We start from the raw sequence: 55,639 nt of genomic DNA on the forward strand, positions 1-55,639 counted from the left end.
CGGCGGGGCCGGCGGGGCCGGCGGGGTGCTGGTGCCGAAGTCGACGGTCGGCGGCGTCTGCTGGCCCTCGGGGGCCTCGTAGAAGTCGCGCTTGCCGACCCCGGCGATCCCGGAGAAGAACATCCACGGGATCGTGACGACCAGCTTGTTCAGCGTCGCGACGGCGTCGTTGTAGTACTGCCGCGCGAAGGAGATCTTGTCCTCGGTGTCGCGCAGCTGCTGCTGCAGGTCGAGGAACTGCACGTTCGCCTTGAGGTCGGGGTACGCCTCGGCGACGGCGTTCACCTTCACCAGCGCCTGCTGCACGGCGGCGTCGGCGGCGGCCTTGGCCGGGACGTCGTCGCCCTTCGCCGCGGCCGCGAGACCGGCGCGGGCCGCGGTGACCTCGTCGAAGACGGCACGCTCGTGCTGGGCGTAGCCCTTCACGGTCTCGACCAGGTTCGGGATCAGGTCCGCACGCCGGGTCAGCTGGACGTCGATCCCGCCGAGTGCCTCCTGGGCGCTCACGTCGGTCGTGCGCAGCTTGTTGAAGCCGACGACGCCGAAGACGACCAGGGCGATGATCAGGACGATCACGATCAGGGCGATGAGCATGTCTTACCCGCTTTCGATTCGATGCTGTCTCGACGTGCCGTACCGGTATTCAAGCGGACCGTGCCTCTCACCACGAGCCACCACCGCCGCCACCGCCGCCGCCACCGCCGCTGAACCCGCCTCCGCCGCCGCTGGACGACGAGCTCTGGGTGGCCTCGTAGGAGGAGATCGCGGAGGAGACCGCGGAGTCGAAGCTGCCGACCATCTGGTTGACGAAGCCGGCCGAGTGCACCCCGGTGTAGCCGCCGAAGTACACCGGCACCGGCGGCTCCTCACCGGTCTCGAGCCGGTACTTCTTGGCCCACTCGTCGGCGCAGTCGAAGGCCACCGCCCACGGCAAGTACTGGGTGTAGAGCTCCTTGCGGCTGGAGAAGTCGAAGCGGTCCTGGGCCGACGGGGTGGAGAGGATCCGGTGGAAGCCGCCGACGCGGGACCAGAGGTCGCGCCCGGCGGCGGTGCGCTTCGTGCCGGCGCCGGTCGCGCCGACGCTGAGCGCGGTGATCGCGAAGAGCCCGGGGATGATCGCCAGGATCGACATGTCGAACGGGTTCCACACGCCGAGGGCGATCGTCGCGCCCCAGGCGAGCAGCAGCACGAAGCAGCCCCCGCCGCCCAGGCCGCTGGACTCCATCAGACCGGCGGTGCGCGACCAGATCTTGGTGTTCGACTTGAACGCCGCCAGCGAGGTCTTCAGCTGCTGACCGGCGCTGACCGTCCCGGGTCCGGCCGTGAACGACTGCCCGGGCGCGGTCACGCCGAGACCGTAGACGGCGTTCTGGGTGACGTTGTCGAGCTCGGACCAGGAGTCCGCGCTGCCGGCCCCGGTGACGGTCCACTGCTTGCCGTCCTGGTGGAGCTGGACGGTGCCGTTCTCGGCGGCGTACATCATCGTCGCGACGAACGCCTTGTTGTCGATGTCCTCGGTCAGGAGGTACGCCGCCTGCGCCGGCCCGATCCCGTCCGGCGGGGCGTACATCAGCGGGAAGCCGGGCGGCTTCTCCCGGGTCGAGAGGCTGAGCACCGCGCCGACCGCGGCCAGCCCGAGGGCGAAGAGGGCGACGAAGCCGAGCAGCACCGGGCTGCGCCCGAGCACCGGGTCGAGCCGGTTGCTCCACGGCAGCGTGTCGGCCGCCGGGGTCGGGATGTCGAGACCGGCGCGGATCGTGACCGGGGTGTGCGGGGCGAGCGCGCCCGTGACGACGGTGACCTCGTCGGTGCCCTCGCCCTGCGCGTTGCAGGGGTCGAGGTCCTGGCCGAGCCCGATGCCGCAGCGCAGCGTCTCGGCGGGGGCCGGCAGGTGCACGACCAGGCGGGTCCTCGCGATCGGCATCTGCCAGCCCGGCGGGACCAGGTTCCAGTAGAACTGCGTGTCCGTGCGGCCGACGCCGTCGGTGAGCACGCCGTCGATCGTGTAGCTGATCCGGTAGACGTGGTCGCCGAAGACGGTGGTGCCGGCACTGCCGATCTTCACGTTCCGGTAGCGGCCGCGCTTCTCGGTGAGGACCTGGAACTCCTCGGGGCTGCCGTCCCGGGTGACGGTGATGTCCTTCGGGACCAGCCGGTTGTGGCTGTGGTTCGGGTCCCGGGTGTCGAAGAACCGGAAGATGCCGTGCCGGGAGGTCGGGAAGTTCACCGTGATGGTCTCGACGACCTTCATCTGCCCGTCGGCGCGGACGTCGAAGTCGGCCCGGTAGTCGGTGATCGAGGAGACCTCGGGGGCGTCGCCGCCGCTGGAGGGCCAGACGATTCCCCCGATGGCGATGACGGCCGCCAGCACGACGAGACCGATCCCCCACCCCAAGACCTTCTTCATGGTGGGGACACTAGCGACCCGGCGCGCTCCGTTGGGACGAGCACGCCTAGTCCGCTCGGGTCAGGACCGGGCGCCCGGCTCGCCCTCGCCGACGCCGGACAGCACGTAGAGCTCCAGCTCCCCGGCGAGCTGCTCGCTCACCCGGGCGTGGATCAGCGTGCCGTCGCCGGTGTGCTCGACGGACAGCACCTCGGCCTTGTCGTGCAGCCGGCTGACCAGGTCGCCGCGGCTGTACGGCAGCAGCACCCGGACGTCGATCGCCGGGCGCGGCAGGTCGGCCTCGACGGCGGCGAGGACATCGGCGATGCCCTCCCCGGTCTTCGCGGAGCAGACCACGGAGTGAGGTTCGCGCTGGCGCAGCCGGGCCAGGGTGAGCGGGTCGGCCAGGTCGGCCTTGTTGATCACCACGAGCTCGGGGACCTGGCCGGCGTCGATCTCGGCGAGCACCTCGCGGACCGCGGCGAGCTGGCCCTCGGGGTCGGGGTGCGAGCCGTCGACGACGTGCACGATCAGGTCGGCCTCGGCGACCTCCTCGAGCGTGCTCCGGAAGGCCTCGACGAGCTGGTGCGGCAGGTGCCGGACGAAGCCGACGGTGTCGCTCATCGTGTAGACCCGGCCGTCGGAGGTCTGGGTCCGCCGGGTCGTCGGGTCGAGGGTGGCGAAGAGCGCGTCCTCGACGAGCACGCCGGCGCCGGTGAGCCGGTTGAGCAGCGAGGACTTGCCGGCGTTGGTGTAGCCGGCGATCGCGACGCTCGGCACGGCGTTGCGCCGGCGCTCGCTGCGCATCGTCTTCCGGGTGGTCTTCAGCGCCCGGAGGTCGCGGCGGAGCTTCGCGATCTTGTCGTTGATCCGGCGGCGGTCGGTCTCGATCTTGGTCTCACCGGGGCCACGGCCACCGATGCCCTCACCGCCGGCGACCCGGCCACCGGCCTGGCGGGACAGGTTGCCGCCCCAGCCGCGGAGGCGCTGCTTCATGTAGCTCAGCTGGGCGAGCTCGACCTGCGCCTTGCCCTCCTTGGACTTCGCGTGCTGGGCGAAGATGTCCAGGATCAGGGCGGTCCGGTCGACGACCTTGACCTTGATCTTGTCCTCGAGGTTCCTCAGCTGGCTGGGCGCGAGCTCGCCGTCCATGATCACGGTGTCCGCACCGGTCGCCTGGACGATCTCGCGGACCCCCTCGACCTTGCCGCGGCCGATGTAGGTGGCCGGGTCGGGCTTGTCCCGGCGCTGGTAGACGTTCTCCAGGACCTGCGAGCCGGCGGTCTCGGCGAGCAGCGCGAGCTCGGCCATCGAGTTCTCGGCGTCCTCGACGGTGCCCTCGGTCCAGACGCCGACGAGCACGACGCGCTCGAGCCGGAGCTGGCGGTACTCGACCTCGGTGATGTCCTCGAGCTCGGTGGAGAGCCCGACCACGCGGCGCAGCGCGTACCGCTCGGCGAGGTCCATCGAGCCGACGCTGGGCTCGTCGAGGTCGTCCTCGGGATCGTCCTCGGACCAGGGGTCGGCGGTGGCGGCCGGGTCGAGGTCCTCGTCCCAGCCGGCGGTCTCCTCGAGCTCGTCGCCGAGGTCGAAAGGTTCAGGTGTGTTCGTCATACGGCGTCCAGACTATGCCCGCGGTGCAACGGGTTTGGGCCGGTGCATGCCGTCGCGGACCTCGGGTACCCCCGCAGCATGAGCCAGGAACCGCAGGAGCGACCGCCCACCGACGTCGACGTGGATGCCGAGCGGCTGGTCGTGGAGGACGAGCAGAGCGACCCGCAGACCCGCCCGTACGTCGCCGAGGACGACGAGCCGGTTCCGGGGCGGCCGGACCCCGATCGCTTCGTGGAGGAGAACGCCGCGACATCGCTGGACCAGCCCTCGGACGAGATCGGATGAGCGAGCAGGCGGGCGAGCCCCGCGACGTCCTCGACTCCGAACCGGGGTTCGGGGAGGACTCGGGCACCGCCGGCGACATGGGCGTGAGCAGCGAGCGCGTCGGGAAGGTGCGCGGTTCGGCGGAGCCGGCCACCAGCGGCAACGAGAGCCTCGCGAACGAGGAACCGGTCGACCCGCCGCCGGAGCAGTCCGCCTAGGCATTTCCGGGTCGAAGAACCCTGTTCCGGTTCCGCAATCTGTGGTTGTGTGGCGGTGAGGGAGGGGACCGGACGTACGAACGCCCGGCCGGCCCCTTACGCAGGGACCGCACCGGGCGTTCGTCACGCGTGCTCGCGCACCCGGAGACTCACTTGGGAGGCATCCGGATGCCGCCGTCGACGCGGATGGTCTCGGCGTTCATGTAGGAATTCGTGATGCACTCGACGACCATCGAGGCGAGCTCGTCCGGCACGCCGAGGCGCTTCGGGAAGAGCACGTTCTGACCGAGGTTGGCCTTGAACGCCTCCGACTCGGGGCCCTCACCGTAGATCGGGGTGTCGATCAGGCCCGGCGCCACGGTGTTCAGGCGGATGCCGGCGGCGGACAGGTCGCGGGCGACCGGCAGGGTCATGCCGACCACGCCGCCCTTGGACGCCGAGTACGACGCCTGGCCGATCTGGCCGTCGAACGCGGCCACCGAGGCCAGGTTGACGATCGCGCCGCGCTCGCCGCTCTCGTTCGGCTCGTTGAGGCTCATCGCGGTGGCCGCGAGGCGGACCGCGTCGAAGGTGCCGATCAGGTTGATCGCGATGACCTTCTTGAAGGCGTCGAGGTTGTGCGCCGAGTCCGGGTTGCCGTCGCGGCCGATGGTGCGCTGCGCCCAGCCGATGCCGGCCGAGTTCACGAGCGCGCGCAGCGGCGCCAGCTCCACCGCGGTGTCGACCGCGTTCTGGATCTGCTCGGTGTTGGTGACGTCGACGCTGACGAACACGCCGCCGATCTCCTGGGCGACGGCCTGACCGCGCTCGGCGTTCAGGTCGGCGACGACGACGACGGCACCCTTGGCGGCGAGCTGCCGTGCAGCCGCCTCACCGATGCCGGAAGCGCCGCCGGTGACGATTGCACTGGCTCCGTTGATGTCCATGCCGGGCATCCTAGGTCCGAACGCGGTGAGGAGGTCGACGAGGTCGCCCTGCGACCCTCCCGAGACCCGGGGACGCTCAGGAGGGGACCGTCACCTGGGCGGCCGAGGGCGGGAAGCACTGCCGGAACAGGTCCCGGGCGGCCGGGGTGCCGGTCACCTCGAGCCGCTCGTCGTCGAGGTCGCCGCGGGTCAGTGCGAAGAGCGCGGCCGCGGTGCCGGTGAAGGTGAGGTCGGGGGTCGCGGTGGTGTCGGCGCGGACGAGCCGGCCGTCGCGGACCTCGAGCCAGTGCTCCTCGCCGTCGAGCAGGAACCGGACCCGGAGGCTCTGGCCGGCGGCGCCGACGGCGTCGAAGAGGGCGCCGGCGCCGCCGTAGACCGCGGCGCGGGGCCGGATCCCGTCGACGTCGGGCTCGGGCAGGTACGGCATCCCGAACTGGGCGAGCGCGCGCAGCACCGGGCGGATCCGGGTGCCGTCGCGGGTGAGCCGGTAGACGGTCCGGGCGGCCGGCGCGGGCAGCTCGTGCTGCTCGACGAGTCCGGCGGCCTCGAGGTCGCGGAGCCGCTCGGTGAGCAGGTTCGAGGCGATCCCGGGCAGGGCCGAGCGCAGGTCGGTGAAGCGCTGCTCGCCGAACGAGAGCTCGCGCAGGACCAGCAGGGTCCAGCGGTCGCCGATCCGGTCGAGCGCGGTCGCGATCGTGCAGTACTGCTCGTAGCTCTTCCTGGACACGGGCTCAGTGTAGTTCTGGTTTTGTTTCTGAATCAAGTGGTTGATTTTTTAAACCACGAGGGTCTAGGGTCCTGCCATGACTTCCGACTCCCCCGTCGCCGAACGGCGCCCGGCCCGGCCCGCGGCCAACCCGTGGGCGGTCCTCGGCATCGCCAGCCTGGCCGCGTTCATGGTCTTCCTGGACACCCAGGTGCTCTTCGTCGCCTTCGAGGACCTCCGCGCCGACTTCCCCGACGTCAGCTTCGCGACGATGTCGTGGACCCTGTCGGCGTACACGATCGCGCTAGCGGCGGCCCTGGTCCCCGCCGGCCGGCTCGCCGACCGGTTCGGGCGCCGCCGTACCTTCCTGGTCGGCCTGGTCGCCTTCACGCTCGCCTCCGCCCTCTGCGCCGCCGCCACCTCGCCGGCCCTGCTGGTCGCCTTCCGGGTCCTCCAGGCGCTCGGCGCCGCCGCCCTGGTACCCGCCTCGCTGGCGATCGTGCTCTCGGTCTTCCCGAGCGAGAAGGTGCCCGCCGCCGTCGCGATCTGGGGCGCGATCGCCGCCCTCGCCGCCGCCGTCGGCCCGACCGCGGGCGGCCTGCTCGTCGACACCTGGGGCTGGCGCTCGGTCTTCCTCATCAACCTCCCCGTCGGGGCCGCCGCCTTCCTGCTCGCGCTGCGCCGCGTCCCGGAGTCGCGCGAAGCCACCCAGACCCGGTTCCCCGACCCGCTCGGCATCGGGCTCCTCGCCGCCGCGCTCAGCCTGCTCGCGCTCGGCATCGTGCAGGGCAACGACTGGGAGTGGGGCTCCGCGCGCACCCTGGGCGTCCTCGCCGGCGGCCTGGTCGTCCTCGCCGTCTTCGTGGTCCGCTCGCTGGGCCACCCGCACCCGGCGCTCGACCTCTCCCTCTTCGGAGGCCGATCCTTCCGGTGGGCGAACATCGCGACCGCGGCGTTCACCATCGGCTTCACCGCGATGTTCTTCGCGCAGGTCCTGTTCCTGACCCAGGTCTGGGGCTACGGGATCGTGAAGACCGGCCTGGTGATGGCACCCGGACCGCTGGTCGTGATGGTGCTCGCGCCGTCGCTCGGCCGGCTCGCCGGCCGGGTCGGGCAGCGGGCGCTGCTCGTCCCCGGCGGCCTCGTGTACGCCGCCAGCGGACTCTGGATGCTCGCCGTGATGACCACCGAGCCGAACTGGGTCGGCCACCTGCTCCCGGGTGCGCTGATCGGCGGGCTCGGTGTCTCGCTGGTGATCCCGCACCTGACCAGCGCGGCCGTCCAGGGCCTGCCCACCGACCAGTTCGGCGCCGGCTCCGCGGTGAACCAGGCGATCCGCCAGTTCGGCGCCACCTTCGGCGTCGCGCTGACCGTCGCGCTCCTCGGCACCGTCACCCCCGCCACCGCGCTCGACCACTTCCACCGCGTCTGGTGGATGTTGGTGATCTGCGGCGTGCTCACCTCGCTCGCCGCGCTCGCCCTCCCCCGCAAGGCACGGGCCGCCACCCCGGCAGCGGTCCCGACCCTCGACCCCACCCCGATCGGAGAAGCCGCATGACTCTCGACACCACGCCTCTCGACACCACGCCTCTCGACCTGGACGCCCTGGCCCGGTTGACCGGCCTGGAGCTGATGCAGGCGGTCGGCCGCGGCGACGTGCCGCCGCCCGGGATCGCGGTCACGCTCGGGATGATGCCGGTGGAGATCGACGAGGGCGTCTGCACCTTCGAGCTGTCGCCCGACGAGCGGATGACGAACCCGCTCGGCACCATCCACGGCGGCGTCGCCGCCACGATCCTGGACTCCTGCATGGGGTGCGCGGTGCACACCACGCTCGCGCCGGGCGTCGGCTACACGACCGCCCAGCTCAACGTGCACTACCTGCGCGCGATGAGCCCGGGGATGGGCACGGTCCGGGCCACCGGCACCGTTCTGCACCGCGGTCGCACCCAAGCGACGGCCGAGGGACGGCTGTGGTCGGCGGACGGCAAGCTGATCGCGCACGCCACGACGACCTGCCTGATCCTGGGGTCCTGAACCGGACCGTCCGTCACAAGTCGGTGACGCCCTCCGCGACGAGGACGGCCGGCCCGGTCAGCAGGATCCGGTCGTCCTCGGTCCAGACGATCTCCAGGGTGCCGCCCGGCACGTCCACCGTGTACGGCGTACCCCTCGGTGTCGTCCCCTCCTGGGCGCCGTCCGCGATCGCGGTCGCGACCATCGCGGCGCAGGCGCCGGTGCCGCAGGAGCGGGTCTCCCCGGAGCCGCGCTCGTGCACCCGCATCGCGATGTGCCGGTCACCGCGGCGGACGACGAACTCGATGTTCACCCCGTCGGGGTAGACCGCCTTGTCGTACTCCGGCTCCTCGCGCAGCGGGCCCGCGTCGGCGAGGTCGTCGACGAAGGCCACCGCGTGCGGGTTGCCCATCGAGATCCGGGCGGCCGGCCAGGAGCGCTCGCCGACGGCGACCTTGGTCTCGGTGAGGACCTCGGGTGCGCCCATGTCGACGGTGATCCGGTCACCTTCGAAGGTCAGCTCCTTGATCCCGGCGCGGGTGGCGATCCGCAGCGGATCGCGCGGGTCGACGTCGGCGTGGGTGGCCAGGTAGAGGCCGAGCACGCGGACGCCGTTGCCGCACATCTCCGAGAGCGACCCGTCGCTGTTGCGGTAGTCCATGAACCAGCGCGCGTCCCCGCGGGCGGCGACCGCGGCCGGATCCTCGCTGGCGTCGGTGCGGACCACCCGGATCACGCCGTCGGCGCCGATGCCGGCCCGCCGGTCGCACAACCGGGCGACCTGCTCGGCGGTGAGGTCGAGCCGGCCGTTGGCATCGGGAACCAGCACGAAGTCGTTCTCGGTGCCGTGACCCTTGACGAAGGAGTAGTCCACGCCGGAAGTCTACGGACGCGGTTCCGAGTCGGGCGCCGCGCGCCCTCCTCCACCACCGGAAGGATCAGGTCAGCCGGCCGGCCGGGGTGTTCTTGGCGGTCAGGCCCGGGTCGCGGATGACGACGTCACCGAGCACCTCGTCGATCTTCGCCATCGTCTCGGCCGGCAGCGTCACCCCGGCGGCCTTCACGTTCTCGGCGACCTGCTCGGGCCTGGAGGCGCCGACCAGCGCGGCGGCGACGTTCGGGTTCTGCAGCACCCAGGCGACGGCGAGCTGGGCCAGCGTCAGGTCGACCTCCGCGGCGACCGGCCGCAGCCGCTGCACCGCCTCGAGGATGTCCTCGCCCATCAGCCGGCCGATGAAGTTCGCGCCGTGCTCGTCGGTGGCCCGGGAGCCGGCCGGCGGCGGCTGTCCCGGCAGGTACTTGCCGGTGAGCACGCCCTGGGCGATCGGCGACCAGACGATCTGGGAGATGCCGAGCTCCTCGCACGCCGGCACCACCTCGGGCTCGATGACCCGGTAGAGCATCGAGTACTGCGGCTGGCTGGAGATGAGCTGCACGCCGAGGTCCTTCGCCAGCGCGGCACCGGCCCGGATCTGCTCGGCGGTCCACTCGCTGACCCCGATGTAGAGCGCCTTGCCGCTGCGGACGACGTCCGCGAACGCCTGCATCGTCTCCTCCAGCGGCGTCTCCACGTCGTACCGATGGGCCTGGTAGAGGTCGACGTAGTCGGTGCGCAGCCGGCGCAGCGAGCCGTTGATCGACTCCAGGATGTGCTTGCGCGACAGCCCCATGTCGTTCGGGCCGCCCGGGCCGGTCGGCCAGTAGACCTTGGTGAAGATCTCCAGGGACTCGCGCCGCTCCCCGGCGAGCGCGTCCCCGAGGACCGTCTCGGCCGCCGTGTTCGCGTAGACGTCGGCGGTGTCGAAGGTGGTGACGCCCTCGTCGAGGGCCGCCCGGACGCACTGGGTGGCGACGTCGTTCTCCACCTGGGAGCCGTGGGTGATCCAGTTCCCGTAGGTGATCGCGGAGATCTTCAGGCCGCTGTTGCCGAGGTATCGGAATTCCATGTGCCTGATTCTGCACCCGGCGAACCTTCGACCCGCCTCGCAGCGTCTGAGGAGAAGGAGGAACATCGGGAGCGGGGCACTCCGGAAGGAGGCGGACATGCGGAACGCGAGCGACGTCACCGCGTTCTGCGAGTTCGTCGAAGCCCGCTCCGCCTCGCTGTTCCGCTGCGCGTACCTGATGGTCGGCGACCACCAGCTGGCCCAGGACCTGCTCCAGGAGGCGCTGGTCAAGACCCTGCTCGCGTGGCCGCGCCTGCGTGACCGCGCCAACGCGGACGCCTACACCCGGCGGGTCGTCGTCACGACGTCCATCTCCTGGCGACGGCGCCGCTCGTTCCACGAGAGGCCGACGGACGCCCTCCCGGAGCGGGTCGACCTCGACCCCGCCGAGGGCCTGGCCACCCACGACGCGGTGGTCGCGGCGCTGATGACGGTGCCGCCGCGGCAGCGGGCCGCGATCGTGCTGCGCTACTACGAGGACCTCACCGAGGCGCAGACCGCCGACGTCATGGGGTGCTCGGTCGGGGCGGTCAAGAGCCAGGTCGCGGCCGGGTTGAAGCGGCTCCGCGCCGTCCTCGGCCAGAACTTCGACGAGACCGTGACCACCGAACGGGAGCCGTCCTCATGAACGAGTCCCTGGGCGTCCTGCTGCGTCGCAGCGCCGACGCGGTCCCCGATCCCCACCTCGACGTCGCCGAGGTCGTGGCGGCAGCCCGGCAGCGGCAGCTCCGGCGCCGCAGGCTGGCGCTCGCGGGCAGCACGCTGGCCCTGGTCGGAGCGATCGTGCTCGGCTCCCTCGTCTCCCGCGGCGGCGCGCGGGAGGATCCCGAACCGGCGCCGTCCCCGTCGCCGGGCGTGGTCGACCCGACACCCCGCGGCACCCGCCCCCTGGTCTACGCGTCCGGCCGGACGGTGCACATCGGCAGGAAGACCATCGAAGCCCCGGCGGACGTGATCTTCCTCGACGCCACCGACGACGGCGTCGTCTTCGTGACCGAGGACAGCGACCGGTGGCGGTTCAGCGACACCCTCTGGTTCACCGACGGGTCGGAGACCCGGGCGATCGGCCGGGTCGCGACGCAGCACTTCAGCATGTTCGACGTGCACACCTCGAACCCCGGCTCGCTGGTGGTCTGGGCCGAGGGGAAGCGCGGCCAGGCCCCGGTCGACACCTACGTCGTCTACGACACCTCCCGCCACCAGATCCTGACCAGGATCCCGTTCGCCGGGGACCGGAGCGACGGCCGGATCCTGTACTACAGCGTGCTGCACGTCGACGAGGGCCGGATCTACCTCAACCCCGACTCCGCCTCCCCCGGGTGCTGGCTCCTCGACATCCACGCCTGCACGAGGCCGTTCCTGCTCCGCCACGACCTCGCCTCGGGCGTCACGCAGCGGATCCCGCAGGCGGCGTTCGAGGCCGAGCTGCGCCCGCTCCCCCGGATGCTGCTGCTGGCCGAGCAGCGCGGCGACACCGCGACCGCGTTCACCGAACGCGGGATGGCGCGCTTCCACCAGGTGGGCAGGCGCCTCGTGGCCGTCGACTCGAACGGCGACCCGACGGTCGTCCGGCTGCCGACCGGAGAACCGGTCAGGCTCACGCTCCCGGCCCGCTACCGGTCCCCCGGCGCGCCCGAGGACGAGACCCCGGTGGTGCAGTGGCTCGACGACCACCGGATCGTGCTGTTCCCGAACAAGGGCGGGGGCGACCTGCCGCCGAAGACCGGCGACCTGCTGGTCTGCGGGCTGCCGGACGGCCGGTGCACCGTCGCGGTCCGCGCCGCGCGGACCCCGTACGTCGCCCCGGGCTGACCGGGCCGCGCCTCAGCCCAGCCCGGTCACCGCAGCACCCGCAGCCTCCGGCAGGCGAACTCACCGTTCTCGTCGAGGGCCACAGACTCGAACTCGATCCGCCGCGGCAGCAGCGGCGCGCCGGAACCGAGGGTGAGCGGCGCGTACTGGATCCACACCTCGTCGAGCAGTCCGTGGTCGTGGAACTGGCCGACCAGGTCGCCGCCGCCGACGAGCCAGACGTTCTTCTCCCCCGCCGCCTCGACCATCGCGGCGTGCACCTGCGGGACAGGGGCGTCGGTGAACCGGACGTCACCCTCGGGAGCCGGGAAGTCGCGGTGGGTGAGCACCCACGTCGGCATCGCGTAGGGCCACGGCCCGTCGTCGTGGTCGAGCAGCCACTGGTAGGTCGTCGACCCCATCACGAGCGCGCCGACCTCGGCGATGAACGCCTCGTAGCCCTGCGGCCCGGCCTGATCGATCTGCCGGGTGAGCAACCAGGCGAGGCCGTCTTCCGGCTCGGCGGCGATGAACCCGTCCAGGCTCGAGGCGGTGAAGTACTGGGTGACCATGCGACCACCCTCGCATCCGCCGCCGACACACCGCCGGGCTCCCGATTCCGTCGGTGCCGCGTGTCACTCTCGGAGCATGGACGCACCGATCGAGGACGTGCTGATGCTCCGGGGCCAGACCCGGCACTGCGCCGACTGCGGGACCGCCACCGTCTTCCTCCCCGTCGAGGCGGACGCATGGGTGTGCACCGCGTGCGACGCGGCCGTGTGGCTCACGCCGGCGGTCACTCCCCGGCGAGCCGCCTGACCACGTCGGCGGCGGTCGCGACGCGGTCGGGGTCGTCGTACCGGACCCAGGTGACCCGCGGGTCCTTGCGGAACCAGCTGTCCTGGCGGCGGGCGAACCGGCGGGTCCCGGTGACCGTCTGCTCGCGGGCCTGCTCCTCGGTGATCTCCCCGTCGAGGAACGCCAGCACCTGGCGGTAGCCGAGGGCACGGTTCGCGGTCAGGCCGTCGCGCAGGCCACGACCGGCCAGGTCCCGGACCTCCTCGACGAAGCCGGCCGCCCACATCGCGTCCACCCGGTCGGCGATCCGCCGGTCCAGGGTGTCCCGGTCGATGTCCACGCCGATCTGGACCGTCGCCGGGTCGACGTACGCCGGCTCCGGCAGCGTCGCGACGAACGGCTCGCCGGTCATCGTGACCACCTCGAGCGCCCGCACGATCCGGCGCCCGTTGGACGGGATGATCGCCGCGGCCGCGGCCGGGTCGACCGCGGCGAGCCGGCGGTGCAGCTCGCCGGGCCCGACCTCGGCGAGCTCGGCGTCGAAGCGGGCCCGCAGCTCGGGGTCGGTGCCGGGGAACTCGAAGACGTCCAGGATCGCCCGCGTGTAGAGCGCGGAGCCGCCGACCAGGACCGGCACCACGCCGCGTGCCCGGCAGTCCGCGATCACCGCGCGGGCCCAGCCCTGGAACTCGGCGACGGTGGCCGGTTCGGTGACCTCGAGCAGGTCGAGCAGGTGGTGCGGGAGGCCGCGGCGCTCGGCGACGGGGAGCTTCGCGGTGCCGATGTCCATGCCGCGGTAGACCTGCATCGCGTCGGTGTTGACGACCTCGCCGCCGAGCTCGCCGGCCAGGCCGAGCGCGAGGTCGGACTTGCCCGACGCGGTCGCGCCGACCACGGCCACGACCGGAGTTCTTGACATGGCGCAAGTGTGCCAAGACTGTGGACCGGACCGGGCACCCGCTCGGGCGATCACGTGGTGCGGCAGAGAGCGAGCAGGCTGATGGGATTCCTGGACGACGCCAAGGACAAGCTCGGCGACGCGGTCGACAGCCAGGGCGAGAAGATCGGCGACGGCCTCGACAAGGCGGGCGACCTGATCGGCGAGAAGACCGGCGGCAAGTACGACGACAAGATCGACGCCGGCGTCGACAAGGCCAAGGACGTCCTCGACGGCCTCGACGGTCGCGACGACGACATCAGCTGATCGGGGGCCGGGGGCGCCGGGCGGTGCCGACGCCCCCCTCGCTGCTCCGACACCCGGTCAGGCTCCCTCGACGACCGGGAAGATCTGGTCGGCGACCAGGCCGTGTGCTTCGGCGTGGACCTTCGCCGCCGTCGCGGCGTCGGGCGCCTCGACGAGGCAGAACACCTTCCCGTTCGCCTCGTCGACCCAGTAGCTGCGGTAGTCCACGCCGTACCGGTCCTGGATCTTGAGGTCCTCGGCGTGCGCGCCGGCGACGTCGGCGGCGGTCGCGCCGTCGGGAAGGCTTTCGTGGACATCCATGAAGAGAGGCATTGCTTGCTCCTGTGCTGAGTGGTTGATCCGAGAGGTTTCTCTGACACACTCAGCCTCGTGGCCCCGTCCCTCTCGGACCATGACCGCGCCCCCGGCGTACCTGATCGGGAACCCGCCGAAGCACTTGCCGAGACGCTCACCCGGCTCCGGATCCAGGGCGCGATCTTCCTGCACGCCCAGTACACCGAGGGGTGGGCGTTCCGCTCGGTACCCAGCAAGGACCTGGGCGCGATCCTCGCTCCCGGCGCACCGCGGATCGTGCCCTTCCACGTCGTCGCCTCGGGGACCTGCTGGATCGAGGTCGAGGGCCACGAACGGCACTGGGCGAACGCCGGCGACGTGATCGTGCTGCCGTACTCCGACCGGCACCGGATGGGCGGCACCCAGGACGCGGTGGTGGTCGATGCCAGCACCCTGGTCCCGCGCCCGCCGTGGACGAAGATGCCGTACATCGTGCACGGCGACGGAGGCGACCAGACCCGGATCGTCTGCGGCTACATCACCTGCGACGACCCGCTGTTCGATCCCGGGCTGCGAGCGCTGCCGCCCACCTTGGTCGTGACGCCCACCGGGGTCGCGGCCGAGTGGGTCCGTGCCAGTCTCGACTTCGCGCTGCAGCAGACCGAGCTCGTCGGCGCGGAGCAGGTCGAGACGCCACCGATGCTGGTCCAGCTGCTGCTGGTCGAGGTTCTCAAGCTGCACCTGGCGAGTGCCCCCGCGGCCGAGCGGGGCTTCGTGCGGGCGCTGCGCGACCCGGTCGTGGCCGCCGCGATGGCGCGGATCCACGCCGAACCCGAGCGCAAGTGGACCGTCGGCGACCTCGCCGCCGCGGCGAGCGTGTCGGCGTCCGTGCTCGACGAGCGGTTCCGCACCGAGCTGGGCCTTCCGCCGATCCGGTACCTGACCGGCTGGCGGATGCACCTGGCCCAGGACCTGCTCTCCTCGACGACCTTGGGCGTCGCGACCATCGCCCGCCGGGTCGGCTACGAGTCGGAGGAGGCGTTCAGCCGTGCATTCAAGCGCAAGCACGGCGTCCCGCCGGGCCGCTGGCGCACCCGCGACTGACTCACCCGCATGCGAACCGGCCGGAACGGGCACCGGCAGGTCATGACAGATCAGCTTCCCGTGCCGACCATCGACGAAGACCCGGACCCGGGGAACCTGGCCGGCGGGCCCGACGCCGTCGAGCAGAAGGGGCCGTTCCCGCCGGTGCCGCCCGACGAGCCGCTGACCGAGCAGATGGCCGACGAGATCCCCGACGAGCTCCAGGAGCCCGAGGAACCGGACAGCAACACCGCGCAGTCCGACCCGAGCAAGGAGCCGACGGACTAGAGGTTCAGCCGCAGGCGGGCACGTCCGGCAGCGGCGCCGGGACACCGAGGCCCGGCATGCCGAGCCCGACCCCGGCTGCCCCCGTGGACGTGCTCGGCGCGGCGGTGCGGTTCTCCCAGGCCTCGCCCGCACGGGTACGCCGGACCGCGACGAGCGGGCCGTCCGCGATCAGGTAGGTCGGCGAGCCGTAGGTGACCCGGGCCTCGACCATGTCGCCCGGCCGGACCGCCACCGCGTTGCCGTCGTCGTCGACCGGGGTGAAGTGCACCAGCCGGTTGTCCCGCGCGCGACCGGAGAGCCGGTGCGTCTCGGCGTCCTTGCGGCCCTCGCCCTCGGCGACCATCAGCTCGACGACCTCGCCCTCGAACTTCCGGTTCTCCTCCCAGGAGATCTCCTGGACCAGGGCGACCAGCCGCTCGTACCGCTCACCCACGACCTTCGGGTCGACCTGGTCGGGCAGATCGGCGGCCGGGGTGCCGGGACGCTTGGAGTACTGGAAGGTGAAGGCGTTCGCGAAGCGGGCCCGGCGGACGACGTCGAGGGTGCCCTGGAAGTCCTCCTCGGTCTCGCCGGGGAAGCCGACGATGATGTCGGTGCTGATCGCGGCGTCCGGCATCGCGGCGCGGACCCGGTCGATGATGCCGAGGAAGCGGTCGGCCCGGTAGGAGCGGCGCATGTCGCGGAGCACCTTGTCGGAGCCGGACTGCAGCGGCATGTGCAGCTGGTGCATCACGTTCGGGGTCTCGGCCATCGCGGCGATCACGTCGTCGGTGAACGACGACGGGTGCGGCGAGGTGAACCGGACCCGCTCGAGGCCCGCGATCCCGCCGCAGGAGCGGAGCAGCTTGCCGAAGGCGAGCCTGTCGCCGAACTCGACGCCGTAGGTGTTCACGTTCTGACCGAGCAGGGTCACCTCGGTGACGCCCTCGGCGACGAGCGCCTCGATCTCGGCGAGGATCTCGCCGGGACGGCGGTCCTTCTCCTTGCCGCGCAGGCTCGGCACGATGCAGAAGGTGCAGGTGTTGTTGCAGCCGACCGAGATCGACACCCAGGCGGCGTACGCCGACTCGCGCTTGGTGGGCAGCGTGGAGGGGAACACGTCGAGCGACTCGAGGATCTCGACCTGCGCCTCCTCGGCGACCCGGGCCCGCTCCAGCAGCACCGGCAGCGACCCGATGTTGTGGGTGCCGAAGACGACGTCGACCCAGGGCGCCTTCTGGGTGATGGTGGCCCGGTCCTTCTGCGCGAGGCAGCCGCCGACCGCGATCTGCATCCCCGGGCGCTTCGCCTTCACCGGGGCCAGGTGGCCGAGGTTGCCGTAGAGCTTGTTGTCCGCGTTCTCGCGGACGGCGCAGGTGTTGAAGACGACCACGTCCGCCTGCTCGCCCTCGGGTGCGGCCGTGTAGCCCGCGTCCTCCAGCAGCCCGGAGAGGCGCTCGGAGTCGTGGACGTTCATCTGGCACCCGTAGGTGCGGACCTGGTACGTGCGCGGTTCAGACATAGCGCGACAAGGGTACGGCGCACCGAGCCGCGGCCCCGAATCGTGTCGCGGTCAGAACAAGGACACCTTGCCCGACCCCGAACCCGGCAGGTAGCTCGCCGTAGCGGTGCTGGTGGCCGTGTACGGCGACCCGAGCGCGATCTGGACCGGCCCGGAGCTGCACGACGCGACGCCGGAGGCATTGGTGACGGCCGTGCACCCAGCGCTGGCCGAGCCGCCGTTGATCCGGGTGGTCACGCTGATCCCGGCGAGCGGCGCGCCGGTCACTCGGCTGCGAACGACCGAGGAGTAGGCCACCTTGAAGGTCAGGAGGCTCAGCAGTCCGGACGTGGACGTCGTCGTCACCACGACCGGCGCCTTCGAGATGACGACCTGTACCGGCGCGGACAGGCTAGCCGCCGACGACGGGTCGCCGACGTAGGCGGCCGTGAACCGGTGCGTGCCCACAGGGAGGTTCAGCCCCGTGAGCGACGCCGCACCGCCGACGCCGACCGGGCCCGTCCCGAGAACGACCGCCGGGCCGGACGACACGTCACGGAACACGACGCTGCCGGTCGGGTCGGCGCCCCCGGATCCCGACACGGTCGCGGCCAGCGTGACCGGGTTGCCGTAGACCGCGCCCGCCGGTGCAGTGAGGACCGTCGTGGTCGAGCGCTTCGGGACGGCGAGCAGCCACTCGCTCGCGTGCGACGAGAGCACGGTGATCGTCAACGTCCCGTCGTGCGACTCCCGGTCCAGGACGCACGGGTCGGGGGTCGCCGTGCCGCTGTCATCCGCGCACGGCACGATCGCGACGCCGTCGCGGAAGACCGTCACGTCGTCCGCGCTCTGGCCGGCGGGCAGGGCGGCCAGGTCCAGGCCGAAACGGAGGCGGAGCGGGTCCTCGGCGCTCGCCAGCGGCGCCTCGACGTGGAACCCGGATCCGAGCACCGCGTAGCCGCCAGGGGCGGGCGCGACCGTGCCCTCGGAAATCGTGATCGAGCCCGCGTTCGGGCTCTCCACCGCGGACGTCGTCGGCTGGTCCCCGTTCGGCTCCGAACCGGTGGAGACCGACTGACCCGGCGCGACCTGCTGCGACACGCTCGAGGTTCCGGACACCGCGTCGGTCACCGTGATCGCGACGGTCGCGCTCGCGCTGCCGCCGTGACCGTCGTCGACGCTGAAGGCGACCTCGTCGGGACCGGAGTAGCCGGGGTCAGGGGTATAGGTCAGGTCGGGTGCCGTGCCGGCCAGGGCCCCGTGGTCCGGGCCGCCGACCACGGCGTAAGTGAGCGGGTCGCCGTCGGGATCGCTGGCCGACAGCACCAGCCCGGAGGTCCGGCCGCCCTTGACCTGCCGCTCACCGTCGGTGGCTACCGGATCCGCGTTCTGCGGAGCTGACGGGTGGACCTCGTAGACGCCGGAGGTCAGGTACGCGACCCCGTCCGCGGTGCCGACCATGTCGACCGGACGCTCGCTCACCACGGCCAGCGGCAACAAGTCCGAGTCGTCGAGCGGAAGCCTTGCGACGGACCATCCTCCGGCAGGGTCGGGGCCTTCCCGGGTGTGCACCATCGTGTAGAGGTGGTCGGCTCGGTCGATCGCGAGCACGAACGACCCGATCGAGTCGAAACCGAGGTCTGCCGCGTGCGTCCCGTTCGTGTAGGTCAGGTGCCGCACCAGCTGCCAGGTGCTTGCCCCCGGAGCCAGTGACCACAGCCCGGCCTGACTGGTCGGGTCGATGCCGATGAGGTAGACGGCCCCGGTGCTGGCGCTCACCAGATCGACCTGATGGGTGAAACCGTCCGCCGCACCGGCGTACCCCGGGAACGGGATCAGGCTCGAGTGCTGGGCTCCGGACGGGAGGTAGAGCACGCCGGCGGCACCCTCGACCTGCGTCAGGTAGACATCACCGTCCGGCGTCACGGCCAGTCGCGGACTGCCCCCCGTGGTCGAGCCCGGGCCTTGGTAGACCAGGTCGCGGTCGAAGGGGAGCTCCTGCCACTGCTGCGCACCGCGGGGCAGCTTCAGCACGGCCAGCCGCCATCCGCGGCTGGGGACCGGAGGCGTGCTCACCATCGCTGCCGCGTAGACGTTGCCTGCTGCGTCGTGCGCCAGCGCGAGGGGGTACCCGGTCGGCGCCCACCCCGGTGCGCTCAGGTCGAACGTCCAGGACCAGTCGGTGTTGCTCCTGCTTCCGTCGCCCGGAAAACGGACCACGTGCCCGGTCGCCAGGTTGCCACCGGCGTACTCGGTGATCGCCGGGGCATAGAACGCCCCGTCCGCCCCGACGTCGAGCGCACGCGGGGCGTAGTAGGGGAACTCGCTGCTGGCGACGACCTGACGTGTCGACCAGGTCTGGTCCGTTGCCGAAGCCGGAACCTGGACCACAGGGGCCAGGACGAGGAGGACCGTGGCGAGCAGGGCGGGGACGGGACGCAGGGCGCGCTGGACCATGAGATCTCCCAGGGAGGGGGCAGGAGTCCGAGGACCGGGACGCTAGCAGCCGAGGCGGACGGGTATCCGCGCTCCGCAGCAGTGGTCCAGTCAGGATGCTCCCCAGCGCCCCAACGCCGTAGACCGTGCTTCTTGGGGACCCTCGTCAGTCGGGCAACCGCTCCGCCGCCCGGCGCAGGGTGTCGCTCTCGCTGAGCGAGGCCCGCATCGCGGCGTGGTCGACCGGGTCCCCGACCGGGTCGTGGGCCTGCAGCGTCGCGACCACGCCGTCGGGCAGGTCGTCGGTCTCCTCCGGCGTCTCGGCGAAGGGGACCTCGGCGAACGGGACCTCCTCGACCTCGTCCGGCGCCACGTCTTCCTCGACCGGCGCCGCGACCGGACCGGGCAGGTCGCCGGGCATCACCGGCCCGCGCTCCCCCGCGGCGACACGCAGCACCGCGGCGGCGAAACCGCGGACGACGCCGGCGGCGTACGCGAGCGAGGAGACCGGGTGGCTGGCAGCGTGGGTCACCTGACCCACGAGAGACGGCTTCTTCATCGACGGCTCCTTCACGGGCGGGACGCTTCAGGTCCCCGATGCCCGGATCGCAGCCCGCCAAACGTGGGGCGCGTCACGTCGGGATCAGGCCGCTGCCCGCTCGACCAGCCAGCCGAAGACAGCGGGCCCGGTGCCGTCGAGCTCGGGGTGCCACTGCACGCCGAGCACGGCCCAGCGTTGCGGCCCGACCCACTCGACGGCCTCCGGGACCCGGTCCTCCGCACGTGCGGTGACCGACCAGCACGGTCCCGGGTCGGCGACCGCCTGCTGGTGGACCGAGCTGACCAGCGCACGGCCACCGAGCAACGCGGCGACCAGCGAGTCCGGCCGGGGCGTGACCAGGTGCCCACCGGTGGAGGCGGCGCCCGGAGGCAGGACGTGGGTCGTACCCAGGTCGCCGCGCAAGGTTCCGCCGAAGGCGACGGCCAGGACCTGCAGGCCCCGGCAGACCCCGAGCAGCGGCATCCCCAGGCGGGCGGCCCGGAGGGCGACCGCGACCTCGTCCTGGTCGCGCGCCGGGTCGATCTCGCTGGCGGGGTGCCGGCCGCCGTACCGGGCGGGCTCGACGTCGCCACCGCCGGTGAGCACGACGGCGTCGACGAGGTCGAGCTGGTCGGCGGCGAGCGCGCCGGCGAGGAGGACCGGCCGCGCGCCGGCGTCGGCGAGCGCGCGGACGTACCCCGACGGCGTACCGGTGACGGGGAGCCCGCCCCAGTGCCGTGCGACGACATGGCCGCTGGCGACGACCCCGACGACGGGCCCGGTCATGCTCCTCACCCTGCTCAGAGCGCGATCAGCGCGGTGACGCCGAGCGCGATCCCGGTGGCGTAGGTGAGCAGGGCTCCCGCCTCCTTGAACGGCGTCCGCCGGGCCAGGCTGCCGCTCGCGAGCATCCCGACACCGTGCAGGTAGCGGGCCACGACCGCGGCCACGGCGAGGGTGTCGAGCCACCAGCTGTCCACGAAGAACGAGGTGACGATGAGCAGCACGGCCAGGGTCGGCACGTACTCGGCGGCGTTGCCGTGGGCGCGGATCGCCACGAGCATCGGGTCGTCGGGCTGGGTGGGCTGCTGGGTGCCCCCGGACTTGCCGCGCTGGACGCGGAACCGGGTGACGTTGGCGCCGAGGACGAAGAGCAGGATGCCCATCAGCGCGATCGAGGTGATGACGACGTCGCTCATGCGGATCGCCTTCCTTCCGGGTTGGTGGTGGAGGTGGTGCGGTGGAGGAGCCGGCGCACGACCGCGCCGGACAGGTCGGTGCCGAGCAGGGCGTCGGTCTTGTGCATGCCGCCGGGGCAGGTGACGTTGACCTCGATCAGCCGGCCGGCGATGACGTCGAGCCCGGCGACGGTGAGCCCGTGCGCGCGGAGGAGCGGACCGAGGGCGGCGACGATGCGCGCGTCAGCGGCGTCGGGTGCGGCGGCGGTGCACGGCATCCCGATCCGGAAGTCGCCGGCGTCGGGCCGGCGCAGGACGGCGCCGACGAGCTCGCCATCGAGGAGGAAGAGCCGCTTGTTGCCGTCCCGGACGTCGGCCAGGTACGCCTGGGCGATGACGTGGCGCTGCCCGGCGGCCGTCGCCGAGCCGACCAGCGCGGCGGCCGCGTCGTCGTCGTGCAGCAGCCAGACGTCCCGGCCGGCGAAGCCGTCGACCGGCTTGACGACGGCGGTCCCGACGCGGGCGACGAAGGCGCGCAGCTCGGCCGGGTCGGCGCTGACCAGAGTCTCCGGGCAGAGCTCCGGGAACCGCAGCGCGACCAGCTTCTCGTGCAGGGCGCGGATCCCGGCGGGCCGGTTGGTCACCGGGACGCCGCCGGCATCGACCAGGTCGAGCAGGTACGTCGCGTGCAGGTAGCGGGCGTCGACGGGCGGGTCGATCCGGAGGTGCACCTGGGCGAACTCGGCGGCGACGTCGAGCAGCGCGTCCGGCCCGGACCGGCACCAGTCCCGCGGCACGTCCCAGCGCGGGCCCCGGGCCGTCCGGGGTTCGTCGACCTCGACCGGTCGTGCCGCCCCGAGGACCCGGCCGTCGGCGGCCCGGAGCTGCTCCGGACCGCAGACCCAGACCTCCAGGCCGTGGCGCTGCGCGGCGAGCATGAGACCGACCGAGGCGTCGACCGCGGGGTCGAGCGAGTCCAGCGGGTCGACGACGAAGAGTGCCTTCACGCCGCCACCTCCTCGGTCCGGGCGCCGCCGAGGAGAGCCCGGCCGCGGTCGACGTCGCCGGTCCCGGCGGCCGCGGCGGCCCAGTGGTCGGCGAGGCGGTGCTCCTCGGGGGCGAGGTCGGCCAGCGCGCGGCGGCGGCGGGCGTCGTCGTACAGCAGGCCGGCGAGCCCGTCGACCAGCGCTGCGACGCAGGTGGACGGACGGGCGTCCGGGAACCGGATCTCCAGGTAGCGGCCGCGTGGGCGCACCGGCGGGAAGAGCGTGCTCAGGTGCCCGGCTGCTCCCCCGCCGACGAACCGGCCGGCACCCGCGGCGAAACCCGCGTACGCCGCCACCGGGTCCTCACCGTGCAGGAGCCGGTCGTCGAAAGCGGTCCGGGAAGGGTCGACCGCCAGCCAGGTGGCGAGCCGACCGTCAGGTCCAATGCCGCGCGCGGTCGCGGCGGCCAGGAACGGCCCGGCGAGCAGCAGGACCCGCCACTGCTCCAGCCCGGCCGCTCCCGGCCACCAGTCCAGGCAGACCTGGGTCGAGGCGGTCGCCCGCATCATCCGGCGCCCGGCCGGGCCGACGGTGTCGAAGTGCGCCTCCATGGCGTCGTACCGGGGTGAGCGCAGGTAGCGGGGTGTGGCCGGTGCGGTGGCGCGGACCGGCCGGGCGTCCAGCACGATCCCGCGGGCGAGCAGGTCGGCGGCCAGGGCCGCGGTGACCCGGGCGAGACCGGCGACGGCGGCGGCGGAGTCGTCGACGGCCGGCAGGCTCAGCTCGACCTGTCCCCCGGGCTCGAAGCCGATCCAACGGGCGTAGGAGCGGCCGGCGACCGCGGACCGGACCCGGTCGGGATCGACGCTGCCGCCGCTGACCAGGTCCATCGCGAAGAGCTCCTGCTCGATCCCGACCCGGGTGGTGACCGCGGCCGGCGCGAACAGCCGGGCGACGTGCCGGTGGAGGTGGCGACGGTTCATGGCTGCTCCTGATAACGTAAGGACTCCTTACGATTATTGGAAGGTTTCCTTACGGATGTCAACCCCCCGTACGCCGTCCCCGGACTTCGTCCCGCTGATCGCGCTCGTCCACCGGCTCAACCGCGAGCTGCAGCAGGACATGGTCGACGAGGCCGCACGCCAGGGGTTCCCGTCGAAGTCGGCTTACAACTACGTCTTCGCGACCCTCGACGCGGACGGCAGCCGAGCGGCGCGGATGGCCGAGCAGGCCGGGATCACCCGGCAGTCGATGGGCGAGGTCATCCGTGACATGGCCGAGGCCGGCCTGGTCGAGATGGTGCCGGACCCCGCCGACCGACGGGCCAAGCTGGTCATCTGGACCGAGGCCGGCCTCGCCCAGGGACAACGCGGCTTCGAGCACATCCTCGAGCTCGAGGAGCGGTTCAGCCAGGAGATCGGCGCGGAGGACTACGCGACCGCGCGGCGGGTGCTCTCCCGGCTCTACCAGGTGCTCACCGAGGACAGGCCGCCGGCAGGGGTCAGTCCGCTGGACTGACCCGCGACGGCCACCACAGCCGCGGCCCGACCAGCGCCGCGAACGCCGGGACCACCAGGGTGCGGACCACGAAGGTGTCGATCAGCAGGCCGAGCCCGACGGTGAAGCCGAGCTGGACCAGCGTGACCACGCTGCCGGCCATCATCGCGAACAGGCTGGCCGCGAAGATGACGCCCGCCGCGGTGATCACGCCACCGGTCAGGCCGACCGCGCGGGCGATGCCGGAGCGGGAGCCGTCCGGCGCCTCCTCGTGCATCCGCTTGATGAGCAGCAGGTTGTAGTCGGCGCCGACGGCGACCAGCAGCACGAACGCGATGCACGCCACCGTCCACTCGATCGGGGTGCCCAGCACCAGCTGCCAGACCAGGATCGCCAGGCCCATCGTCGCGACGTACGAGAGCACCACCGAGCCGAGCAGGAAGAGCGCCGCCATCAGGCTGCGGATGAGCAGCAGCAGGACCAGGAAGACCGCGATGAGGGCGACGATCGCGACCAGCCGGAAGTCGTCCGCGGACAGCTCCTGGATGTCGGCGTTCGTGGCCGCCATGCCGGTGATCGCGACCGTGCTGCCCGCCAGCGCGGTGCCGTCGAAAGCCTCCCGGACGGTGCCGGCGATCTCGCCGCTGCGTGCCGCCGCCCGGTGCCCGAACGCATTGGTGTCGCCCAGCACGATCATCCGCGCGACCCTCCCGTCGGCGGACAGGTAGGCGCCGCTGGCGAGGGCGAACCGCTGGTCCTTCATCGCGCTCGGCGGCAGGTAGAAGCCGCTGAGGCCCGGCGCACTGGTCGCCCTCGCGGTGCTGTTCAGGTACGCCGCCGCGGAGCCGAGCCCGGACTCGAGACGGCCGACCGCGCCCGTCAGCCGCCGGGTCCCGCCGGCGACCTGGGAGCCCGCGTCGGCGACCCGGTCGCTGCCCGAGGCGAGCCCGTCGAGCCCGGAGGCGAGCGCCTGCTGGCCCTCGCGGAGCCGGTTCGCGCCGGCCTCGGCGGCGTTCAGGCCGGCCCGGACCTGCCGCAGCCCGCTCTGCAGGTCCGCGGTCCCGTCGGCCAGCCGGCGGGCGCCGGCGGCCGCCTCGCGCAGACCCGGGACGAGCTGGTCGCGCTCGCCGACGTAGATCTGCTTGATGCCGTCGCGGGCCCCCTTGCAGTAGGCGTCCAGCCCGCAGGTCAGGCTCTTGGTGAGCGCTTGGTGCGCCAGGCCGAGCCCGTCGACGGCGACCTGGGTCTGCGCGACCGCGCTGTCCAGCCCGTCGGCGAGGGCACGGGCGCCGGCGCGGAGCCGGGCGCTTCCGGTGACCGCGTCGTCGCTGCCGTCGGCGAGCTGTTCCAGCCCGCCGTGCAGGGTGCGGACCCCGGCGAGCACCTTGTCGGCGCCGGAGGCCGCGGCGTCCGCGCCCGCTGCCAGCCGGTCGGCTCCGTCGGCGAGCCGACCTGCCCCGTCGACGAGCCGCGCCGAGTCCTTCCTGCCGGCACCCAGCTGGTCCTTCGCCTGGCCGAGGCGACCGCCGACGATCCCGGCCTGGTACCCGACCGAGGCCTCGGTGATCGTGGTCCCGGTCGGCCGGGTCACCGCCCGGACCGACCCGACCCCGGGAACCCGGGAGACGGCCGCCGCGGCCTGCTCCAGGGCGGCGAGGTCGCGGCTGTTGCGGAGGTCGTGGTCGGCGGTGACCAGCACGAAGTCGGGCAGCGCCTCGTTGACCGGGTAGTGCGCGTCCATCAGCGCGTACCCGTCGTTGCTCTCGGTGTCGCCCGGCTGGACCCGGCGCTCGTCGTAGCTCGGCTTGAAGAGCGGGAAGAAGGCGGCGAGCAGGACCAGCGGGACCAGGCCGGCCGCCAGCGCCAGGCCGGGTCGGGCGACGACCCGGCGGCCCCAGCGGTCCCAGACCCCCTCGGTCGCCGGCCGCGGACGGGGCTCCATCAGGCCGCGCTCGCCGAGAAGGGCCAGCAGCGGGGGCGTCAGGGTCAGCGAGATCCCGAGCGCGAGCAGGATGCTCACGGCGATCGCCGGACCGGTGGTGCGGAAGAGGCCGACGTGGGCCAGCGCCAGGCAGGCGTTGGCCAGGACCACGGTGAGCGCGGAGCCGATGATCACCCCGGAGACCCGGGACGCCGCGACCCGAGCGGCCTCCCGCGGCTCGACCCCGCGGCGGCGCTGCTCGTGGTAGCGGCTGATCAGGAAGATCGCGTAGTCGGTGGTCGCGCCGAGCACGATCGCGGTGAGGAACGACCCGGTGAAGGTCGAGGCGTCGAAGACGTGGTGGTCTGCGAGCAGAGCGACCGCGCCCCGGGCCACCCCCAGGGCGAGCCCGATGACGCCGAGGACGAACGCCGTGACCGCCACCGAGCGGTAGATCAGCATCAGGATCAGGGCGATCAGGATGAGTGTCACCGCGGTGATCTTGACGATCGAGCTCTCGACCTCGACCACCATGTCGGTGATGGTCGCCGAGGCGCCGGTCACCTTGACCTCGAGCCCGGCGGGCTTCCCGGCCTTCGCGTCGTCGCGGACCGCCTCGACCTGGCCGACCGAGGTGGGAGCTCCGGTGTAGCCGGCCAGGCCGATCTGGAAGTAGACCGCCTCGCCGTCCTTGCTGGTCAGCGCCGCCCGCAGGGTGGGTTCGCGGACGTCCTGGACGTAGGTGACGTGCTTCGTGTCGGCCCGGAGCCGGTCGGCGAGCGTGACGACGTACTTCTTGTCGGCGGCGGTGAGCCCGCCCTCGCGGGCGGCGACGAGCACGATGAAGCTCCGGCTCTTGCCGTTGCCGAAGGTGGTGTCCATGTCCTTGACCGCGCGCAGCGACGGCGCGGACTCCGGGACGAAGGGGGTGCTGTCCTTGGCGACGACCGCCTCGATCTGCGGGACCAGGACGTTCAGCGCCGCGGCGAACAGCAGCCAGGCGCCGATCACCCAGACGGCGTGGTCGATGACGAACCGCGCCAGCCGGGCGAGCGACGCGGACTCGCGACCTTCAGGACTCATGCCGACCATGGTCCCGAGCAGATGCTTGGTCGGCGTCCTACTCCGGGAGGAGAGGGACCGTGACGCTCGTCGCACCCGTCGGAGCGCGCACGGCTACTTCTTCTCGGTCACCCAGAGCTTGATGACACCTTCGATGACCACGGTGCCGTCGTCGCGGACGCCCTTGACCCGGACCGGGAGGTCGGGGTCGTCGCCGGTCCACTGCTCGGGGTCGGTCTCGGCGATGCAGGTGATGTCCGAGGTCGCCTTGGCGGTGTAGGTGATGTCCATCCCCTTGGGGATCCACCGCTTGTTCCTCGGGATCGTGGACTCGGCCAGGGCTCCCATCGCCGCCTCGAGGCCGTTGCAGAGCGCGATCGCGTGCACGGTGCCGAGGTGGTTCTGCACCGCCCGGCGCTTCGGGATCACGAGCTCGGCGTGGTTCGGCTCCACCACGGTGAAGCGCGGCCGGATGCTCGCGAAGTACGGCGCCTTCTGCGCGAACGCGAGGGAGAAGAGCCGGTCCCCCACGAGCGGCCCGACGACCGGGAACGAGGTGGTCTTCTTGTACAAGTCAGCGACATTGGCCATGGGCCGATGTTACTTCCCGGTAACTAGCCGGGTCGACCCCTGGATCCCCATGACCTGCGCCACATCGAGCGAGCACCCGACCACGGTGTCGACCCGGCCGGCCCCGGCCGGCTCGTCGAACCAGAGCCCCTCGGTGAAGCCGAGCTTGGCGAGCACCCGCAGCGAGGCGGCGTTGCGGTGGTCCGGAGCCGCGAAGAACTCCCGGACCCCCGCGTACGCCGGCCAGACGATGTCGCGCAGGAACACCCACAGCAGGCTGGTCCCGATCCCCCGCCCGACGAACGCCGGTTCCCCGACGGCGTAGTCGAAGCCGATCGCATCCGGCCGCGCGCTCAGCAGCGCGTAGTCCGGGTGGTCGCTGATCCGGTAGTCCTGGCTGAAGCCGACCGAGCGGCCGTTGACCTCCCACACCCACATCCGGGTCGGGTCCTCGCCGCGCAGCGCCGGCCCGTAGTACGCCTCGACCTGCTCGGGGGTGCGGTGCTCGTCCCACCACCGGGCCACGTGCGGTTCGTTCACCCAGCGCACCACGTCCGGGAAGTCGCCCGGCGTCATCGGGCGGATCGAGAGGCGGTTCCCCTCGTCGTGCCGGAAGCGCAGCGGGTCCGACGACAGGTCGACCGCCAGGACCGGGCTGTGCGAGTCGTGCGGCGCCAACCGGTCGCCGGCCTCCGCCCACGACTCCCCGGCGCGCACCTGCGCCCGCAGAACCTCGAACTCCATTCCCTCAGTCTGCCGTGGATGGTTTGATGGCGCCGTGACCGAAAACGAGAACATGTTGCAGTCTGCGTTCGACCGGTACCTGGACCAGGTGGCCGAGATCGTCGAGACCGGCGACTGGTCGGCATTCGCCGACATGTTCACCGAGGACGCGACGTACTCCGAGCACGCCTACGGGGAATTCAACGGCCGGGAGGAGATCCGGCCGTGGATCATCAAGACGATGACGACGTTCCCGGGCAGCGAGATGACCGGCTTCCCGCCCGCCTGGTACGTCCTCGACCCGCCGACCAATCGCGTCATCTGCGACATCCGCAACATCATGCGCGACCCCGGCGACGGCTCGGTCCACGAGGCCTCGAACATCACCATCCTGACCTTCGACGACGAGGGCAACCTCATCCGCGAGGAGGACATCTACAACCCGCAGAAGTTCGCGGACATGACCCTGGAGTGGTGCCGGGTCGCCGACGCGCACGGCACGCTCAGCGAGGTCGGGCAGAAGTTTCTCAAGATCCTCGGCGGCTGACCCAGGGCTCAGAGTCCGGAGTGCTCCGGGTCGACCAGGTCGGCCCCCAGCTCCTCGCGCACGACCCGGAACGCGACGCCGCTGGAGTGCCCCTTGCGGGCGAGCATGCCGACGAGGCGACGCACCGCCACCTCCTCGTCGAGGCCGCGCATCGAGCGGAGCTTGCGGCGCACCTGCGCCCGCGCCACCTCGACCTCCTCCTCGACGTCGACGTCGTCCAGGACCTCCCGGGCGACCTCGTCCTCGATGCCCTTGCGGCGGAGCTCCTGGGCGAGCGCCCGCCGGGCCAGACCGCGACCGTTCTGTCGCTCGGCGACCCAGTCCCGGGCGAAGGCCGCGTCGTCGATCAGCCCGACCTCCTCGAACCGGTCGAGCAGGCGCAGCGCAACGTCGTCCGGGACGTTGCGCTGCGCGAGCTTCTTCGCCAGATCGGCCCGACTGCGGGCACGTCCGGTGAGCTGGTCGAGCAGGATCTTGCGGCCGACCGACTCCGGGTCGGGGTCGGGGTCGGGGTCGGGGTCAGGTTGCTTCACTACTCACTCCGTCTCGACAGGCTCGACGACCAGGGGGTCAGAAGTCGATGCCGTCGGGGTCGATGACCTTCTCCGCCGGGGCGTCCAGGGTCGGGCCGATGCCGAGCTTCTCCAGGATCCGCTTCTCCAGCTCGTTGGCCAGGTCCGGGTTGTCGCGGAGGAAGTTGCGTGCGTTCTCCTTGCCCTGGCCGAGCTGGTCGCCCTCGTAGGTGAACCAGGCACCCGCCTTGCGGACCAGGCCCTGCTCGACACCGACGTCGATGAGGCCACCTTCGCGGGAGATGCCCTTGCCGTACATGATGTCGAACTCGGCCTGCTTGAACGGCGGCGCGACCTTGTTCTTCACGACCTTGACCCGGGTCCGGTTGCCGACCATGTCGGTGCCGTCCTTGAGGGTCTCGATCCGGCGCACGTCGAGACGCACCGAGGAGTAGAACTTCAGCGCCCGGCCACCGGTGGTGGTCTCCGGCGAACCGAACATCACGCCGATCTTCTCGCGGAGCTGGTTGATGAAGATCGCGGTCGTCTTGGAGTTGTTGAGCGCACCGGTCATCTTGCGGAGCGCCTGGCTCATCAGTCGCGCCTGGAGGCCGACGTGGCTGTCACCCATCTCGCCCTCGATCTCGGCCCGGGGCACCAGCGCGGCCACCGAGTCGATGACGATCAGGTCGAGCGCGCCGGAGCGGATCAGCATGTCCGCGATCTCGAGGGCCTGCTCGCCGCTGTCGGGCTGGGAGACCAGCAGCGCGTCCGTGTCGACGCCGAGCGCCTTGGCGTACTCCGGGTCGAGCGCGTGCTCGGCGTCGATGAAGGCCACGATGCCGCCGGCGGCCTGGGCGCTGGCCACCGCGTGCAGGGCGACCGTCGTCTTTCCGGAGGACTCCGGACCGTAGATCTCCACCACGCGGCCGCGCGGCAGGCCGCCGAGGCCGAGGGCGATGTCGAGGGCGATGGCGCCGGTCGGGATCACCTCGAGCGGTGCGCGGGTCTCGTCACCCAGCCGCATCACCGAGCCCTTGCCGTAGTTCTTCTCGATGGTGGCGAGCGCCATGTCGAGGGCCTTGTCCTTGTCCGTTCCAGCCATGTCCTTCGTCCTGTCTTCGAGGTCCGGTCCTGCAGCTCTGTCTGTCCCGCAGACGCTAGGTGCGGCCACCGACACTCGGTCCGAGCCGGCGTCGGCCTGGGGAGAACGGGCGGTGGTGCCTGCCTGTGGACCAACCGTAGTACGAACATGTGTTCGACCGCGACATCGGGGCCCCCGCGTGTCGCGGACCGGCGGACGTGACCGGTCCGACGGCGAAACCGGGTCCTCCCCCGCGTGCCGGATCCGGACGTACCGGACCCGCTCCTTAGGGTGGGACGGTGACCCCTCCTGCACGCCGCGGCGACATCCAGGGCCTCCGGGCCCTCGCCGTCGGTGCGGTCGTGCTGAGCCACGCCGGCGTCACGCAGCTGGCCGGCGGCTACGTCGGCGTGGATGTCTTCTTCGTCGTCTCCGGGTTCCTCATCACCGGGATCCTGGTCCGCGGCGTCCGCCGCGAGGGCCGGATCTCGCTCACCGACTTCTACGCCCGCCGAGCGCGGCGGATCCTGCCGGCGGCCGCGGTCACCCTGGTCGGCATCACGATCGCGTCCTGGTTCGCCTTCGGCTACATCCGGCTCGACCAGGTCCTGCGCGACGTCACCTGGGCCGCGTTCTTCGGCGAGAACATCAACGCGGCCCGCTCCGGCACCGACTACTTCGCCTCGGACGGCTTCGTCTCCCCGGTCCAGCACTTCTGGTCGCTCTCGGTGGAGGAGCAGTTCTACGTCCTGTGGCCGGCGCTGGTCGCGGTGGTCCTCGTGCTGGCCCGGCGGCGGCCGCTGCGCGCGCTCGGGTTCACCCTCTCCGCGATCTGCGGCGTCTCGCTGGCCTGGTGCGTGCTGCAGAGCACGGCCGACCCGACGTCGGCGTACTTCTCGACCCTCACCCGGGTCTGGGAGCTCGGCGCCGGCGCACTGCTGGCGCTGCTGGCGCACCACCTGCGCCAGCTCACCCGCGGCTTCCTGTCGCTGCTCTCCTGGGTCGGCGTCGCGATGATCGCGTGGTCGTGCCTGGCCTACACCAGCACGACGGTCTTCCCCGGCCGTGCGGCCCTCGTCCCGGTCGTGGGCACCGTCCTGGTCCTGGCCGGCGGCATCCGGCCCACGCCGTACGGCGCGAGCTGGCTGCTCGACCGCGCGCCGATGCGCAAGCTCGGCGACATCTCCTACTCGCTGTACCTGGTGCACTGGCCGCTCCTGGTGATCCCGGTGATGGCGACCGGCCACGAGCAGACCCCGACACGTCGGGCCGCCCTGGTCGCGCTGGCGATCACCCTGGCCGCCATCAGCTACCGCTGGGTGGAGACGCCGTTCCGCTCCGCCGAGTTCTGGCAGCGCGGCCGCGCCCGCGCGCTGGCGCTCTGGCCGGCGGCCGTCGCGTTCGTCCTGGTCGGCGTGACCGTGGTCGGGACCCAGGTCGGGACCACGACGGCGACGGCGACGCACCCGGTGCTGGACCCGGCCGAGAGGGCCGCCCCGAGCAGCTCGCAGGCGGCCGTGCAGTCCGCCCAGGCGCGCGCCGCCGCGGCCGCGGCCCAGGCCGCCGAGGTCCAGCTCGCCGTCACCCGCGCCGCGTCCCGCTCGACCGCGCGGACCAGCCTGCCGTCGCGGCTCACCCCGTCGCCGCTCCAGCTCAAGAACGCCAACTGGCGGCTCCCGGACCACTGCTGGGCCAGCACCCAGGCGACCCGGCACGACATCTGCTCGATGGGCGACACCGACGCGGCCCGCACCCTGGTGCTCTTCGGCGACTCCCACATCGGGATGTGGACCGCGCCGATCGTGCGCCTGGCCGACGAGGCCGGCTGGAAGGTCGTCGTCTTCCTCAAGACCGGCTGCCCGCCGATCGACACCCCTGCCTGGCGCAACGACGGGTCCCGCCGCTACCGCGAGTGCGACCGCTGGCGGACCTGGGCCTACCGGAACATCGCCCGGATCCACCCGGACCGGATCATCACCACCGGCTACACCCAGACCGCCATCGCGGACCCGAAGACCGGCAAGGAGCTCCGCGGGGACGACGGCGCCGCCGGGACCCGGGCGCTGGTGCCCGGCATGCGCAGCGCGCTCGCCAAGCTGACCGCGGCCAGCCCCCAGGTGACGGTGCTCGCCGACAACACCACGCTCCCGGAGGCGACCGCCGACTGCCTCGGCGAGAGGAACGCCACCCTGCGCACCTGCGCCGCTCCGCTGAACCCGACCACGGCGGCGCGCAACGCGGCCTGGAGCGCGGCGGCCCGTGTGGCCGGGGCCGGCTGGGTCGACACCACGGCGTGGCTGTGCCCGAAGAACGTGTGCCCGCTGGTGGTGGGCAACGTGGTCGTCTACACCGACCGGCACCACCTGACCCGCACCTTCGCGCAGTCGCTCAGCCCGCTCCTGGCGGCGGCACTCACGCTGTGACGTCGGCGCTCCGGGTCAGCTGCGCGGCGTAGCCGGCGGCCAGCAGCACGACCGCCGCGAAGACCGAGGCGAACAGCGACAGCGCGGCGAAACCCAGCGTGCCGACGATCACGCCGGAGAGGGCACCGCCGAACGCCGCGGCCAGGTTCATCGCGAGGTCGGAGGTGCCCTGCACCGTGGTCAGCGACTCGATCGGCGCCTGCTCCGCGACCAGCGTCGAGGACGCCACGGTCGCCATCGACCAGCCCAGCCCGAGCAGGAAGAGCCCGCTGAAGATCTGCACCGAGCTGCCCGCGGGTGAGATCGCGCAGAGCACCAGCGAGACCAGCAGGACGATCCCGCCGGCACCCATCACCGCGGGCCGGCCGAGCCGGTCGGCGGCGAACCCGACGACCGGGGCGAAGGCGAACATGCCGAGCACGTGGAGCGAGATGACGATGCCGATGACGCGCAGCGCCGCGCCGCCGTGCTCCATGTGCAGCGGGGTCATCACCATCACCGAGACCATCACGGCGTGCGCCGCGGCCAACGCCACGATCGCCGCCGCGATCATCGGCCGCTCGCGCAGCACCACGCCGACCGGCCGGGACGGCAGCGGTTCGGTGGCGGCCGCGGCGTGCGCGGCGGCGTGCGCCTCCCGGGCCACCAGCAGCGGGTCCGGCCGCATCCGTACGGCGACCACGAGCCCGGCCACGAGCATGCTGGCCGCACCCAGGACGAACGGGCCGGTCAGCTCGGGGATGCCGAGCGCGTCGGCCAGGTCGGCCGCGGCCCCGGTCAGGTTCGGCCCGGCGACGGCCCCGATGGTCGTCGCCCAGACGACGATCGAGAGCGCCCGGCCGCGAGTGGCCGGCGTGGCCAGGTCGGTGGCGGCGTACCGGGCGGCGTAGTTGGCGGACGTGGTCGCCCCGAGCAGGACGGCGCCGACCACGAGCAGCAGCATCGAGCCGACGATCCCGGCGACGACGGCGAGCGCGGCACCCGACGCCCCGATCAGGTAGCCGGTCACCAGGCCTACCCGGCGGCCACGGACCGCCATCAGCCGGGCCAGCAGCCAGGACGCGCCCGCGGCGCCCAGCACCTGCCCGGTCTGGGTGAGCCCGGCGAGCGTGTCGGAACCGGAGAGGTCGCGGGCCAGCAGCGAGGCCGTCGCGATGCCGATGGTGATGCCGAGGGCGCCGACGGCCTGGGAGGCCACCAGCGTCCGCACCGTACGACGCTGCAGCGCGCCGTGCTGGCCGCCTTCGTCGGTCATCAGCGGTCCCGGGCCGGGAGCTCCAGCAGCTCCCAGACCGCGCGCCAGACCACCTTGGGGCTCTCGCCGGCGGCCAGCGCCTGCTCGGCGGTGCGGCCGCCGAGGGAGCGGATCACCGTCTGCCCGGCCCAGAACCGGGCGTAGTCGCGGCCGAGCGCCAGCTCCATCCGCTCCCAGAACTCGGTCTGCCTCACGCCTCGGCCACACCGATGTCGTGCCCGATGTCGTGCAGGTGGTGGACGACGTCGTGCAGGTAGTAGACGCCGAGGGTCGCCACGGTGAACACCGAGCCGTTGCTGCGCCGGCCCCGGCGCGGCCACTGGTCGTCGGTGATCCCGGCGAAGAGCGCGGCCGTGTCGGCGGCGGCCTCGACCAGCTCGACGGAGACCTCGGCCGGGTCCTGCTCGGAGTAGCGGCTCTCGACGGCGGTCTCGTCCTGGTCCCAGTTCGCGAAGGCGGGGTCGTCCTGGTCGAGCATCAGCCGGACGCGTTCGCCGAAGAGCCGGTGCACGTCACGGACGTGGCAGGCGTACTCCAGGCGCGACCAGGTGCCCGGGTCGGGGCGGACGGCGGCGCCGGCACCGTCGAGGGCGCCGTACCAGCCGCGGGTGTTCTCGTGGACCAGCTCGGCCAGCCGGGTGACGTCCACCGCCGACGGGTCGAACCCGCACTCCGCGCAGGGACGCTCGAGGACCCAGGTCCAGTCCTTGGTGTCGGGTTCGATCGGCATGGCGACAGTCTGCATCACGCGCCCGAGGGGCAGATGGGATTATTCGTCCCATGAGCGAGGTGCTGGTCCGGGACGTGACCGAGGCGGACCTGGAGGAGGTCGCCGCGATCTACGCCTACGAGTCGGCGCACGCGTACTCCACGTTCGAGACCGAGCAGCGTCCGGCGGCGTCCTGGCTGCCGAAGCTGCGCACCGGCGACGCCTTCCTGGTCGCGGAGGTCGACGGGGTCGTCCGCGGCTTCGCCTACGCCTCCCCGTTCCGCGACCGGCCGGCGTACCACCTGACCCGGGAGACCTCGGTCTACGTGCACCGCGACGCCCGCGGCAGCCGCCTCGGGACCCGGCTGTACGCCGCGCTGCTCCCCCGGCTCCGCGCGCAGGGGCTGCACACCGCGCTGGCGCTGATCGCGCTCCCCAACGACGGCAGCGTCCGGTTGCACGAGAACCACGGGTTCGAGCTGACCGGGACGATGCGCGAGGTCGGCGACAAGCACGACCGGATGATCGACGTCGGGATCTTCCAGCTGATGCTCTGAGCGACCGGCTCTCACCCGAGACTGATCGGCAACGAGCGCTGCTCGATCGTCGCGGTGTAGGGAACGCCGGTCGTCGAGGTGCGCCCGACGGTGCCGCCGATCTCCAGGTTCCCGCCGCGCACGGAGGCCGGGATCTCGAAACCGAGGAGCCCCTGGTCGGGCGACGGATCGACGTCCAGCGGCGGGTAGCGGGTGCCGTCGCGGGCGACGAAGGCGATCTCGTCGTCGCCGAAGAGGTAGCGCTCGGTGCGTCCGGCGTAGGAGTAGAAGGCGTTCACGACCAGGAACATCCGGGTCTGGTCGCCGGGCTTCTTCCCGTTGAGGAAGAACCGTCGCTGCCAGTAGTCGACGGTGACGTCGCGGGTGTAGGTGTCCTGCAGCCCCTGAGGCCCTTCGAGCGCGACGCTGGTCCGCTCGACCACCGGGAACCGGGCGCCGATCGGGGTCTTCGGGTCGCGCTCCTTCCTGGTCAGCAGGGCGATGTTGGAGGGGCCGTCGTACCCGCCGGAGAGGGAGAGGTACTGGGTGTAGCCGTCCGCCTTGACGACCAGGTCGACGTCCTGGGTCCCGGGAGGCAGCGCGGCGACGAAGGTGTCCCCGCCGGCGGGGAGCGGGACCGAGGCGCCGTCGATGTTGACCCGGGCCTTGAGCGTGTCCCAGTCGTCGCACGGCTTCTCCTCGCACGGCCAGTCGCCGAGCTCGAAGGCAAGCAGGGCGCTGCCGTCGGAGGCGCGTCGCAGCCCGGCCGAGGTCTGGACCTGGTCGACCTCGGAGTGCGCGAGCACGGCGACACCGGCCTTGCGCCAGGCCATCCCGTGCGGGTGCTCGACCTTCTTCGGGTCGGCCGCCTTCGCGAGCATCACCTGGCCCATCGGCACGGTGTCCAGCTTCGCCAGCGCGACCCGTTCGCTCTGCTCCGGGGCACCGCCGACCAGGACGAGCGCGACCAGGTAGTCGAAGAGCAGGATGAGGGCGAGACCACCGCCTCCGAGCACGGCGATGCGTCGCCAGCCCACCAGGCTGCCGACCCACGTGCGCAGACGCGTGACCACCGACCCCACGGGACGAGGGTACGAGGGCCCGGCGGGCCGCGCCGGAGCATCCGCAATCAGGACAGCAGCAGCCGGTCCAGCCGCTTGCCGGCGATCGCGAGGCCGACGAGGACCATCGCGACCAGGTACACCACCGACACCCCCGAGGCCCAGGTGATCGAGCCGGTGGTGAGCTCGCGGACCAGGACGACCGCGCGGTACAGCGGCGTGCACCCGACGACCGCCGCGAGCCAGTCGGGGAAGGCGCTGAGCGGGAAGAAGGTGCCGGAGAAGAGGAAGAGCGGAAGCTGACCCAGGGTGATGTAGTCGAAGTCCTGCCAGGACCGCATGTACGTCGTGAGCGCCATGCCGACCGCCCCGAACGCCGCCCCGATGAGAAGCGCGGCGGGCACCGCGAGCACCGCCCACCAGGAGTGCACCAGGTCCATCGCGACCATGACCAGCAGGAAGACGGCCGAGTAGATGCCGCCGCGCAGCAGCGACCAGGCGAGCTCGCCGCGGGCGACGTCGGTCGTGGTCAGCGGGGTGGCCAGCATCTGGTCGAAGAGCTTGTTGTACTTCAGCTTGAAGAAGAAGTTGTACGTCGAGTCGAGCAGCGCGCCGTTCATCGCGGACGCGGCCAGCATGCCGGGGGCGACGAACTCGGCGTACGGGATCACCTCGCCGTTGAAGGTGAACCCGGTGATCAGCTTGCCGACGCCGATCCCGATCGAGAACAGGTAGAAGACCGGCTCCAGGAACCCGGAGACGAAGATCCACCACCCGGACCGGTAGGCGATGTAGTTGCGCTGGACGATCAGGGCGGTGGCCTCGGACGTGCTGATCGGCGAGTCCGGCCGGCCGGCCGCACGGTCGGGACCGCCGCCGGCTCGGCCGATCGCCTTGGCCAGGGCGCCCTTCGCGGAGGTGACCATCATGAGACGAGCCGCCGTTCCAGCAGCCGGACGGCGGCGAACCAGCCGGCCAGGGTGAGTGCGAGCAGATAGGCGACGTGCACCGCCGCGGCCGGCCCGTCGACCGTGCCGAGCACGAGCATCCGGGTGAGGTCGACGCCCTGCCACAGCGGCGTCACCCGCGCCAGCGCCTCCAGGAACGGGTTCAGGTTCTCGATCGGGAAGAAGGCGCCGGAGAACAGGAACATCGGGATCATCCCCAGCCGGAAGACCAGTGCGAAGCCGCTCTCGTTGGGCAGCGACGCGGACAGCGCGTAGACCGGCGCGGCGAACGCCGTGCCCAGCAGCAGCTGAGCGAAGAAGGCGCCGATCACGCCCGGCACGGACTCGAAGACCCCGAAGGGCGCCATCACGGCGAGGAAGACCGCGGAGACCGTCGCGACCCGGAAGACCACGAACCCGAGGTGCGCGAAGACGACGTCGGCGACACCCAGCGGCGTGGCGATCATGCCGAGGTACGCGCGGTTCCACTTGATCATCCCCATCACCGGGTAGGTGACCTCGCCGAAGACCGTGGTCATCGTCTGCGCGGCGACCAGCCCGGGCGCGACGAACGCCAGGTACGACGTCGCGCCCTCGAGCTCGGCGGGGTCGGCGTCGACGAACCCGCCGAGCAGCACCCCCATCGCGAGGACGTAGAGGAGGGGGACGACGAAGGAGGAGATCGCCGAGCCCCGCCAGGTGCGCTTCGTCAGCACCCACCAGTAGTCGGTCATCCGCGCGGCGCGACGTACGTCGAGGCGCGTCATCAGTCGACCAGCGTCCGGCCGGTCAGGCGGAGGAAGACGTCCTCCAGCGTCGAGCGACGGACCAGCGACATGACGGGGTCGAGCCCGCGCTCGTGCACCCGAGCCAGGGTGTCCTCGCCGTCGTCGGTGTAGAGCAGCAACCGGTCCGGGAGCACCTCGACACGTTCGGCGAGGTCCTCGACCTTGGCGGCGAGCTCCTCGTGCGTCGCCCCGCCGTCGAGGGTCGCGAACCGGAGCTCGGTCACCTCGCGGGTGGTGTGATCCCGGATCAGGTCGGCGGGCGACCCCTCGGCGACGATCAGCCCCTTGTCCATCACCACGAGCCGGTCGCAGAGCTGCTCGGCCTCGTCCATGTAGTGCGTGGTGAGCACCAGCGTGACGCCCTGCTGCTTGAGCCGGAACAGCCGGTCCCAGACCACGTGCCGGGCCTGCGGGTCGAGCCCGGTGGTGGGCTCGTCGAGGAGGAGCACCTCGGGCCGGTTGATCAGCGAGCGGGCGATGGTGAGCCGGCGCTTCATGCCGCCGGAGAGGTCGTCGACCTTGGCGGTCGCCTTGTCGGCGAGCTGGACGAACTCGAGCAGCTCCTCGGTCCGGCGGCGGACCTCCGCGCGCGGCAGGCCGAAGTAGCGCCCGTACACGTAGAGGTTGTCGCGGACGTTGAGCTCGGTGTCGAGGGTGTCCTCCTGCGGACAGACCCCGATCCGGGAGCGGATCGTCGGCCCGTCTACCGCCGGGTCCAGGCCGAGGATCCGCAGGGTGCCGCCGCTGACCGGCGAGACCGCGGCCACCATCCGCATGGTCGAGGACTTTCCGGCGCCGTTGGGGCCCAGGAATCCGAAGGCCTCCCCCGGCCGGACCTCGACGTCGATGCCCTTGACGGCCTCGAAGGTGCCGAAGGACTTGCGCAGCCCGGACGCGCTGATCATCGCGTCCTGGCGCCCGAGCTCAGGAGAACTGCTCACGGTCACCGACCCTAGGTCATGTGACCGACAGCGGCGCTACGGCTTTTCGTCGCCCTCGGCGAGGAAGGCGTCGATCAGCGGCCACGTCGTCGTCGGCGCGTGCAGACCCGCGACCAGGCCGAGGTGCGAGGCGACCACGCCCTCGTAGTGCACCGACTCCGGATATTGCTGTGGCTCGAGGTCGCATCTTCCGGGGAGGGGTGCGGGGCGGGGCGGAAGCTGACGGACGCCGCACGCAATCCTGGCTTCTTGCGCCAGACGAGCGCCGGCTGGCGATCCCTCATTCGTCAGGCGCCACGCAATCGTTGGATCCCAAAGGCGATTGGCACAGGTTGATCCTGAAGTGGATCGGGACCCGGCGCACACCCGCTCGTGTGCGGTATACGGCCTCGAACCCGCGCGCAGTCGCGTTGGTTCCTGCCGGCTTGTTGAGTTCGATAGAAAGGTCGTTCAAATTTGCACCGGCGATAGTCCCATCACGCGCACACGGCGTCACGACTTCGTGAGTCATCGACGTGCCGTACAGGCTGGCGAGCCTGCGGGCGGCGAAGCCCTCAACTTGGCGTCCCGGCTGAGTCACGGCAAAGTCGGTGACCGAAATTCCGCCGGCGGGCCCGACGGGTTCGATCCGCTCGATCGTTATCGAGGCTGCCCCGACCACGCAGACTGGCCCTACCCACGCTGTTGCAGTGCGATCTCGACCGGGAAGAGAAGAAGCGCCACCGAAGGACTCCGGCGAAACGACCAACCGAGGCTCGACCTTGGTTGATCTCGGCGTCTCAGGTGCCCCGCTTGACCCACGGTGCGGACCGCCCGCTACCTCTTTCCTACCGTCGCTCGCACCAGCGTCCACGGAGCGCGAGTGGAGGCTGGCGCCGCCCAGCAGGGCGACGACGACGAGCGCCCCGACGCCTGCTGCCCGTCTCAACGCTTCCACACCTTGAAAGCCCTGGAGTAGTTGATCGGCAGCTTTGGATCGTTCGAGCAGATCAGCGACGGCTTCCTGACGTGAACGGTGATTCTCGTTGACTTGTCGTAACCACTTTGGGCTGTCAAGGAGACCGACGCAAACTCAATCCCCTGCGTCTTGGTGTAGGACTTCCCACTGTCTTTAGTGAAGTCGAAGTTCGAGTACCCCTCACAACGATCGCGCCAAGGTTGGTTGACGGACACCGTCCTCGGAGAGTCCGGAGTGAACGAGGCAATCCGAACCGGGGTGCGGCTCACCCCGAAATCCTGGTATCCGGAGTACGTGCCGACGCAGTACGTGTGAATGTCCCGATAGTCGACCTTGTTGAAGAGAGTTTGATTGACGACGCCGAGCGCCGAGCCAACGACGGTCTTGCTGTAGCCATTCGTATCCTGCCTGTGAATGTCGAGCACCCCGCTCTGCACCCACTTCGACACGTCTGGCGACTTCAAGCCCACTCCGAGACTGTGATGGTTGCTTCTCGTCTGGGTGACGTCGGCCTTCGCCCCGCTCCAGTTGTAGACGGACATGAAGCGCTCAGGCATGTCGTAGAACCAACGGCCCTTCTCGGTCCAGCAAGAGCCACCACCGGCGCCGGTCGGGACTGCCTTCACCGAACGTCCAGCCGTACCCACGGTCGTGGGAACCTCGATGACTCCGCTGGTCGAAGCCTCTTCGTACTCTGTCTGCGTCAGCTCGCCGTCATCCGGATCGCGCCACTCGCTGATGTCATCGGACTCGGTAGAAGCGAGGCCCGTTGCCACGTCGATGTTGACGTCCTCGGCCACCACGACCGCGCCACCCGAAAGGCTCTGGGGTCCGTCCGTCCCGCCGCGCGCATCGGCCTCCCGCGATTCGAGAGGATCGGCCTCGGCAGTGAGGACGTAAGGAACGACCGAACTGCCATCCGCGGCCAGCAACTGCATTGTCACCGATCCGTCGTCGGCGACGTAATCGGACGACAGGCCGCTCGTCGTTCCGTCGATCGAATAGCGGCCATTCTCATCGGTGGTCGCCGTGTCCAGGACAGGGTTCTGGACAGTCTCGCCTTCTGCACCGGTTGCGAGGCTGTCGGCAGTCGGCCAGGCAACGGCGGTGACCTGTGCACCGTCGACAGGGATCCCGTCGGACAGGATAGTTCCCTGAAGATCGATGTTGTCACCGTGACCAACGGCAGCTGGTTCCCACAACTGCTCCCCCGGAACACTGAACGTGCCCTCGGCGTCGAGGGTCACGTCGACCTTTTCAACTCCCGTGTTGTGGATGGTGATTTTTCCATCGGTGCCCAACGGCACAACGGTCGCCGAAGCGCCGGAACCCGCCGCGTAGTCCAAAACTGGCGTGTACGGCTCGTCAGTCCCCGTTGCCCAGATGTTCAAGGAGCCACGTGCAGATGCGCCACCCTGAACACCAATTCGCGCGACGACGGCAGACGTCGTCTCCGGAGCCGCCATGGTCAGGGCGCCAGTCGGGCCCGTGAGAGCGACCTCGACGCTCGAGTTTCCGGGAACAGCCACTTGGGGCGGGGTTCGAGTGTCGAACGCGCGCACCTGGAATGGCGTGAGCGCACCGCCTGCATATCCAGGAATGAAGTAGCCCAGGACGTCAACGCTGATATCCGCGGAAGCTCCCGAAATGGTCAACTTGAACGCGCCCTGGTCCGCGCCAGACCAACTGAGCGGCACCAGAAGCCCGTGGGCACTGTCCTCTCCTCCACGAAATGCCGTCGAGATCGCCCCCATCGCATCGTCTGCGCGGGAAACAGAGAAGGTGCCTCCGCTTGCCGGATGAATCGTCCGGATCACCACGGCCGCGGCCGTTGCGCCGTCAGGCACTTCCTCGAGATCGCCGACGCGAATCACGCGGCTCTCGCCCGATGCCATCTGCGCCCCACTAAGGCCAGAACCCGTTTGAGTGTCTGCAACGCGCAATTGTGGAACAGGGAAGTATGACCCCGCACCTCCAACTGGGAAGGTGCTGAAATAGCCTTCGGCCTGGATTCGCAGATTCACGGAACTGGAGACGCGGACCCGGACTGCGCCATTGACATCGAGGTCGACCATGCCTGAAGCGGATTGCGACGCGCCGCCAAGATACTCGAGGTACGTCATGCCTTCAGACGCCGTTGGACTGATGTCGACCCGGCCGGCCGAAGAAGGACTGAACGCCGTGATGTTCAACGCCACGGCGGAAACGCCGCTTGTGGGCAAGCCAGCGCGGCCCAGTACCTGAACCGTACGCCAAGAGTTGGCCGGCATGGGCGTGGAGAAATCTCCAACCACGGGCACCGCTGCGGTGTCCAGGACAATCCCGGAGGACGGTACAAACATTCCCCCCGCGGACCTGGAAATGTGCATGTCAGCCGAATCGAAGCCGCCTGATGTGCCGTTCCTGCCGCTCAACAGGGTCCCGTCAAACCCATATGCCTGCACGGCATAGTCGCGGCCAGCCTTGAGCTTGCCGGAGGGCACGACGGCGGTCGAGGTGCCTTCAGTGTCGCCGACCACTTGGGTGCCGTCGCCGCTCCAGATCAGGTCACCGCCCGAGAGGACTCTGAATCTTGCGCGGACACCGGGCCCGTCAACGTCGCTGACGTGAGCCGAAAGGGTGGGCGTGAGGGTATCCGTCTCACCGTCGACTACGGGCGAGACAGTCAGTCCAGAAGCATTAGCTGGATAGGAGTTGTAGGTCACCACCAGCCGCGGGTGCACCGACGTGTCGGAGTAGTTCACCGACCGGTAGCGGCGCCAGGTGGCGTTGTAGGTCTCGGTGTTGCCGCGCACCTGCAGGCCGTAGTTCGGGAATGCGCCGGATGCCCAGCCGTCCACGATGCTGGTGACGTCCCAGTTCGCGCCGTTGGCCGCACACCCCGACGCGCCGTAGGCCGGGGCGAAGTAGGCCATGCCGGTGTCGGTGAAGTTCGGGCGGGTCGCCCACGTCACCCCGGTCACCGACCAGGGCTCGATGATCCGCGAGACGTTGACGTTCGCCGCGGTGCAGCTGGCCGAGTACCAGTTCCGCATCCACAACGTCGCCTTGGTGATGTGCCGTCCGCTGATCCCGCTGGAGGAGAACGTCAGGTAGGAGCGCGCCTTGTGGGTGCCGCCGTCGAACGTGCCCGCCCGCAGCTCATCGCTGCCGGCCTGGCTGCTGATGTAGTCGGCGCTCTCGATCCAGGTGTCACCGTTGGCGTAGGTCGTAAAACTCGGGTCGATCGTCACCGGGTACTTCGTGTCCGGGTCGGCCAGGAAGTCCTCGTCCGGGGTCAGCGTCAGGACCGGGTTCGCACCCGCCTTCTCCCCGTCCGGCGTCATCGCGCCGGCCTGGGTCACCGTCGCCTCCACCGGAACGACGTTCGCCGGGTCCCCCTGGGAATTCTCCGTGGAATCCCACATCAACGGCTTCGGCGCGGTCGCGACGACCTCACCGGACTTCGTCTTGACCTGCAGCGAACCGTTCGCCGCCTCGGTCAGCTTGGCCCCGTCGGTGGCCACCGGCATCGAGAACGCCAGCGACTCGTCCGAATCCGGGGTCGATGAAGCCTCCGGAGCCGGAGCCGGGGTCGGGGTCGGAGTCGGGGTCGGGGTCGGGGTCGCGACTTCCTCCGGCCCAGCCCCCAGATCCGAGGTGAGGTCGTCCAGGTTCGCCGGCCGCTGCCGGAGCACCACCGAGTGGCTGAACCCGGTCGCGGTCGCGGTGACCACCAGGTCACCGCCCTCGACCGCGCCCACGTAGGTCGCGGTGTCGCCCTCGACCTTCGGCTCGGGCAGCGCCGAGGACCACTTCCACGTCAGGTCCTTGCCGTCCTCGCTCAACCCGGCGAACACCCGGTCCCCGCCGTCCGAGAGCTGCAGATCGGAGGCCGCGTACTTCGGCTCCAGGTGCCCGTCCCGCTCCACCAGCGTGAGGTCGATGTCGTGCCACGCGCCGTCCTCGTCCTGCACCCGCGTCGGCTCAGTGTCCTGCTCGGAGGTCCAGGTGCCGTCAGGGTTCGCGAAGACCAGCTCGGTCTCCGAACGCTGCGACAGGTCCTCGACCCGCTTGCCGGTCGCCCGCGCGGTCACCATCGCCGAGACCGAGTCGGGACGCGACTGCTCGGTGGCGCCGGCAGTCTTGTCGGCCACGGGAGCGCGCCGCGGACTGACCGCTGCCTCGGCAGCCACGAAGCCCGAGAGCGGGAGGGAGAACGCGGCCACGAGGGCGGCAGAACGAAGAACACGGCGGGAGAACACAGGTGACCTCTTCCTGTGCACCGCAAGGAAGGTGCACGTCAGGAAGACGTCTCGGCGAACCGCGGGCTTACGCGCCGACGGAAAAACCTCGCGGTCGGCACCCGTCTGACCAGGACAGGCACCGACCGCGAGGAGTCGGACCGGCCCGGGCGCGCGCTGGGTTACGCGCCCGGACCGGGGTTCGGGGGGATCAGCCGAAGCGGCCGTGGACGTAGTCCGCGGTCCGGCTGTCCTGGGGGGAGGAGAACATCGCGTCGGTGGGACCGTGCTCGACGATCACGCCGGGCGCGCCGTTCTCGGCGAGGAAGAAGGCGCACTGGTCGGAAACGCGGGCCGCCTGCTGCATGTTGTGCGTGACGATCACGATGGTCACCTCGTGGGCGATCTCCTTGATCGTCTCCTCGACCACCCGGGTCGACGTCGGGTCGAGGGCGGAGCAGGGCTCGTCCATCAGCAGCACCCGCGGACCGACGGCGAGCGACCGGGCGATGCAGAGCCGTTGCTGCTGGCCACCCGACAGCGCCGACCCGGGCTGCTGGAGCCGGTCCCGGACCTCGGTCCAGAGGCCGGCCCGGACGAGGCTCGACTCGACGAGCGCGTCCCGGTCGGACTTGGAGCCCTTGGTCCCGGTCAGGTGCAGCCCGGCGAGGACGTTGTCGTAGATCGACATCGCCGGGAAGGGGTTCGGCTTCTGGAAGACCATCCCGATCGCCCGCCGGGCGTCGGTGACCTTCCTGGCCGGGTGGTAGATGTCCTCGCCGTCGAGCAGCACCTCCCCCGCGAGCTGGGCACCCGGTACCAGCTCGTGCATCCGGTTGAGGATCCGGAGGAAGGTGGACTTGCCGCAGCCCGACGGCCCGATCAGCGCGGTCACCCGCTCGGCCGGGACCTCGAGCGTCACCCGGTCCAGCACCTTGCGCTGGCCGAACCACGCCGACACGCGCTCGGCGTGGAGCGTGCCCGAGAGCTGACCCGACTGACCCGGGGCCGGCCCGGGACGGGAGGGTCCCGGGCCGGCCTCGACGGCCGGCAGCGTGCGGGTGGTGTCGGTCTCGACGGCGTTGGTCATGCGCCTTCTCCTCAGTCCGGCTCTGCTACTTGGTGATCTTGATGGTCACGGCCCTGGCGTTGCTGGCCCCGACGGTCCCGCTGCCGGCGTACTTGGCCACCAGGGTGTACTTCTTGGCGACCTTGAACTTGGGCAGCTTGATCGTGATGACGCCGTTGTTCGCGGCGGTCAGCGTCACGGTCTTGAGGACCTTGGAGCCGGCGTAGATCCGGATGGTCCCGGTCGGCTTGAGGCCCGCCGCGCGCACGGTGACGACGACGGCCGGCACCTTGGTCTTCTTCAGCGGCGTCTTGACCACCCGGGCCGAGGTCGTCGAGAGCGCCTTGGCGACGACGACGGTCTTCGCGGTCGCGCTGCTCTGCGCGAGCGAGCCGGAACCGTTGTAGCGCAGCACCAGCGCGTGGCTGCCCGGCGCGAGCCTGGTACCCGGGACGGTGATGGTGGCCGCGCCGGAGGCGAGCGTCCCGGTGGCCACGACGGTCGGACCCTCGAGGACGGAGACGGTGCCGGCCGGGACCGAGGCGTCGGTCGGGGTCACCGTCGCGGTGACGTTGAACGCGGTGCCGTAGCGAGCGCTCGCGGGGACCGCGGAGGTGGTCGAGGTCGAGGTCAGGTTGACCGGCGAGCTGGTCACGGTCCAGGTGTCGCCGGTGACCTTCACGAACGTCGACGCGTACGTCGTCCCGACGCCCTGGCTCGCCGAGCTCGACCGCAGCCGGATCTCGTAGACGTCCTCGAAGCCGGTCGCCGTCGAGGTGTTCTCGTAGCCGGCGATGTAGTCGGCCAGGGAGAGGCTGGTCGCCGCCCCCTTGACCACCGGGTTCGAGCCGACCCCGGCCGGAGCCCCGGCCACCGGGAAGGTGTTGGCCGCGGTCAGCTGCTCGCCGGTCCACGCGCCCTGGGCCAGGCCCGGGTTGGCGGTGTAGGCGAACAGGGACGCGTGGTCGTCACCGGAGCGCAGCGGCGCGCTGGTGGCGGCGTACGCGACGAACGGCTTGGCGCTGACGCTGCCGGAGGTGACGGCCGTGCCGGCGGCGTTGTAGAGGGTGAGCGTCGCCGCGCTCTTGTCGGGGTTGGCGGTGACGGCGGTCTCGTCGGCGCTGTACCAGGCCAGCGAGTCCGGGTTCCCGGTGAAGCTGGTGGCGGCGTACGCCACCCCGGAGGCGGTCGAGGCGAACAGGGCGATCCCTGCCACCACCGCCCACGGCTTGCGGATGCGTGTCTTCACGATGTTCCTTTCGAGTTTGAGTGCGCAGTGGCGCAGGCCCCGCCGCCGCCGGTCACGAGCCGCCACCGGTCCCCGTCGACGCGGAGGTCCGCGGCGTCGTAGCGGTCGACCTGGGGGGCGGTGCCGGGCGCGGTGAGGAGCAGGCGGAGCTGCACGTAGCCGTGCCACGCCGCCGGGAACCCGGCGACGAAGTCGGCCAGCGTGGTGGACCGTGCGGTGATCCGGGCGGAGGGGTGGGCAGCGTCGTCGACCGCGCTCGCGGCCGTGAGCTGGAGCCCGCTGAACTCCTCGGGAGAGACGCCTTCGCGGGGCTGGTAGGCGAACAGGGTCGCGTTCCCGGCCTGCGCGTAGGCCCCGGTGGCCGGGCTCGAGCCGACGACGGTGTCGGCCAGCTGTCCCTTCACCGACCCGCCGGTGACCTCGTGCCCGTCGGCGTCGCAGAACGTCAACGTGCCCCGGGCCGCCGGGTCGGTGTAGGGGGCTGCGTCCTCCCGGTGGGCCACGACGAACCAGGCGATGCCGAGACCGACGAGGACACCGGCCAGCGCGACGGCGATCCAGACCTTGGTCCGGCTCCCCTGCGCGGGGGTGGTGACGTCCGAGACGTGCTCGGTCGCGGTGTCGGTGGTCATCGTGCTCTCACTCCCTGGTCCGTCGCGGCCGTCAGGCCCCGGGGATCCCGCGGTCGACCCAGTTCGGCTCGATGCCGGCGGCCTCGAGGAGCGCGTGCCCGGCCTCGGTGTTCACGAACGGCGTCGGACCACCCGGGTTGTAGAAGAGCGCCTGGACCCAGTTGAGGGTGCTGCCCGGCTGCCACGGGGTGTTCGACTGGTAGTCGCTCTCCCGGAAGATGGCGTTGTACGGGAAGTCCACGACGAAGACGCTGTCGGCGTTGCCGCCGGCGTCGGCGCCGTTCTCGTTGAGCAGCTGCAGGCCCGCGACGCTGAGCGCCGAGCGCGGCGACGCCGGGTTGGCGGTGTAGGAGTTGGCGGTCGACGGGTTGGCGTAGAAGCCGGCCTCGAGCAGCTTGAAGCGGCCGCGCGGGAAGGGCACGATCGCGTTCTTCTTGACCGCGGGGTCGGCGATCGCGGTGATCGTCGTCGGGTCGTTCTGCTGCACGGTGCGCAGGTTCGGGTTGTTGACGTAGCCCGCGGAGAAGGCGTTCTTCTGGTCGGTGGTGCTGTACGCCTGCCCCCAGTACGCCGCCAGCGGCCGCAGGAAGACGTCGCGCATGCCGGCCGAGGTCGGCGGCACCAGCGGGACGATGGTCTCGTCGGCCCAGGCCGGATTGAGGTCCTTCCACTTCAGGATCGGGTTACCCGCGTTGTCCTGCCCGTGGTAGATCCAGGCGACCTGCTTGAGGGTGAGGCCGCCGGCCGGGGCGTTGGTGTCGGTGGCCGCGGCGATGAGGTCCTTGTCGATGCCGATCTGGACGGTGTGGATGGCCGAGCTCAGGTTCGACAGCGCGGTGCTGTTGTTCTGGGTGGTCGGCAGGTTGGGGCTCCGGGCGACGTCGATCCAGTGGTGGTCGAAGTCCTGGATCAGCGCGGTGATGCCGCCGTTGCCGCCGGAGGGGCGGACCTCGTTGGGCGCGCCGGCCGCGAGGGAGGCGGTGGGGTTGAGGACCTTGACGTCGGAGATCTTGACGTACTTCTCGTTGGTGGCGTCGCCGTCCAGGCTGCCGGTGTAGTTCGCGACGGTCGTCGGGTCGATGTACGCCGACCGGCCGTTGGCGTCGCCGGAGGAGTCGAAGTTCACGAACCGCCACTTGTTGCCGGCGGTGTTGTAGCCGGGGAGGGCGCCGTACCCGTCGGCGAGGAAGTTGAAGGCGTTCTGCTGGATGTCCGAGCCGACGGTCACCACGTCCTTCGGCTGCGGCGCCAGGTCTGCCTGGGCCGAACCCTGGAACGCCAGGGTGCCGACGACGGCGATGCCCACCACCGAGGCGGCGAGGGCTGTCCTCTTCTTCTGCATTGAATGACCTTTCTTAGTCAACTCAGTCGTCTTTCACGCCGCGAAGGGGCCGCGGCGGCGAAGCTGGGGGTGGGGAGGGGAGCCGTTGCTCTGCGCAGAGCCTAGCGGCTCGGAGCGCCATTCTTTAGTAAGTCTTGTATTTTGATCAACAATCTCTTCAGATGCTTCAGATCATCGCCGGCAGGAGCCCGGAGACGAGGGAGGAGACCAGCCAGAGCACCGCCAGCACCGCCGGCAGCCCGGTCACCCAGGCTCCGATCCGGGACCAGCGGTGCCAGGCCCAGACCGCGCCGGCGAGCACCAGCAGCAGGAGCTGGAGAGCGAGCGCGAGCAGCGCCAGCTGGCCCGGCGACACCTCGGCCTTCATCCCGAGCCCGTGCGGGTCCGCGGTCGACCGCGCACCCGCGGCCACCGACTTCCCGAGCAGCTCGGCGTCCACGTAGTAGGTCTCCGACGGCCGCAGCCCGGCGAGCCGGCCCTCCCCCGCCGCGGTGGCCAAGGTCAGCCGGCTTCCGCCCTCGGCCACCGGCGACGGCACCGGGTCCCCGGCCCGACGGGCGCCGGTCACCTTGAAGGTGAACTCCCCCTGCGCCGTGGTCACACGGACGGTGTCGCCGTTGCCCAGGTCCGGCAGCTCGCGGAAGGTGGCGCCGAACGTCAGCGACCGGCCGGTCACGACGCTGGTTCCCTGCTGCCCGGGGAGCACGGTCCCGAGCGCGTGGCCGGGCCCCTGCTGGGTCTGGTCGCTCCGGGTGCCCTCGACGACCACGACGTTCTCGACGCCGAGCGCCGGGATGCTGAGCAGCGCCACCGGGGCTCCGGCCGCGATCGGCGCACCGGTGGGCGCGGTGCCCTCGGCGAGCTGCGCGCGGAGCTCGTCGTACAGGCCGTGCTGGTCGTGGGACTGCTCGAATCCGCTCAGCACGGTCAGGTAGAGCAGCATCCAGGAGACCAGCAGGGCGAAGGCGAACAGCACCTGGGAGCCCAGCCGCGGGACCTCGTTCTGCTGCTGGCGCGGCGGCGGCGAGGCGTCCAGCGGCTCGTCCCGTACGACGGTCGGCGGCGGCGCGAGCGTGCTCACCGGCTCACCCGCTTCCCGGCACCGCGGCCCGCGGTCCGAACCGTCGTCCGGGCCGCCGCGACCAGCGCGTGCCGCTCCGGGTAGAGCCGCAGGACCAGGCCCGCGAACGCGGCGGCGAGGACCAGGAACAGCGCCAGCAGCAGTCCGGCGTTGCCCAGCGGCGAGTAGTCCCGGCGCGTCTTCACCAGCTCCAGCGGCACGGTCACCTCGGTGGCCGGGGCCGCCTGCGGGCTGCCGACGGCCCCCGGGGCGGCCGCCGGGGCGGGTCCCCCGCCGATCGGCGCCGCCCCCGCGGGATCGGCGGCCGGCTTCGGCACCGGCGTGGTGGCCACAGGGTCGGCGGCCGTGCTGCAGGTGCCGGCCTCCCCGGTCAGCCCCGGGAGCTGGCCGTTCTGCGCCTTGACCAGCCGGGCTGCCCGGACCGTGTAGGCCTGCAGCTGGCCGAGACCGTTGGCGTCCGTCAGCGGCAGGTAGCCGTCCGGCAGCTGACCGTTGGCCGAGCCGGCCACCTGGCCGCGGGTCGCCGCGTAGCAGAGGAACCGGGAGACCTTGACCGCCGTTTCGTGCTCGACGCCCTGGGTCGGGACGTCGGCGTACACCGGCACCAGGCCCGGGTACGCCGCCGACCCGGCGGCGGTGCGCAGCCCGGCGTAGTCGAACGTCCAGGTCCCGGCCTCCTCGTCCGGCTTCAGCAGGGCGGCCGCGCTGGTCAGGCCGGCCTTGTCCGGCGCCACGAACGTGCGGCCGCCGGCGTCGGTGAACCTGCTCCCCGACGGGACGGTCGACGTGGTCTGCAGCGCGGCCGTGCGCAGGTTGTACCGGGACGCGGCCGAGAGCGTGGAGAGCCCGATCACGAACCGGGAGCCGACCAGCTGCTTGCCGTACTTCTTCAACCCGAGCCGGCCGACGTCGGACCGGTCGGTGGCCGCGCAGGCCATGTTCACCGCCGAGATGGCGTACTGGACGTTCAGCGCGATGGTGCTGATGTTCGCGGTGGGGTTGGCCACCAGTCCGAGCACCGGCGCCGGGCTGTAGGCGTAGCAGTAGTTCCGGTCGCTGTCGTCGTACCAGTCGGGCGCGAGCCAGGTGTCCTTCTGCGGCCACGCGTCCACCGGCAGGTCGATGTCCTGGTAGCTCGGGTTCACCTTCATCCCCCAGGGGTCCGGGGTGCCGTCTAGGAACGCCCGGGCCTCGGGGTCGGCGTCCAGGTAGCGCGTCACCGCCCAGACCAGGTCGGAGTCGGTGGAGAGGACCTGGATCGTCGCGGCGGTGGCGTTGGCCGCGTCGATCTTGACCCCCGGGTTGAGCGCCCGGAACTCCGGGTCCATCGTCAGGTTCATCGGGTTTCCGGACAGCGCCGCGTAGTCGCTCTTGACGAAGTCCAGGGCCGGGTAGGACTGGCTCAGCAGCTTGGCCAGCAGCCGCCCGTTGATCTTCAGCGACGGGTACTCCGAGCCGTCCGCGGCGTCGATCTTGAACACCACCCCGAACCCGCCGATAGCGACCGGCGCCTGCACGGTCGGCCGCGACGGGGCGTCCAGCGGGCGGGAGCCGAGGGCGGCGTCGACGTTGCCGACGGACAGCAGGTTGCGCGCCGCCGACTCCGAGGACTGCACGTGCACGACCGGGAACAGTCCCTTGTCGGTGCAGAACTTCGGCTGCCAGGACGCGGTCAGCTCGTTGAGCAGCACCGACCCGTAGACCGGCTGCGGCTTGCCGCCGCCGACGACCTTGCAGACCGAGTCCGACGCCGCGAAGGACAGCGGCACGGTGATCCGGTTGCGCCAGTTCGACGGCGCCCACCAGAGCGCGCCGGAGGTCGCCAGGTTGGTGAGCTTGGCGTCGCTGCGCAGCTGACCGGCCGTGTAGGTGTCGGCCTTCGAGCACTGCGCGTCCGCGGTCGCCGCGTCGGCCGGGCTCGGCCGGCTCGCCACCGGGAGCCGGGTCCCGTACGGGTCGCAGCTGATCCCGACCACCGGGATCGCGACCAGCGAGCAGGCGACGGATGCCGAGCAGCCCAGCGAGGCGTTCTCGCTCGCCGTCCAGACGGCGAACTCCGCGTGGCCGCTGCCGTCGCCCTTGGTCATCGCGAAGGTCGAGTTGCTCGGGATGCTGCCGTCGCCGACCTCGTCGGACTCCGGGGCCATCCCGACGCAGCCGCCGAGCGGCACCGGCCCGCCGGCGTAGGTCCTGCCGGAGAGCGCGACGAACGGCAGCCAGCGCTCGGCCAGGGCGACCCGGCCGCACTCGGACGGCCGCGGGTCGGGCGCCGAGACCGTCCGGGCCCGCTGGCCCGCGGTGGCGAACGCGTCCGAGCGCCACGCCGGCCAGCCGGTGCTGTTGTCCCGGGTGAAACGCTCCTGGGCGGTCTGGGTCCAGCAGGTCTCCGGACGGACCTGCTCCTGACCCTTCCCGGGGTTGTCCACGCCACGGCACTGCAGCAGCACGAACGGGTACTCGGTGTTGATGCCGGCACCGGAGTTCACGTCGTTGACCAGGCCGCCGCTGGGGTGCGCACCGGTCCAGCGCACCGTCAGCTCCTGGCGACCGCGCAGGTTCGTCGTCTCCGAGACGTCCAGCTTCACGTCGTAGCCGGCCACCTGGGTGGCGGTGCCGTCGGCGGCGTACGCGACCCGCTCGACGGTCTTGGTCCGCGAGACCGTCCCGGTGCGGACGGCGTCCGCGGGCGACTCCACCACCGGGGCGAAGACGATGCCGGTCAGCGCCGCGAGGACCGCCGCCAGCCCGAGGGCGACGCGGGTCCGGGTGGCCGCGGACCACGAGGTCCAGGGTCCGGTCATCGCGCGCTCCCCCGCCGGCGGACCGCGCGCCCCACGGCGACGGGCACGGTGACGGCACCGAGGAAGAGTCCGATGACCAGCGCGGTCAGCACCGCCGGGGACCCGCTGGCGGCACCGGCCGCCAGGGTCGTCGGCACCACCACGGTCTCGGCGCCGGCGGCACCGCTCCCCGCGGCCGAGGCGACCTCCCCGGTGACCGGGTCGCGCACCGCCGCCGCTCCACCCGTGGTCGCGGCACCCGCGGCACCACCGCCGGTGGTCGCGGCCGGACCCGCGGCGGCACCGGCCTTGGTGCCACCCTTCGCGGGCGTGGTCCCGGGGTTGCTGTTGAAGCTGCCCTCGCCGCCCGAGCAGGGCACCGCGCCGATCTTGTCGCAGGCCGGCGGCTGCGGCGCGATCTGGGCGAGGTAGTTCACCTGCGGCTTGCCCTTGATGAACGTCGGGTTGTTGCACGTGCTGACGTCGCGCTGGGTGAGGTCGACGGCCGGGTCGGCCGTCTTGAGCTTGCCGATCTGCTCGAAGCCGGCCTTGACCAGGTTGATCGGCAGCGGCGAGTAGCCGACCGGTCCGACCTCCGACTGGCCCTGGCAGATCGAGTAGTAGAGGAAGTCGGCCAGCGTCTGCCGCTTCGGCGTCGAGCTCAGCCGCGGGTCGTTCGCCGCGGTCGGGATGATCGCGTACACGTACGACGACAGCGGGTAGGTGCGCTTGTCCGGGTTGACGTAGACGTTGTCGAGCTTCTGGGTCAGGTAGTTCGGGTCCGACGGGTTGTTGTTGATCTGCGCCGCCGTCAGCGCCACCGCCACGTTGTACTGCGTCGGCAGGGTGTAGTAGCCGGCCCGGTTGAGCACCTTGGCGACCGGGAAGTTCGCCATCAGCGGGTAGGAGTACTCCTCCATCGCGATCGCGCCGACCGCGTTCGAGGACTTCACGTAGTTCATGACCCCGTCGGACCCGGTCTGCGCCTTCTGCGGACCGGTGGCGCGGCCGCAGTTCAGCGGGAAGTAGTCGGTCGGCGCGGCGACGCCGTTGCAGGCCTTCCAGATCGACGGGTACTGCTTGGCGAGCCAGGTCGTGAACTGGTTGGTCACGCCGGCCCCGTCCGCCCGGACCACCGGGATGATCGGGATCGACGGCAGCAGCCGGCCGTTGTTGTCCTGGGCGATCTGCGGGTCGTTCCAGTTGGTGATCTGGTTGGTGAAGATCTTCGCGATCGTCTCCCCGGACAGCCGGAGGTTGCGTACCGCCGTGCCGCCGACCTTCACGTTGTAGGGGAACGACGTGCCGCCGGCCACGATCGGCAGGTAGGCGAACGACCGGCCCAGCGGTGAGTCCTGCTGGCCCGTCGTCGGGTCCTTGCCCCGGTACGGCGAGTCGGTGACGCCGAAGTCGGTCGACTTGTTGGCGTAGTCCTTGCGCCCCTGGGCCGCGCCGTTGGCCGTGTAGACGACTTGCATGCCCTGGTTGGCGACGTCGGCGACCCACTGGTTGACGGCGTTCGCCGCCCAGCTCGACCCCGAGCCCTGGATCAGGGCGTGCGAGGCGGCCGCCTCGGCACCGCTGGGGCCGACCAGGAGGGCCAGCACCCCGGCCAGGGCGACGGCGACGAGTCTCAGCAACCGTCGGCCCAGCGACCTCCGCGAGCGCATCATCGGGCTTTCCTTTCCTTCACGACCAGGCGGGCCAGGACGAAGAGCACCAGCACCGTGAACAGCAGCACGGTGGCGGCGGCGTACGCGCGGACCTCGGCGTTGGGGTTGCCGGAGATCACCGAGGCGTAGACGAACAGCGGGAGCGAGTTCATCGGGTTGGTGAACGGGTCGGTGTTCATGAACGTCGAGGCGCCGGAGGTGAGCAGCACCGGCGAGGTCTCGCCGACGGCCCGGGCGACGCCGAGGATGAGCGCGGTGGCCAGGCCGGGCCGCGCGGTGGGCAGGACGACCTTCCAGACGGTCTGCCACTGGGTGGCGCCGAGGGCGAGCGAGGCCTCGCGGAGACCGCCCGGGACGACGCGGAGGACCACGTCGCTGGCGCGCGCCATGATCGGCAGCGCCATCACGGTCAGCGCGAGCGCCGCGGCGAAGCCGCTGGTCGGCACGCCCAGGTAGACGATCGCGACGGTGTAGATGAACAGACCGGCCACGATCGAGGGCAGCGCGGTCATCGCCTCGACGACGGCCCGCACCAGGCGGGCACCGCGGCCGCCGACCTCGGACATGTAGACCGCGGTGAGCACGCCGAGCGGCATCGCGATGGAGACCGCGATCAGCACCTCGATGATCGTGCCCACGATGGCGTGCGCGATGCCGCCGCGGTCGAAGCCGGAGCCCGGCCGGACGCCGGCCATGTCGTCGAAGTAGAAGTTCGGGTGCACCAGCGCCGGCAGGCCCTTGGCCACCGTGACCACGACCGTGCTGACCAGCGCCAGCCCGACGAGCGTCGGCGCCGCGATCACCGCGGTCGTCACGACCCGGTCCACGACCACCGGCCGCGGCTGGGTGAGGGCGGTCAGGCCGGCGTAGAAGAGCACGAAGGCGGCGTACCAGCAGACGACGAAGCCGACGGCGCCGCTGAACGGCAGCAGCTTCGTGTAGAGCAGCCAGATCGTGGCGAACGACCCGATCGCCGCACCGACCAGGCAGAGCACGTCGTCGCGGGTGCGGGCGGACGGGCGCCGCAGCACCTCGCGCGGCTCCTCCGCGCCGGCGGGCGACCCGTTCTCCCGCGGCGCGTCGAGGCTCTCGGCGCGCTCCAGCACGGCGGTCACAGCTCGGTCACCTGTCCGCTGCGGGACCGCGCGACGACCAGCGCGGCGATGGTGTTGACCAGGAGGGTCATGCAGAACAGCACGAAGCCGGCGGTCAGGAGGGCGGAGAGCTGGGACGGCGAGGCCTCCTTGAACCCGCTGGCGATCAGCGCCGAGATGGTCGAGGTGCCCGCCTCGAGGACGTACGGCTTGATCTCGAAGGCCTGGGAGATGATCAGCACCACCGAGATGGTCTCGCCGAGCGCCCGGCCCAGCGCCAGCATCGTGCCGCCGACGATCCCGCTGCGGCCGAAGGGCAGCACCACCGTGCGGACCATCGCCCACCGGGTCGCGCCGAGCGCGATCGCGGCCTCCTTCTCGCCCACCGGCGCCTCGGCGAAGACCTCGCGCATCACCGAGGTGGCCATCGGGAAGATCATCATCGCCACCGCGATCGCGGCCATCGCCGCCGAGCCCGCGTACGACGGGTAGCCGGGCGCCTGGCTCCAGATCGGGTAGTCGGTGTCGGTGCGGACGTGGAAGAGCGGGATCCAGCCGAAGGTCTTGCTGAGCCAGTGCGCGACGTGGCTGGCGTGCGGCTGGACGAAGAGGAGCACCCAGAGGCCGAAGACGATCCCCGGGATCGCCGCCATCAGGTCGACGAGCCGGATCAGCGTCGGCTTGAGCCATCCCGGCGCCCAGTCGGTGATGAACAGCGCGGTGAGCAGCGAGAGCGGGAACGCGAAGAGCAGCGCGATCGCGGCGACCTGGAGAGTGCCGAGCACGACGGCCGCGATGCCGACGATGTCGGCGCTGGGCTGCCAGCGG

General features: G+C 71.4%; 54 protein-coding genes (1 of these 54 cut by a window edge). 14 read left to right on the plus strand and 40 right to left on the minus strand.

Features of this window, described 5'->3' with window-relative positions; genetic code table 11:
* From AB4Y76_RS15055 to hflX, 3 genes are all read right to left on the minus strand, one after another.
* Positions 1-594, minus strand: a 594-nt coding sequence (locus AB4Y76_RS15055; protein WP_441926670.1) for a LemA family protein, incomplete at its 3' end; no start/stop codon positions are given.
* A gap of 67 nt (positions 595-661) precedes the next feature.
* Positions 662-2,407 carry a DUF2207 domain-containing protein gene (locus AB4Y76_RS15060; protein WP_441926672.1) on the minus strand — a complete coding sequence of 582 codons (1,746 nt, stop codon included), beginning with the start codon at positions 2,405-2,407 and terminating at the stop codon, positions 662-664.
* A gap of 60 nt (positions 2,408-2,467) precedes the next feature.
* Positions 2,468-4,000 carry a GTPase HflX gene (hflX, locus tag AB4Y76_RS15065; protein ID WP_441926674.1) on the minus strand — a complete coding sequence of 511 codons (1,533 nt, stop codon included), beginning with the start codon at positions 3,998-4,000 and terminating at the stop codon, positions 2,468-2,470.
* 78 nt (positions 4,001-4,078) lie between these two features.
* On the opposite strand from hflX, the gene AB4Y76_RS15070 reads away from it, so the two are divergent.
* Positions 4,079-4,285, plus strand: a complete 207-nt coding sequence (locus tag AB4Y76_RS15070) for a hypothetical protein (protein ID WP_441926676.1) — start codon at positions 4,079-4,081, stop codon at positions 4,283-4,285.
* Positions 4,282-4,482, plus strand: coding sequence for a hypothetical protein (locus AB4Y76_RS15075; RefSeq protein WP_441926678.1), 201 nt, complete (start codon positions 4,282-4,284; stop codon positions 4,480-4,482). Before AB4Y76_RS15070 ends, AB4Y76_RS15075 begins: the two co-directional genes overlap by 4 nt.
* Positions 4,483-4,631: 149 nt before the next feature.
* Here the strand turns inward: AB4Y76_RS15075 and AB4Y76_RS15080 are convergent, their stop codons facing one another.
* Positions 4,632-5,408, minus strand: coding sequence for an SDR family NAD(P)-dependent oxidoreductase (locus tag AB4Y76_RS15080; protein ID WP_441926680.1), 777 nt, complete (start codon positions 5,406-5,408; stop codon positions 4,632-4,634).
* 76 nt (positions 5,409-5,484) lie between these two features.
* The gene (locus AB4Y76_RS15085) at positions 5,485-6,135 is read right to left on the minus strand and encodes a winged helix-turn-helix transcriptional regulator (RefSeq protein ID WP_441926682.1); all 651 of its coding nucleotides are present in this window, start codon (positions 6,133-6,135) and stop codon (positions 5,485-5,487) included.
* Positions 6,136-6,211: 76 nt separating this feature from the next.
* Between AB4Y76_RS15085 and AB4Y76_RS15090 the strand changes: the two genes are divergently transcribed.
* A complete protein-coding gene (locus AB4Y76_RS15090; protein WP_441926684.1) occupies positions 6,212-7,672 on the plus strand; it encodes a DHA2 family efflux MFS transporter permease subunit in 1,461 nt (486 codons plus the stop codon).
* Positions 7,669-8,151 carry a PaaI family thioesterase gene (locus AB4Y76_RS15095; protein WP_441926686.1) on the plus strand — a complete coding sequence of 161 codons (483 nt, stop codon included), beginning with the start codon at positions 7,669-7,671 and terminating at the stop codon, positions 8,149-8,151. The genes AB4Y76_RS15090 and AB4Y76_RS15095 overlap by 4 nt, the downstream gene beginning before the upstream one ends.
* A 13-nt stretch (positions 8,152-8,164) precedes the next feature.
* On the opposite strand, the gene dapF is transcribed toward AB4Y76_RS15095, so the two are convergent.
* Together dapF and AB4Y76_RS15105 are read right to left on the minus strand one after the other, a co-directional pair.
* Positions 8,165-9,004 carry a diaminopimelate epimerase gene (dapF, locus tag AB4Y76_RS15100; RefSeq protein WP_441926688.1) on the minus strand — a complete coding sequence of 280 codons (840 nt, stop codon included), beginning with the start codon at positions 9,002-9,004 and terminating at the stop codon, positions 8,165-8,167.
* Positions 9,005-9,068: 64 nt separating this feature from the next.
* On the minus strand, positions 9,069-10,076 hold the full coding sequence (locus AB4Y76_RS15105; protein WP_441926690.1) for an aldo/keto reductase family protein: 1,008 nt from the start codon (positions 10,074-10,076) through the stop codon (positions 9,069-9,071).
* Positions 10,077-10,173: 97 nt separating this feature from the next.
* Between AB4Y76_RS15105 and AB4Y76_RS15110 the strand changes: the two genes are divergently transcribed.
* Together AB4Y76_RS15110 and AB4Y76_RS15115 are read left to right on the plus strand one after the other, a co-directional pair.
* Positions 10,174-10,704 carry a SigE family RNA polymerase sigma factor gene (locus AB4Y76_RS15110; protein ID WP_441926692.1) on the plus strand — a complete coding sequence of 177 codons (531 nt, stop codon included), beginning with the start codon at positions 10,174-10,176 and terminating at the stop codon, positions 10,702-10,704.
* Positions 10,701-11,888, plus strand: coding sequence for a hypothetical protein (locus tag AB4Y76_RS15115; protein ID WP_441926694.1), 1,188 nt, complete (start codon positions 10,701-10,703; stop codon positions 11,886-11,888). The genes AB4Y76_RS15110 and AB4Y76_RS15115 overlap by 4 nt, the downstream gene beginning before the upstream one ends.
* A 26-nt stretch (positions 11,889-11,914) precedes the next feature.
* On the opposite strand, the gene AB4Y76_RS15120 is transcribed toward AB4Y76_RS15115, so the two are convergent.
* Positions 11,915-12,439, minus strand: coding sequence for a dihydrofolate reductase family protein (locus AB4Y76_RS15120; protein WP_441926696.1), 525 nt, complete (start codon positions 12,437-12,439; stop codon positions 11,915-11,917).
* Between the two features lie 76 nt (positions 12,440-12,515).
* Between AB4Y76_RS15120 and AB4Y76_RS15125 the strand changes: the two genes are divergently transcribed.
* A complete protein-coding gene (locus AB4Y76_RS15125) occupies positions 12,516-12,686 on the plus strand; it encodes a hypothetical protein (protein ID WP_441926698.1) in 171 nt (56 codons plus the stop codon).
* Here AB4Y76_RS15125 and miaA read toward each other — a convergent pair.
* A complete protein-coding gene (miaA, locus tag AB4Y76_RS15130; protein ID WP_441926699.1) occupies positions 12,664-13,584 on the minus strand; it encodes a tRNA (adenosine(37)-N6)-dimethylallyltransferase MiaA in 921 nt (306 codons plus the stop codon). The two genes, AB4Y76_RS15125 and miaA, sit on opposite strands and share 23 nt — an antisense overlap.
* 81 nt (positions 13,585-13,665) lie before the next feature.
* Between miaA and AB4Y76_RS15135 the strand changes: the two genes are divergently transcribed.
* Complete coding sequence (locus AB4Y76_RS15135; RefSeq protein WP_441926701.1) at positions 13,666-13,869, plus strand: antitoxin; 204 nt, start codon at positions 13,666-13,668, stop codon at positions 13,867-13,869.
* A gap of 57 nt (positions 13,870-13,926) precedes the next feature.
* Here AB4Y76_RS15135 and AB4Y76_RS15140 read toward each other — a convergent pair whose 3' ends face one another.
* Positions 13,927-14,181: a DUF4242 domain-containing protein gene (locus AB4Y76_RS15140; RefSeq protein ID WP_441926703.1), complete on the minus strand. Its 255-nt coding sequence runs from the start codon at positions 14,179-14,181 to the stop codon at positions 13,927-13,929.
* A 57-nt stretch (positions 14,182-14,238) separates the two neighbouring features.
* Between AB4Y76_RS15140 and AB4Y76_RS15145 the strand changes: the two genes are divergently transcribed.
* Positions 14,239-15,246 (plus strand): AraC family transcriptional regulator, encoded by a 1,008-nt coding sequence (locus AB4Y76_RS15145; protein ID WP_441926705.1) that lies wholly within the window; start codon positions 14,239-14,241, stop codon positions 15,244-15,246.
* Between the two features lie 42 nt (positions 15,247-15,288).
* Positions 15,289-15,513, plus strand: coding sequence for a hypothetical protein (locus AB4Y76_RS15150; RefSeq protein ID WP_441926707.1), 225 nt, complete (start codon positions 15,289-15,291; stop codon positions 15,511-15,513).
* 4 nt (positions 15,514-15,517) lie between these two features.
* Here the strand turns inward: AB4Y76_RS15150 and miaB are convergent, their stop codons facing one another.
* The 7 genes from miaB to AB4Y76_RS15185 form a co-directional block, all read right to left on the minus strand.
* The gene (miaB, locus tag AB4Y76_RS15155; RefSeq protein WP_441926709.1) at positions 15,518-17,014 is read right to left on the minus strand and encodes a tRNA (N6-isopentenyl adenosine(37)-C2)-methylthiotransferase MiaB; all 1,497 of its coding nucleotides are present in this window, start codon (positions 17,012-17,014) and stop codon (positions 15,518-15,520) included.
* Between the two features lie 51 nt (positions 17,015-17,065).
* On the minus strand, positions 17,066-19,450 hold the full coding sequence (locus tag AB4Y76_RS15160; protein ID WP_441926711.1) for an Ig-like domain-containing protein: 2,385 nt from the start codon (positions 19,448-19,450) through the stop codon (positions 17,066-17,068).
* A gap of 145 nt (positions 19,451-19,595) precedes the next feature.
* Complete coding sequence (locus AB4Y76_RS15165; protein WP_441926713.1) at positions 19,596-19,988, minus strand: hypothetical protein; 393 nt, start codon at positions 19,986-19,988, stop codon at positions 19,596-19,598.
* Between the two features lie 84 nt (positions 19,989-20,072).
* Positions 20,073-20,756, minus strand: coding sequence for a gamma-glutamyl-gamma-aminobutyrate hydrolase family protein (locus AB4Y76_RS15170; RefSeq protein WP_441926714.1), 684 nt, complete (start codon positions 20,754-20,756; stop codon positions 20,073-20,075).
* Between the two features lie 14 nt (positions 20,757-20,770).
* The gene (locus AB4Y76_RS15175) at positions 20,771-21,169 is read right to left on the minus strand and encodes an MAPEG family protein (RefSeq protein WP_441926716.1); all 399 of its coding nucleotides are present in this window, start codon (positions 21,167-21,169) and stop codon (positions 20,771-20,773) included.
* Entirely contained in the window at positions 21,166-22,155 is a 990-nt protein-coding gene (locus AB4Y76_RS15180; RefSeq protein ID WP_441926718.1) for a hypothetical protein, read from the minus strand. Before AB4Y76_RS15180 ends, AB4Y76_RS15175 begins: the two co-directional genes overlap by 4 nt.
* Positions 22,152-23,117, minus strand: coding sequence for a glutamate-cysteine ligase family protein (locus tag AB4Y76_RS15185; protein WP_441926720.1), 966 nt, complete (start codon positions 23,115-23,117; stop codon positions 22,152-22,154). The genes AB4Y76_RS15180 and AB4Y76_RS15185 overlap by 4 nt, the downstream gene beginning before the upstream one ends.
* A gap of 55 nt (positions 23,118-23,172) precedes the next feature.
* Here AB4Y76_RS15185 and AB4Y76_RS15190 point away from each other — a divergent pair, with 55 nt between their 5' ends.
* Positions 23,173-23,652, plus strand: a complete 480-nt coding sequence (locus AB4Y76_RS15190) for a MarR family winged helix-turn-helix transcriptional regulator (protein WP_441926722.1) — start codon at positions 23,173-23,175, stop codon at positions 23,650-23,652.
* On the opposite strand, the gene AB4Y76_RS15195 is transcribed toward AB4Y76_RS15190, so the two are convergent.
* The 3 genes from AB4Y76_RS15195 to AB4Y76_RS15205 all read right to left on the minus strand — a co-directional run bounded on the left by AB4Y76_RS15195 (position 23,636) and on the right by AB4Y76_RS15205 (position 27,928).
* On the minus strand, positions 23,636-26,635 hold the full coding sequence (locus AB4Y76_RS15195) for an MMPL family transporter (protein ID WP_441926724.1): 3,000 nt from the start codon (positions 26,633-26,635) through the stop codon (positions 23,636-23,638). The genes AB4Y76_RS15190 and AB4Y76_RS15195 overlap by 17 nt on opposite strands.
* Positions 26,636-26,728: 93 nt before the next feature.
* Positions 26,729-27,205, minus strand: a complete 477-nt coding sequence (locus AB4Y76_RS15200; protein WP_441926726.1) for a hotdog fold domain-containing protein — start codon at positions 27,203-27,205, stop codon at positions 26,729-26,731.
* A gap of 9 nt (positions 27,206-27,214) precedes the next feature.
* Positions 27,215-27,928, minus strand: a complete 714-nt coding sequence (locus tag AB4Y76_RS15205) for a GNAT family N-acetyltransferase (protein WP_441926728.1) — start codon at positions 27,926-27,928, stop codon at positions 27,215-27,217.
* A gap of 34 nt (positions 27,929-27,962) precedes the next feature.
* Here AB4Y76_RS15205 and AB4Y76_RS15210 point away from each other — a divergent pair, with 34 nt between their 5' ends.
* On the plus strand, positions 27,963-28,454 hold the full coding sequence (locus tag AB4Y76_RS15210) for a nuclear transport factor 2 family protein (protein ID WP_441926730.1): 492 nt from the start codon (positions 27,963-27,965) through the stop codon (positions 28,452-28,454).
* 8 nt (positions 28,455-28,462) lie between these two features.
* Here AB4Y76_RS15210 and AB4Y76_RS15215 read toward each other — a convergent pair whose 3' ends face one another.
* Both AB4Y76_RS15215 and recA read right to left on the minus strand, forming a co-directional pair.
* Positions 28,463-28,987 carry a regulatory protein RecX gene (locus tag AB4Y76_RS15215; RefSeq protein ID WP_441926731.1) on the minus strand — a complete coding sequence of 175 codons (525 nt, stop codon included), beginning with the start codon at positions 28,985-28,987 and terminating at the stop codon, positions 28,463-28,465.
* A gap of 37 nt (positions 28,988-29,024) precedes the next feature.
* Complete coding sequence (recA, locus tag AB4Y76_RS15220) at positions 29,025-30,071, minus strand: recombinase RecA (protein WP_441926733.1); 1,047 nt, start codon at positions 30,069-30,071, stop codon at positions 29,025-29,027.
* Between the two features lie 278 nt (positions 30,072-30,349).
* Here recA and AB4Y76_RS15225 point away from each other — a divergent pair, with 278 nt between their 5' ends.
* Positions 30,350-32,473 carry an acyltransferase family protein gene (locus AB4Y76_RS15225; RefSeq protein ID WP_441926735.1) on the plus strand — a complete coding sequence of 708 codons (2,124 nt, stop codon included), beginning with the start codon at positions 30,350-30,352 and terminating at the stop codon, positions 32,471-32,473.
* Here AB4Y76_RS15225 and AB4Y76_RS15230 read toward each other — a convergent pair.
* The 3 genes from AB4Y76_RS15230 to AB4Y76_RS15240 are packed head-to-tail and all read right to left on the minus strand — an operon-like array spanning position 32,463 to position 34,458.
* Positions 32,463-33,728 carry an MFS transporter gene (locus AB4Y76_RS15230; protein ID WP_441926737.1) on the minus strand — a complete coding sequence of 422 codons (1,266 nt, stop codon included), beginning with the start codon at positions 33,726-33,728 and terminating at the stop codon, positions 32,463-32,465. The genes AB4Y76_RS15225 and AB4Y76_RS15230 overlap by 11 nt on opposite strands.
* Positions 33,728-33,922 (minus strand): DUF3046 domain-containing protein, encoded by a 195-nt coding sequence (locus tag AB4Y76_RS15235; protein ID WP_441926739.1) that lies wholly within the window; start codon positions 33,920-33,922, stop codon positions 33,728-33,730. Before AB4Y76_RS15235 ends, AB4Y76_RS15230 begins: the two co-directional genes overlap by 1 nt.
* Positions 33,919-34,458, minus strand: coding sequence for a DinB family protein (locus tag AB4Y76_RS15240; RefSeq protein ID WP_441926741.1), 540 nt, complete (start codon positions 34,456-34,458; stop codon positions 33,919-33,921). The genes AB4Y76_RS15235 and AB4Y76_RS15240 overlap by 4 nt, the downstream gene beginning before the upstream one ends.
* 50 nt (positions 34,459-34,508) lie before the next feature.
* On the opposite strand from AB4Y76_RS15240, the gene AB4Y76_RS15245 reads away from it, so the two are divergent.
* Complete coding sequence (locus AB4Y76_RS15245; protein ID WP_441926743.1) at positions 34,509-34,994, plus strand: GNAT family N-acetyltransferase; 486 nt, start codon at positions 34,509-34,511, stop codon at positions 34,992-34,994.
* A gap of 11 nt (positions 34,995-35,005) precedes the next feature.
* Here AB4Y76_RS15245 and AB4Y76_RS15250 read toward each other — a convergent pair whose 3' ends face one another.
* The 15 genes from AB4Y76_RS15250 to pstC form a co-directional block, all read right to left on the minus strand.
* Positions 35,006-36,055: a hypothetical protein gene (locus AB4Y76_RS15250; protein WP_441926745.1), complete on the minus strand. Its 1,050-nt coding sequence runs from the start codon at positions 36,053-36,055 to the stop codon at positions 35,006-35,008.
* Between the two features lie 47 nt (positions 36,056-36,102).
* Positions 36,103-36,963, minus strand: a complete 861-nt coding sequence (locus tag AB4Y76_RS15255) for an ABC transporter permease (RefSeq protein ID WP_441926747.1) — start codon at positions 36,961-36,963, stop codon at positions 36,103-36,105.
* Entirely contained in the window at positions 36,960-37,748 is a 789-nt protein-coding gene (locus AB4Y76_RS15260; protein ID WP_441926749.1) for an ABC transporter permease, read from the minus strand. The genes AB4Y76_RS15255 and AB4Y76_RS15260 overlap by 4 nt, the downstream gene beginning before the upstream one ends.
* Positions 37,748-38,710, minus strand: coding sequence for an ABC transporter ATP-binding protein (locus AB4Y76_RS15265; RefSeq protein WP_441926751.1), 963 nt, complete (start codon positions 38,708-38,710; stop codon positions 37,748-37,750). Before AB4Y76_RS15265 ends, AB4Y76_RS15260 begins: the two co-directional genes overlap by 1 nt.
* A 280-nt stretch (positions 38,711-38,990) precedes the next feature.
* The gene (locus AB4Y76_RS15270; protein WP_441926753.1) at positions 38,991-39,371 is read right to left on the minus strand and encodes a hypothetical protein; all 381 of its coding nucleotides are present in this window, start codon (positions 39,369-39,371) and stop codon (positions 38,991-38,993) included.
* Between the two features lie 263 nt (positions 39,372-39,634).
* Complete coding sequence (locus tag AB4Y76_RS15275) at positions 39,635-43,804, minus strand: DNRLRE domain-containing protein (protein ID WP_441926755.1); 4,170 nt, start codon at positions 43,802-43,804, stop codon at positions 39,635-39,637.
* 298 nt (positions 43,805-44,102) lie between these two features.
* Positions 44,103-44,981, minus strand: coding sequence for a phosphate ABC transporter ATP-binding protein (locus AB4Y76_RS15280; protein WP_441926757.1), 879 nt, complete (start codon positions 44,979-44,981; stop codon positions 44,103-44,105).
* A gap of 25 nt (positions 44,982-45,006) precedes the next feature.
* Positions 45,007-46,209 carry an Ig-like domain repeat protein gene (locus tag AB4Y76_RS15285; RefSeq protein WP_441926759.1) on the minus strand — a complete coding sequence of 401 codons (1,203 nt, stop codon included), beginning with the start codon at positions 46,207-46,209 and terminating at the stop codon, positions 45,007-45,009.
* A complete protein-coding gene (locus tag AB4Y76_RS15290) occupies positions 46,206-46,841 on the minus strand; it encodes a hypothetical protein (protein WP_441926761.1) in 636 nt (211 codons plus the stop codon). Before AB4Y76_RS15290 ends, AB4Y76_RS15285 begins: the two co-directional genes overlap by 4 nt.
* A 31-nt stretch (positions 46,842-46,872) precedes the next feature.
* Entirely contained in the window at positions 46,873-48,183 is a 1,311-nt protein-coding gene (locus tag AB4Y76_RS15295; RefSeq protein ID WP_441926763.1) for a hypothetical protein, read from the minus strand.
* 166 nt (positions 48,184-48,349) lie between these two features.
* Positions 48,350-49,264, minus strand: a complete 915-nt coding sequence (locus AB4Y76_RS15300; RefSeq protein WP_441926765.1) for a sortase domain-containing protein — start codon at positions 49,262-49,264, stop codon at positions 48,350-48,352.
* Positions 49,261-52,065, minus strand: a complete 2,805-nt coding sequence (locus AB4Y76_RS15305) for a hypothetical protein (RefSeq protein ID WP_441926767.1) — start codon at positions 52,063-52,065, stop codon at positions 49,261-49,263. Before AB4Y76_RS15305 ends, AB4Y76_RS15300 begins: the two co-directional genes overlap by 4 nt.
* Positions 52,062-53,717, minus strand: coding sequence for a substrate-binding domain-containing protein (locus tag AB4Y76_RS15310; RefSeq protein ID WP_441926769.1), 1,656 nt, complete (start codon positions 53,715-53,717; stop codon positions 52,062-52,064). The genes AB4Y76_RS15305 and AB4Y76_RS15310 overlap by 4 nt, the downstream gene beginning before the upstream one ends.
* Positions 53,714-54,832, minus strand: coding sequence for a phosphate ABC transporter permease PstA (pstA, locus tag AB4Y76_RS15315; protein ID WP_441926771.1), 1,119 nt, complete (start codon positions 54,830-54,832; stop codon positions 53,714-53,716). Before pstA ends, AB4Y76_RS15310 begins: the two co-directional genes overlap by 4 nt.
* On the minus strand, positions 54,829-55,639 hold the 3' portion of the coding sequence (gene pstC / locus AB4Y76_RS15320; protein WP_441926773.1) for a phosphate ABC transporter permease subunit PstC. Its footprint extends 236 nt past the window's final position; only the last 811 of its 1,047 coding nucleotides appear in the window; its start codon lies beyond the right edge, outside the window; it ends in the stop codon at positions 54,829-54,831. The genes pstA and pstC overlap by 4 nt, the downstream gene beginning before the upstream one ends.

The sequence above is a fragment of the Marmoricola sp. RAF53 genome, assembly GCF_052114005.1.
Lineage (GTDB): Bacteria > Actinomycetota > Actinomycetes > Propionibacteriales > Nocardioidaceae > Marmoricola.

Excerpts from the sequence above, each read along its gene's own strand:
- AB4Y76_RS15230 (WP_441926737.1), bottom strand. The coding sequence starts at position 33,728 with ATGACCGACGAAGGCGGCCAGCACGGCGCGCTGCAGCGTCGTACGGTG.
- AB4Y76_RS15115 (WP_441926694.1), top strand. The coding sequence starts at position 10,701 with ATGAACGAGTCCCTGGGCGTCCTGCTGCGTCGCAGCGCCGACGCGGTC.
- AB4Y76_RS15075 (WP_441926678.1), top strand. The coding sequence starts at position 4,282 with ATGAGCGAGCAGGCGGGCGAGCCCCGCGACGTCCTCGACTCCGAACCG.
- AB4Y76_RS15240 (WP_441926741.1), bottom strand. The coding sequence starts at position 34,458 with ATGCCGATCGAACCCGACACCAAGGACTGGACCTGGGTCCTCGAGCGT.
- AB4Y76_RS15110 (WP_441926692.1), top strand. The coding sequence starts at position 10,174 with ATGCGGAACGCGAGCGACGTCACCGCGTTCTGCGAGTTCGTCGAAGCC.
- AB4Y76_RS15150 (WP_441926707.1), top strand. The coding sequence starts at position 15,289 with ATGACAGATCAGCTTCCCGTGCCGACCATCGACGAAGACCCGGACCCG.
- AB4Y76_RS15080 (WP_441926680.1), bottom strand. The coding sequence starts at position 5,408 with ATGGACATCAACGGAGCCAGTGCAATCGTCACCGGCGGCGCTTCCGGC.
- AB4Y76_RS15060 (WP_441926672.1), bottom strand. The coding sequence starts at position 2,407 with ATGAAGAAGGTCTTGGGGTGGGGGATCGGTCTCGTCGTGCTGGCGGCC.
- recA (WP_441926733.1), bottom strand. The coding sequence starts at position 30,071 with ATGGCTGGAACGGACAAGGACAAGGCCCTCGACATGGCGCTCGCCACC.
- miaB (WP_441926709.1), bottom strand. The coding sequence starts at position 17,014 with ATGTCTGAACCGCGCACGTACCAGGTCCGCACCTACGGGTGCCAGATG.
- AB4Y76_RS15255 (WP_441926747.1), bottom strand. The coding sequence starts at position 36,963 with ATGATGGTCACCTCCGCGAAGGGCGCCCTGGCCAAGGCGATCGGCCGA.
- AB4Y76_RS15120 (WP_441926696.1), bottom strand. The coding sequence starts at position 12,439 with ATGGTCACCCAGTACTTCACCGCCTCGAGCCTGGACGGGTTCATCGCC.
- AB4Y76_RS15205 (WP_441926728.1), bottom strand. The coding sequence starts at position 27,928 with ATGGAGTTCGAGGTTCTGCGGGCGCAGGTGCGCGCCGGGGAGTCGTGG.
- AB4Y76_RS15190 (WP_441926722.1), top strand. The coding sequence starts at position 23,173 with ATGTCAACCCCCCGTACGCCGTCCCCGGACTTCGTCCCGCTGATCGCG.
- AB4Y76_RS15175 (WP_441926716.1), bottom strand. The coding sequence starts at position 21,169 with ATGAGCGACGTCGTCATCACCTCGATCGCGCTGATGGGCATCCTGCTC.
- AB4Y76_RS15125 (WP_441926698.1), top strand. The coding sequence starts at position 12,516 with ATGGACGCACCGATCGAGGACGTGCTGATGCTCCGGGGCCAGACCCGG.
- AB4Y76_RS15105 (WP_441926690.1), bottom strand. The coding sequence starts at position 10,076 with ATGGAATTCCGATACCTCGGCAACAGCGGCCTGAAGATCTCCGCGATC.
- AB4Y76_RS15245 (WP_441926743.1), top strand. The coding sequence starts at position 34,509 with ATGAGCGAGGTGCTGGTCCGGGACGTGACCGAGGCGGACCTGGAGGAG.
- AB4Y76_RS15280 (WP_441926757.1), bottom strand. The coding sequence starts at position 44,981 with ATGACCAACGCCGTCGAGACCGACACCACCCGCACGCTGCCGGCCGTC.
- AB4Y76_RS15165 (WP_441926713.1), bottom strand. The coding sequence starts at position 19,988 with ATGAAGAAGCCGTCTCTCGTGGGTCAGGTGACCCACGCTGCCAGCCAC.
- miaA (WP_441926699.1), bottom strand. The coding sequence starts at position 13,584 with ATGTCAAGAACTCCGGTCGTGGCCGTGGTCGGCGCGACCGCGTCGGGC.
- AB4Y76_RS15070 (WP_441926676.1), top strand. The coding sequence starts at position 4,079 with ATGAGCCAGGAACCGCAGGAGCGACCGCCCACCGACGTCGACGTGGAT.
- AB4Y76_RS15140 (WP_441926703.1), bottom strand. The coding sequence starts at position 14,181 with ATGCCTCTCTTCATGGATGTCCACGAAAGCCTTCCCGACGGCGCGACC.
- AB4Y76_RS15200 (WP_441926726.1), bottom strand. The coding sequence starts at position 27,205 with ATGGCCAATGTCGCTGACTTGTACAAGAAGACCACCTCGTTCCCGGTC.
- AB4Y76_RS15195 (WP_441926724.1), bottom strand. The coding sequence starts at position 26,635 with ATGAGTCCTGAAGGTCGCGAGTCCGCGTCGCTCGCCCGGCTGGCGCGG.
- hflX (WP_441926674.1), bottom strand. The coding sequence starts at position 4,000 with ATGACGAACACACCTGAACCTTTCGACCTCGGCGACGAGCTCGAGGAG.
- AB4Y76_RS15185 (WP_441926720.1), bottom strand. The coding sequence starts at position 23,117 with ATGAACCGTCGCCACCTCCACCGGCACGTCGCCCGGCTGTTCGCGCCG.
- AB4Y76_RS15260 (WP_441926749.1), bottom strand. The coding sequence starts at position 37,748 with ATGACGCGCCTCGACGTACGTCGCGCCGCGCGGATGACCGACTACTGG.
- AB4Y76_RS15310 (WP_441926769.1), bottom strand. The coding sequence starts at position 53,717 with ATGATGCGCTCGCGGAGGTCGCTGGGCCGACGGTTGCTGAGACTCGTC.
- AB4Y76_RS15095 (WP_441926686.1), top strand. The coding sequence starts at position 7,669 with ATGACTCTCGACACCACGCCTCTCGACACCACGCCTCTCGACCTGGAC.
- AB4Y76_RS15170 (WP_441926714.1), bottom strand. The coding sequence starts at position 20,756 with ATGACCGGGCCCGTCGTCGGGGTCGTCGCCAGCGGCCATGTCGTCGCA.
- AB4Y76_RS15295 (WP_441926763.1), bottom strand. The coding sequence starts at position 48,183 with ATGCAGAAGAAGAGGACAGCCCTCGCCGCCTCGGTGGTGGGCATCGCC.
- AB4Y76_RS15135 (WP_441926701.1), top strand. The coding sequence starts at position 13,666 with ATGGGATTCCTGGACGACGCCAAGGACAAGCTCGGCGACGCGGTCGAC.
- AB4Y76_RS15090 (WP_441926684.1), top strand. The coding sequence starts at position 6,212 with ATGACTTCCGACTCCCCCGTCGCCGAACGGCGCCCGGCCCGGCCCGCG.
- AB4Y76_RS15305 (WP_441926767.1), bottom strand. The coding sequence starts at position 52,065 with ATGACCGGACCCTGGACCTCGTGGTCCGCGGCCACCCGGACCCGCGTC.
- AB4Y76_RS15290 (WP_441926761.1), bottom strand. The coding sequence starts at position 46,841 with ATGACCACCGACACCGCGACCGAGCACGTCTCGGACGTCACCACCCCC.
- AB4Y76_RS15160 (WP_441926711.1), bottom strand. The coding sequence starts at position 19,450 with ATGGTCCAGCGCGCCCTGCGTCCCGTCCCCGCCCTGCTCGCCACGGTC.